The following is a 56,260-nucleotide window of genomic DNA, read 5'->3' on the forward strand; positions in this document are numbered from 1 at the left end:
CCAACAGCTTGCTCAACCAGTTCCGCCGTGAAACGGCCGACATGCTGGATGAAGCGCGTCTGGCGAACTACCCGCGCGGTAGCCGTAAAGCCGAAGCTGTGCCCGCGCCGGTCTATCCGGATACGCACTTGTCCTTCCTGGCAAACGTCTACAACCACAAAGCGCGTGAATTTTATCACCGCCACGGCGTGCAGCTGATCGACGCGGCCTATGAAGCGCATGAAGAGAAGGGCGACGTGCCGGTGATGATCACCAAACATTGCCTGCGCTTTGCGTTTAACCTGTGCCCGAAACAGGCGAAGGGGAATATCAAGAGCTGGAAAGCAACGCCAATGCAGCTGGTGAACGGCGACGAGGTATTGACCCTTAAGTTCGACTGCCGCCCGTGTGAAATGCACGTCATCGGTAAAATGAAAAATCACATCTTTAAGATGCCGCAGCCCGGCAGCGTCGTGGCCTCAGTCAGCCCCGATGAACTGATGAAGACCCTGCCTAAGCGTAAAGGCAGCTAACTAGCGAAAATGGGTGTCCGGTTTGCGCGATTTCTGCCACTGGTGGTGCTCGCGCAAACCTTCCGCTGACTCCTCCGCCGCGGCGCGCAGTTCATCGCTGTCAGCTTCATGCCGAAGCTGATGCTCCACACTCTTCACATAGAGAAATTCATGTCCTTTGTGCCCGGCCATCAGTTGACCGGAGAATAATGCGCACGTCAGTAATATTATCGATAAGCCTTTTCTTAACATTATTTCACCGCAGCAGAGACTGTCGCAGCTATCATGGCGATAATTTCGTGGTGTTATTATTCACAAAGTCAAAGTAGCGAAAAGGGTTTGTCAATAACTGTAATCAGGCGGCGATCTGGTAATATCCCGTAACCAATAACGCTGAATTCCTGCCTTTTTTAGGAATATGCTGAATTACATAACTACTGCCAAATTTGATATGTAATCGGACAACCAAAAAGTAGATTAATCTTATATAATGGTATTCCTCTGGCTAAGGAATGAGTCTGATTAAATGAAAAAAATATTACCTATTGCGCTCGTGGTGGTTTCTGTTGGTGCAGTTGCAGGGATAGGCTATACCCGTACTGGCGCCCCGGAATATATCCAGTCGGCAGAATCCCGTGTGGGCTCCTATTTAACCAGCGATTACGGCCGTGTGGCGTGTATTAGCAGCCAAAAGAGCGAGCAGCGTTGGGAATTAGATTGCACCAATCAGGCAAAAGGGAAGTCATTCCAGTTTGCCGTATATCCTTCCGAAAAGGCGCCCTATGGCGTATCACGCTCTTTTTATCTGGAAGCGATTAATGATGACGCTAAACAGAGCGCGGAACAGGGACTGATGCGTTACCTGCAAATAAATACCCAGGCAGGTTAAGCGGTCTGTTTACCTTTCGTTGAGTCTGATGGTGTTAGGTTGTATGGGATCCGCACCCCGGCATGGAATGTCGGGAACGTAGATACCAAAATACAAATCTATCCATGCAAGCATTTACCGCCAGCTAATGGCGGTTTTTTTTTGCCCGTATTCAGCCCGCGCGGGGGAACTGTTTGCGATACCGTGCAGGGGAAAGGGCGTAATGCTGCCGGAAATGGTGCCTCAGGGTAGCGGCCTGGCCAAATCCGGTCTGTTCAGCGATGCTGTCGATGCTTAATTTACTGTTTTCAAGGTAATCTTTGGCGCGCAGCAGGCGTTCATTCAACAGCCAGCGCGTGGGCGTGGTCCCGGTGGCGTCCTGAAAGCGCCGCAGAAAGGTGCGCTGACTCATGCCAACCCGACGCGCCAGGGAGTCCACGGTGTGCGTCAGAGCCAGATGCTGGTGCAGGAAATCAAACAGCTGGCCCAGACGCTGGCTTTCCCGCAGCTGGGCAACTGGACGGCTCAACTGTTGGGTTTGCGAACCGTCCCGATGCGGCGGAATGACCAGACGCCGCGCCACGCGGTTCGCCGCCTCCATTCCGTAATCCCGACGCACCACGTGCAGGCACAAATCGATTCCCGCAGCGCTGCCCGCAGAGGTCAGAATATCGCCTTCGTCCTGATACAGGACATCTTCAACTACGTCGATGGCCGGATAACGGGTTTTAAGCGCCTCAATGTAGCGCCAGTGCGTGGTGGCTTTGCGCCCATTGAGCAGCCCGGTTGCGGCAAGTACAAAGACCCCTGAACAGATGGACAACAGCTGGCACCCGCGCGCGCTGGCCCGGCGTAAGGCATCACAAAGCGCGTCCGGTACGGCGGCGTCAATACCGCGCCAGCCCGGCACGAGGATTAAATCCGCATGTTCAAGCAGGCTCAGATCGCCATCGGCCAGAATACGGATGCCTCCCGTTGCCCGTAACTCGCCTTCATCCACGCCCGCAACCGCAAACCGATACCAGCTCTCGCCCATTTCCGGGCGCGGCAGACCGAAGATTTCCACGGCCACACCAAACTCAAAGGTACACAAACCGTCATAGGCCAGAACGACCACTCTGGCGGGAGAAACCTGTCTTAAGTTTGTCATCTTTTTGCTGTTTTCTGGCATACGCGGACGCATTCACTGGCTGAATTTATGGATAGAGTAGTGTTAACACAAACACCCAAGATGAGGAAGGATCATGAGCTATGTTACTGAAATCCCGGCAGCAGAACCGCAGGAAGCCGTTGCCCATTTTCTGCGTCGGCTGAGCGTCGAGACCGATTGTGCTGACGTGCATCATGCCATTGCAAACAATGAACAGGACTTTGTTTTGCTGCACGTGGTGGGTAAAGCAGAGCAGTTTGCCCGTCGCCACGTCCCCGGCGCGCTGCATTTGCCCTGGAGTCAGATCTCCGCAGAGCGCATGGCGCAATGGCCTGCAGGCACGCTGTTTGTCGTGTACTGCGCCGGGCCTCACTGTAACGGCGCAGACAGGGCTGCGCTTAAGCTCGCACGCCTTGGGCTGCCGGTAAAAATCATGCTCGGGGGGATTACCGGGTGGCAAGACGAAGGGTTCACGTTTGCTCATGAGGGATCGCCCGTTTCGCTGTGAAGATGAATTTTTTTCAACACAGGTGAAATTTTCTCGTTTGCCGGAATGCGGCAGATATGACATCTTTTTTGGACATTTAGACATCCAGAAGTCTAAAAATTCAAATGATGAATTATCACTGTTGGCAACCATTGCCGACAGACAGAGGAGATTTACATGCAGCGACAACACGCCCCGTACCGCGCCGATGTAGTTGGCAGTTTTTTACGCCCGGATACCATCAAGCAGGCTCGCCAGAAATTTGCCAACGGTGAGATTGATGCCGGGCAGCTTCGTGCGGTAGAAGATGAGGCCATCCGCCATGTTGTCGAGCAGCAGTGCGCCTGCGGGCTACACGTCGTCACAGACGGTGAGTTTCGCCGCGCCTGGTGGCATTTTGATTTCTTCGACGGCCTGCAGGGCGTGGAGCGTTACGATTCGCAGCAGGGCATTCAGTTCAACGGCGTGCAGACGAAAGCCCACGGCGTCCGCGTGACGGGCAAACTGGGCTTTGGCGACCACCCGATGCTGGACGATTTCCGCTACCTGAAAAGCATCAGCGGGAACGCGCAGCCGAAGATGACCATTCCAAGCCCGAGCGTGCTGCATTTCCGCGGGGGACGTAAAGACATCGACGCTACGGTTTACCCCGACCTGGCTGATTATTTTGACGATCTGGCGGCCACCTGGCGCGATGCCATCCGCGCGTTTTACGACGCGGGCTGTCGTTATCTGCAGCTGGACGATACCGTCTGGGCTTATCTCTGCTCGGACGACCAGCGCCGTCAGATCCGCGAGCGCGGCGATGATGCCGATGAACTGGCGCGGATCTATGCCCGCGTGCTGAACAAAGCGCTCGAAGGCAAGCCTGACGATCTGACCATCGGGCTGCATGTCTGTCGCGGTAACTTCCGTTCGACCTGGATTTCCGAAGGCGGCTATGAGCCAGTGGCCGAGGTGCTTTTCGGGACGGTCAACGTTGACGCGTTCTTCCTCGAATATGATAACGACCGTAGCGGCGACTTTGCGCCATTGCGTTTCGTGCGTCCGGGCAAGCAGCAGGTGGTACTGGGCCTTATCACCACCAAGAACGGCGAGCTGGAAAACCCGGAAGGGGTGAAGGCGCGTCTGGAAGAAGCGGCGAAATACGTTGCGAAGGAGCAAATCTGCCTTAGCCCGCAGTGCGGCTTTGCCTCGACAGAAGAGGGCAACAGCCTGAGCGAATCCCAGCAGTGGGACAAAGTGCGTCTGGTGACGCAGATCGCCAGCGAAGTCTGGTAAGCCTCCTCCAGCGCTGCATTATAAAAGTGCAGCGCTGATTCATTCTGAGTCGTTCTCTTTACAACCCGCGCCTCATCTCCCGCCATTCCGCTTTCTCCATTCTGGCATCCTTTTTGCTCTCCTGAAGCTGACACCTTGTTTATCTGCGTCCCTGCGGTATCGGACGCTTTCGCACAGCTTTCTTTTCAGGAGTGAAAATATGCACCGTCGTACCTTGTTAAAAGCTTTTGCACTGTCGGCCTCCGTGGTCGCGATGGGAATGAGTTTTGGCGTGCAGGCTGCCGATACCATCAAAGTTGGGATTATGCACTCGCTGTCCGGCACGATGGCGATCTCCGAGACGCCTCTGAAAGACGTTGCCCTGATGACGATTGATGAGATCAACGCCAAAGGCGGCGTGCTGGGCAAGAAACTGGAGCCGGTGGTGGTTGACCCGGCGTCGAACTGGCCGCTGTTTGCCGAAAAAGCCCGTCAGCTCATCAGCCAGGATAAGGTGGCGGTGGTCTTCGGCTGCTGGACGTCGGTGTCGCGCAAATCCGTGCTGCCGGTGTTTGAGGAGCTGAACGGCCTGCTGTTCTACCCGGTTCAGTACGAAGGTGAAGAGATGTCACCGAACGTCTTCTATACCGGTGCGGCGCCGAACCAGCAGGCGATCCCGGCGGTGGAGTACCTGATGAGCGAAGACGGCGGCGCGGCGAAGCGCTTCTTCCTGCTGGGCACGGACTACGTGTATCCGCGCACCACCAACAAGATCCTGCGCGCCTTCCTGCATTCAAAAGGCGTTGAGGATAAAGACATTGAAGAGGTTTACACCCCGTTCGGTCACAGCGATTACCAGACCATCGTAGCCAACATTAAGAAATTCTCCGCAGGCGGTAAAACGGCGGTGGTGTCGACCATCAACGGCGATTCCAACGTGCCGTTCTACAAAGAGCTGGCTAACCAGGGTCTGAAGGCCACCGATGTTCCGGTGGTGGCGTTCTCTGTCGGTGAAGAGGAGCTGCGTGGGATCGACACCAAACCGCTGGTGGGGAACCTGGCGGCGTGGAACTACTTCGAATCCGTGGATAACCCAACCAACCAGACCTTCGTGGCGGATTACAAAGCCTACGCCAAAGCGCACAAGCTGCCGAATGCCGATACCGTCGTAACCAACGATCCGATGGAAGCCACCTATGTGGGCATTCACATGTGGGCGCAGGCCGTCGAAAAAGCAGGCACCACCGACGTGGATAAAGTGCGTGCCGCGATGGCAGGCCAGTCCTTTAAAGCGCCGTCTGGGTTCACGCTCACCATGGATGCCACCAACCACCACCTGCATAAGCCGGTCATGATTGGGGAAATCGAGGGTAACGGCCAGTTTAACGTGGTCTGGCAAACCGACGCGCCGGTGCGCGCCCAGCCGTGGAGCCCGTTCATCGCCGGAAATGACAAAAAGCCTGACCAGCCGATGAAAACCGCCAGTAACTAAGCCATTACCGCAGGGAGAAACGTCATGAACGCCATGCGCATGTTCATCGCTCTTGTATGGCTTACCGGACTGCTGCCAGGGATGGCGCAGGCATCGGATGCCGATAACTTTGTTGCTGCTAACCGTACGCAGCAAGCAGCAATGCTGACCGCGTGGGCGGCTTCACCGGATGCGGCAAGGATGCCGCTGCTTCAGGCGCTGCAAGCTGAAAGCCTGTTTATCGACGGCCAGAAGCATGCCTTTGCCAGGCATGGCGACGAGATGGTGCCGCTCGGGGCGGCAACGGCGGCAGAAGGTGCTACCAAAGCCGTGCGCCTGACCAACCGACTCCGTGTGCTGGCGGCGACTGCCCTGGCGACACATCAACTCATAAGTGACAGTGTCACCGAAAGGCGAGGCGCAGCCCGGCAGCTCCAGCGGGATATCCAGCCAGATATGCTCGGTTTTCTGCAAAAACGGGTCAGTCTCGAAACGGATGATGTGACGCGGCAGTCCCTGCTGCTGGCGCTGGCGAACCTCCAGCTTGTCAGTCCTCAGGCGGAGACCCGTCTTCAGGCTGTTGAGCTGCTGGGGCAATCCGACGACCCGGACGTGCAGGCAAAAATCACGCCGTTTACCCAACCGCAGACGGAGCCGGATGCGAAGGTGCGTGCGGCTGCCGCCGAGAGCCTGAGCCACATTCAGCACCGTCTGATGTGGGGCGACCTGCTTGGGCAAGCATTTATGGGGCTTTCTCTGGGCTCTGTCCTGCTGCTGGCTGCGCTGGGGCTGGCGATCACCTACGGACTGCTTGGCGTCATCAATATGGCGCACGGCGAAATGTTGATGTTAGGGGCGTATGCCACCTGGATGGTGCAGCAGGTGATGGCGCAATTTCTGCCCCAGTGGCTGGCGCTTTATCCGGTTATTGCGCTGCCCGTGGCCTTTTGCCTGACGGCGGGCATCGGGATGATTCTCGAGCGCACGGTGATCCGCCATCTTTACGGACGTCCACTGGAAACGCTGCTGGCGACATGGGGGATCAGCCTGATGCTTATCCAGCTGGTACGCATGACGTTCGGGGCACAAAACCTGGAGGTGGCAAACCCGTTCTGGCTTTCCGGAGGCGTGCAGGTGTTCGCCAACCTGACGCTGCCGTGGAACCGCATTGTGGTGCTGGGCTTTGTGCTGCTGGTGCTGTTCTTCACCTGGCTGATTCTGAACAAAACCCGTCTTGGCCTGAACGTCCGCGCGGTGACCCAAAACCGCAGCATGGCTGCCTGCTGCGGGGTACCTACCGGGCGCGTCGACATGCTGGCATTTGGGCTGGGGTCCGGCATTGCCGGTCTGGGCGGCGTGGCGCTTTCCCAGTTGGGGAACGTGGGGCCGGAGCTGGGCCAGGGCTACATCATCGACTCGTTCCTGGTGGTGGTGTTGGGCGGCGTGGGCCAGCTGGCCGGTAGCGTGGCGGCGGCGTTTGGCCTGGGGATTTTCAACAAAATTCTCGAACCGCAGATGGGTGCGGTACTCGGCAAGATCCTGATTCTGGTGGTGATCGTTCTGTTTATTCAGAAACGCCCTCAGGGACTCTTTGCCTTAAAAGGGAGGGTTACTGACTGATGAGCCAGCCACTTACCTTAACGATGGCGCGTAAAGCGCCGCGCACGACTCAGATTGCGGGCAGCCTGCTGGTGGCGTGTCTGCTGATCTTACCGTTTTTCGCGCTGCTGCCCGCCACGCATCCCCTGGCGCTTTCGACCTGGATGCTGACGCTGATTGGCAAGATCCTCTGCTATGCCATCGTGGCCGTTGCGCTCGATCTGGTGTGGGGATACGCAGGCATGCTCTCGCTGGGGCACGGCATTTTCTTTGCCCTTGGCGGCTATGCGATGGGGATGTACCTGATGCGCCAGGCGGCGGGTGACGGTCTGCCTGCGTTCATGTCCTTTCTCTCCTGGAGCGAGCTGCCGTGGTTCTGGTGGGGCACCCAGCACTTTGCCTGGGCGCTGGTCCTGATTGTGATGGTTCCGGGATTGCTGGCGCTGGTGTTTGGCTGGTTTGCCTTCCGCTCAAAAATCAAAGGGGTCTATTTTTCCATCATGACCCAGGCGCTGACCTACGCGGGCATGCTGCTGTTCTTTCGTAACGAAACCGGTTTTGGCGGTAATAACGGCTTTACCGGTTTTACGACCCTGCTCGGATTTCCGGTGACGGAGACCGCCACGCGCATCGCGCTGTTTCTGGCGACCGTGTTGCTGCTGATTCTGGCATTAGGCACAGGATTTGCGCTGGCGAAAAGCAAGTTTGGCCGCATCCTGACGGCGGTGCGTGACGCGGAAAACCGCCTGACGTTCTGCGGTTACGATCCGCGCGGGTTCAAGCTGCTGGTATGGACGCTGTCCGCGGTGCTGTGCGGTCTGGCGGGGGCGCTGTACGTCCCGCAGGTGGGCATTATCAACCCTGGCGAAATGTCGCCGACCAACTCGATTGAAGCCGCGATCTGGGTGGCGCTGGGCGGGCGCGGCACGCTGGTCGGTCCGGTAATTGGCGCAGCGCTGGTGAACGGTGCCAAGAGCTTCTTCACCGTCGCGATGCCGGAATACTGGCAGCTGTTTCTGGGGCTGATTTTTATCGCCGTCACGCTGTTCTTGCCGCGCGGCGTCTACGGCCTGTTGCGTAAGGGGGAGAAATAATGCAGCCATCTGACGGATTATTCACCCGACAGCTGCCCGGTGACCGCTACCGGGAACAGACCGATCCCGTGTTGCAGCTTGAGGCCATCAACGTCAATTTTGACGGGTTTCAGGCGTTAACGGATCTCACGCTCAATATTGGCGTGGGCGAACTGCGCTGCGTAATTGGGCCTAACGGCGCGGGAAAAACGACGTTAATGGACGTTATCACGGGCAAAACGCGGCCTCAAAGCGGCAAAGCGCGCTATGACCAGTCTGTCGATCTGACCCTGCTCGATCCCGCCGCAATTGCCCGACAGGGGATCGGGCGTAAATTCCAGAAACCCACGGTCTTTGAGGCGCTGACGGTGTGGGAAAACCTCGAAATCGCGATGAAAACCGACAAATCCGTCTGGGCGAGTCTGCGGGCAAAGCTAAACGGCGAACAGGTCGATCGCATTGATGAAATGCTGGTGCTTCTGCGGCTCAGCAGCGAGCGCGACCGCCGCGCCGGGCTGCTTTCTCACGGGCAAAAACAGTTTCTGGAGATCGGTATGCTGCTGGTGCAGGATCCGCATCTGCTGCTGCTGGACGAGCCCGCCGCCGGAATGACGGACGCGGAAACCGAATACACCGCAGAACTGTTCAGAACGCTGGCGGGCAAACACTCTCTGATGGTGGTGGAACATGACATGGGGTTTGTGGAAACCATCGCCGATCGGGTGACGGTGCTGCATCAGGGGCGCGTGCTGGCGGAAGGCTCGCTTCGTGAGGTACAGGCCAACGAGCAGGTGATTGAGGTCTATCTGGGACGCTAAGGAGCCGTAATGCTACAGGTTAACGAACTGAATCAATACTACGGCGGCAGCCACATTCTGCGCGGCGTGAGCTTTCAGGCTCTTCGCGGCGAGGTCACCTGTCTTTTGGGGCGCAACGGCGTCGGTAAAACCACGCTGCTGAAGTGTCTGATGGGGCTGATCCCGGCGAAAAGCGGTGACATCGTCTGGCAGGGCAAGAAAATCACCCACAGCAAGCCGCACCAGCGGGTGCACGCTGGCGTGGCGTATGTCCCGCAGGGGCGTGAGATTTTCCCGCGCTTAACCGTAGAAGAGAATCTGCTGCTGGGGCTGTCACGCTTTCCCGCCCGCGACGCGAAGCAGGTGCCGGATGAGATCTGGCAGCTGTTTCCGGTGTTAAAAGAGATGAAACACCGCCGCGGGGGCGATCTCTCCGGGGGACAACAGCAACAGCTGGCGATAGGACGCGCGCTGGCAAGCCGTCCGCAGCTTCTGATCCTCGATGAACCGACGGAGGGCATTCAGCCATCGGTTATCAAAGAGATTGGGCAGGTGATCCGCTCGCTGGCGGATCGCGGCGATATGGCGATTCTGCTGGTTGAGCAGTTTTACGACTTTGCCGCCGAGCTGGCCGACAGCTATCTGCTGATGTCGCGCGGCACCATTATTCAGCAGGGACGTGGTGAAAATATGGAGCAGGAGGGCGTCCGCGGTCTGGTTGCGATCTGAGATGTTATAATATAACATCCTCATTCTTATAAAACGGAATGAGGGTTTTGTTTTGGCTGCACATAGTGGAAAAATTGCCATGACTCTGGGGGCGCTGCTGGTCAGCGGCCAGCTGTTTGCCCATTCGCACGGTCACCAGATGACCGAGGCGGAACAGAAGGCGGCGAACGGCGTGTTTGAGGATAAAGACGTGAAGGACAGAAAGCTGTCGGACTGGGACGGCACCTGGCAATCCGTCTATCCGTTCCTGTTGGACGGTTCGCTCGATCCGGTATTCAAGAAGAAAGCGGAGAAGGACAACAAATCCGTTGAGGCGGTGAAAGCCTATTACCGGACGGGCTACGCAACGGACGTGGGATCTATCGGCATCGAAAATAACGTGATGGAATTCCACCAGGGGGAAACGGTAAGCCGTTGTCACTACGACTACAGCGGCTACAAAATCCTGACCTACGCCTCGGGGAAAAAAGGCGTTCGCTATCTGTTTGAGTGTAAGGATGCCAGCAGCAAGGCACCGAAGTTTGTTCAGTTCAGCGACCATATCATTGGACCGAAAGCCTCTTCACACTTCCATCTTTTCATGGGCAACACCTCCCACGAGGCGCTGCTGAAAGAGATGGATAACTGGCCGACGTACTACCCGAACGAGATGTACAAAGAACAGGTGGTTGAAGAGATGTTGCACCACTAGCTTTTGCCTGAGCCGGGTGGCGGCTTCGCCTTACCCGGCCTACGATTAGGGTTTTGTAGGTCGGGTAAGCGTAGCGCCACCCGACACGGTATCTTCATTTTTCACGCTCATCCCACGCAAAATCATCAGCCAGGCAATGACGATGGCGGCCATCATAATCACAAACAATGACCAGTGCGGCAGATGGGTCAGGATGAGCCCGGTGATCATCGGGTTCGCCGCCGCGCCCAGCCAGCCCAGCGCCTGGGCGGAGAAATAGCTCGCCTTCATTCCCGGCGGAGCGATGTTGTCGATCAGCATATATTCCCCCGGTGCATAGATAATCTCCCCGAGGGTAAAGATCGCGGCAGCGATGCCCCAGTAAACCAGGTTTTCACCGGAGAGCATAAACCCGCCCAGACCCACGATGAAAAACAGGGTGGCAACGGTCATCAGCGGGCGAATGTTGCTGGCTGAAATTTTACGCCCGAGGGCGTATTGCAGCGTCACCACCACGGCGGCGTTGACGGGGAGCACCACGGCCACCACCTTTTCGGCGAAATCACCGTCCGCGTGCGCGGCAAGCACATACTGCGAAATGCAGGTCGCAAATGATCCCCCGACGTAAGACGCGAGCAGACCAGACAGCGTGTACCAGAACAGGGCGCGGTCTTTCAGCAATACCGACGGTTGCCATGGCGCCTTTTCTTCAGCGGCATCTAACGCAACGCTTTTCTGTACAAAGAAATGGATAAAGCCGAGCGGCAGTGCGGCGCAAAAGGCCGCCAGCCAGAACGGGAGCTGCAGGCTGTACATCACCAGCAGGGTCCCAAGCGGTGGGCCGATCGTCCAGCCGATGTTCAGGAAGCTGTAGTTCAGCGAGAAGACGCGGGCTTTTTCGCTTGAGGTCAGCACATCGGCAAACCAGGCTTTGAGTACCGTTGAAAAAACCGAGTAGGCGCAGTTGATCAGCGCAAAAAACAGGACCACCAGCGTCACGTTATTAACCAGCGGAATGGCCACAAAGCCCGCAATAAACGCCACAATGGCGATCAGCATATAGCGCTTCTTATCAAACTTATCGGCCAGAATGCCAAACCCTAAGCTGAACACGACGCCAATGGTCAGCGCAATGGTCAGCGCATAACCGATATTCTCGACGCTCATGCTATACGCGCGCGTGAGATAAATGGTCATAAACGGCAACGTTGCCCCTCGACCAATTGTTAATAACAATGACGATGCCAGCAGCGCTGCGGTAGAGCGCCTGAGAGATGGTTTCATATTCCTGCCCGACAAATGCTTATGCTTTTTTTGTTGTGTTATAAAAGGAGTATCACGACATAAGGGGCTTGTATAGCGCCTAATTTATCCCTAAGTGCTTCGCCTGACTGCCAGAATTAATGATCTTCTCGTGGTGCTATTTTTTCTGTTACCTTGAAGTGTTAACAAATTATTAATAATTCAGGGGCAGGGTATGACGCGTAAAGACGGGCTGCTGGCGTTGCTGGTGGTCGTAGTGTGGGGGCTTAATTTTGTGGTCATTAAGCTGGGGTTGCACAATATGCCCCCGCTGATGCTGGCCGGTTTACGTTTTATGCTGGTGGCGTTCCCGGCGCTATTTTTCGTGGCGCGTCCAAAAATCCCCCTGAAACTGCTGCTGGGCTACGGCCTGACCATCAGTTTTGGTCAATTTGCGTTTCTCTTCTGCGCCATTAAGTTCGGCATGCCCGCCGGCCTGGCCTCGCTGGTTCTGCAGGCGCAGGCGTTCTTTACCATTATTCTCGGCGCGTTTGTGTTTGGTGAGCGTTTACAGGGTAAACAGCTGGCGGGGATCACGCTGGCGGTGTTTGGCGTGCTGGTGCTGATTGAGGCCAGTCTGAACGGTCAGCATGTGGCCCTGCTGGGCTTTATGCTCACGCTGGCGGCGGGGCTGAGCTGGGCCTGCGGAAACATCTTCAACAAGCTGATTATGCAGCATGAGGCGCGCCCGGCGGTGATGTCTCTGGTGGTGTGGAGTGCGCTGATCCCTGTAATCCCGTTTCTGGCGGCATCGTTTATTCTGGACGGCCCGGACCTGATGCTGAAAAGCCTGGTCGAGATCGATCTCACAACTATCCTGTCGCTGATTTATCTGGCGTTCGTCGCCACGATTATCGGCTATGGCATTTGGGGTTCGCTGCTGGGTCGCTACGAAACCTGGCGGGTGGCGCCGCTGTCTCTGCTGGTACCCGTGGTGGGGCTGGCCAGCGCGGCGTTGCTGCTGGATGAAAAACTCAGCGCGCTGCAGCTCTTGGGGGCGGTGCTGATCATGGGTGGACTCTACATCAACGTGTTTGGTTTGCGCGTGCGTCGGGCGACGCGAGTACGGAATTAGGGCACAAAAAAGCCCCGCAGAGGCGGGGCAAAACGAATCAGAAGCCGTGCTGATTGTAATACGGCACGCCTAATTCGTCGGATTTGTCGCTACCAGCCCCCATATGGTTGAAATCAAAAGGTGACTGGTCATGTGCTGACGGCAAAATCATCGTGTCACGATTATTTTGCTGCGTTGCACTGGGCGTTTGCTCCGCGAAGGTCTGGCTGGAAAACAGCACCAGCAAGGCGAGGGCGGCGGAGACGGTAACTTTCATGATTTCCTCGGTACGTCTTTACAGGCGTTGTTTAACTACAGTGTTTTAACGGATAGAGATATCGGGATTCACCCGGCATGCTGGTGATACGATACTTATGAGGCGGCACATCAAAGTAGTTCTTAAACGTGCGCGTCAGGGTTTGTTGCGATTCAAATCCGTAACGCTCCGCCAGATAAAGGATCGGCTCATTGCTTTCTTTCAGTTTTTGGGCAATCTCCGTCAGCTTGCGGCTGCGAATATATTGACCTAATGAATGACCGGTCTCTTTTTTGAACATCCGTTGCAGGTGCCATTTTGAGTAACCTGAACGCTCTGACACTTTTTCAAGGGAGAGCGGCGATTCCAGGTTGTCCTCGATCCAGTCCAAAATGCTATGAATGGTGATAGCGTCAGTATTGCGTCTGGACATCGTCATACCTCTTTTTCTGTTTACGGCAGTATTTTCTTAAGCAAAAGCTCAAGCGTTGCCACTTCATCTGCCGTTAAGTTTTTTGTTAGTTCCTGATGCAGTGTTTGTCCTACGAGTTGATGACATTGCTCACACATGGCCGCGCCGTCGCTGGTCAGTTTGATCAGCACGCCGCGTTTGTCATTCGGATTAGGGCTTCGTTCTATCCATCCTTTGCAGACGAGACGATCCAACATGCGGGTTAACGCACCCAGATCGACAGAGAGCACCTTTTTAAGCTCAACCGGCGTGATACACACTTCGCAGCGAATGGAACACAGCACTTTGAACTGTGTTGCGGTGATATCCAGCGGTGACAGATAGTCATTGAGCAGGCGATCTTTTTTCTGGTTAACCATGTGAATAAGACGGCCCAGTGGAATGATGTCGTTAAAGAGATCGCTGGTGCTTTTCACAATGGTTGCCCTGGCAAGTAGTTTAGTCACGGCAGATATTATTGCTCAGGCAAGTATAAGTCAACTGAATGAATCGACGGATGCCACGAATTGCTAAAACGTTTCATGAACTTTTTTTGAGTGCTTTCAAATCATATACATAACGCAGGGTTATCATTGCAGTGAGAAAATAATGGTTACGTTGTGGTCATGGCTGAAGGTCACACTTTCACCCTATAATTGCGGGGATGAATATGGATAAGGATAACGACGCACTATGTTGGATTTGATTAAAGCAATTGGCCTCGGGCTGGTGGTGTTGCTGCCGCTGGCGAACCCGTTAACGACGGTGGCGCTGTTTCTGGGGCTGGCAGGGAACATGAACAGCGCAGAGCGCAATCATCAGTCGATGATGGCCTCTGTGTATGTGTTTGCCATCATGATGGTGGCTTATTACGCCGGACAGCTGGTGATGAACACCTTTGGGATTTCGATTCCCGGCCTGCGTATCGCCGGGGGGCTGATTGTGGCCTTTATCGGGTTCCGTATGCTGTTCCCCGCGCAAAAAGCGCATGAATCACCGGAAGCGACCAGCAAATCCGAAGAGCTGGAAACAGAGCCCAGCGCGAATATTGCTTTTGTCCCGTTAGCGATGCCGAGTACGGCGGGGCCGGGTACGATTGCGATGATCATCAGCTCCGCCTCAACGGTGCGTGATAGCTCCACCTTCCCGGACTGGGTACTGACGGTTGCGCCACCGCTGATTTTCGCGCTTATCGGTATTATCGTGTGGGCGTCGCTGCGCAGTTCCGGTGCGATTATGCGCTGGGTAGGAAAGGGCGGGATTGAAGCGATTTCCCGTCTGATGGGCTTCCTTCTGGTCTGTATGGGCGTGCAGTTTATTATTAACGGCGTGCTGGAAATTATTAAGACCTATCATTGAGGTCATTGCCGGGTGGCGGCTTCGCTTGCACGGGCCTACGGGTTTTGTAGGCCGGGTAAGGCGAAGCCGCCACCCGGCACAAACAAACCTCACCCGTGCTGACCCTGTTCCTCGAGCGCCACCGGCCATTTACGGAAGATCAGCAGCGACCAGATAAGCGCCACCAGCGCAGGGATCGCCCCCAGATAGCCAATCGCCGACATCGACACATGCAGGCTAATCTGATTTCCCAGCAGTGCGCCCGCCCCAATCCCCAGATTGAAAATTCCCGAGAAGAGCGACATCGCGACGTCCGTGGCATCCGGTGCCAGCGCCAGCACTTTCACCTGCATGCCCAGACCGATAATCATGATTGCTACGCCCCAGAACAGGCTGAGGATCGCCAGATGGCTTTCGCTGCCCGCGGCAGGCATCAGCAACAGCAGGCACGCCAGCAGCAGGCCAATGGCGCTGCTCACCAGCGTAGACGCATGCTGGTTGCCGAGCTTACCAAACAGAATACTGCCGATAATGCCCGCGCCGCCCAGAATCAGCAGCAGAACCGTGGCGAAATTGGCGCTAAAGCCCGCCACAACCTGCACAAACGGCTCAATGTAGCTGTAGGCCGTGTAATGGGCGGTTACTACAATCACCGTAAGCAAATAAATGCTCATCAGCGCCGGGCGACGCATCAACAGCGGCAGGCTTTTCAGCGAGCCGGAATGTTCGCTCGGCAATGTTGGCAGCAGCTTGATGAGGCAGACCAGCGTGATCAGCGCCCCCATGCCGATGGCAAAGAAGGTGGTACGCCAGCCGAAGTATTGCCCGACAATGCGGCCAATCGGCAGGCCGAGCACCATCGCCAGCGCGGTACCGGTGGCAATCAGGCTCAGCGCCTGCGCGCGTTTCCCCGCCGGAGCCAGGCGAATAGCGAGCGACGCGGTAATCGACCAGAACACCGCATGGGCAAAGGCAATACCAATGCGGCTAACGACCAGCACCGTAAAATTCCATGCCATAAATGACAGCACATGGCTGGCGATGAAGACCACAAACAGGCCAATCAGCAGCTTTCGCCGCTCCATCTGGCTGGTCAGCAGCATAAACGGCAGCGACATCAGCGCCACCACCCAGGCGTAGATGGTCAACATAATGCCCACCTGCGCCGTCTCCATCTGGAAGCTGTCGGCTATGTCAGACAACAGCCCAACCGGAACAAATTCAGTGGTATTGAAAATAAACGCAGCGATGGCGAGCGTGACCACACGTAGCCACGCGACCCTGCGGGAAACCGTGTTTGTTGTCATAAAGATGTCTGGGATTGGTTAACGATGAGGAGACGATCTTAAAGCTTTAAACGGCGAAAACTCAACCATAATGTGACCTCAATCACAAAATTTACCGTACCACAGCGGTAGCGGCGGGCGAGGTTTTCCGTGAAGATAAAGAACAACACAACGATAACAGGCGGTAAGTCGATGCAGGAGATTGATTTTTATCTGGTAGATGCGTTTAGTGATACCTCATTTGGTGGCAATCCGGCGGCGGTTTGCCCGCTTAAGGCATGGCTACCGGATGAGACGTTACTCAGCATGGCGCAGCAGCATAACCAGTCCGAAACCGCGTTCTTCGTGTGCAGTAAAGGCGGGATTGAGCTGCGCTGGTTTACCACCTTAACCGAGGTCAATCTCTGCGGACATGCGACGCTTGCCGCTGCGTATGTGCTGTTTAACGAGCTGGACTACCCGGACTCGCGCATTCACTTTGAGACCGCCTCGGGCCGTCTGACGGTCAGCCGGGAAGGTGACTGGATGACGCTCGATTTCCCGGCCTGTCCGACGCAGGAATTGGCGCCGCCGCCAGAGATGCTCGCCGCGCTGGGGATCAACCGCTACGTTGAGGCCCGAAAGGGGCGCGCCTGGGTGGTGGTGCTGGAAAATCGTGAGCTGGTGGAAGCCGTGACGCCAAACTATTCCGCGATGACGCCAGGTGAACACAAGGTTGCCGTCACCGCGCGTGGGGAGGGTGAGTACGATTTCGTCAGCCGCTTCTTCTCACCGGGGGTTGCCGTACCTGAAGATCCTGTCACCGGCTCTGCGCATACGATGCTCATTCCTTACTGGAGTGAGACGCTGGGAAAAACGACGCTGTTTGCGCGTCAGGTGTCGGCCCGTGGCGGTGATGTGCGCTGCGAACTGAAAGGCTCGCGCGTGATGATGAGCGGCCAGGCATCACTATATTTGAAAGGCACAGTATTTCTGCGCTAGAAAAAAAGAGGAAGAGACCATGCAGGAAATTGATTTTTATCTGGTAGATGCCTTCAGCGACAGGGCGTTTGGTGGCAATGCGGCGGCGGTTTGCCCGCTGGAAGAGTGGCTTCCGGATGAGACGCTGCTCAACATGGCGAAGCAGCATAACCAGTCGGAAACGGCCTTCTTCGTGCGTACGGATAACGGCTTTGAGCTGCGCTGGTTTACCACGCTTGATGAAATTAACCTCTGCGGACATGCGACGCTGGCGGCGTCCCACGTCATTTTTGAATATCTCGACTACCCGCATACCGAAATCACCTTCTCGACGCGTTTTGTTGGCGACCTGACGGTGAAGCGCAACGGAGACTGGCTGACGCTCAATTTCCCGGCATGGTCGACGGAGGTTGTCGATAATCCGCCCGCGTTACTCTTCAGCGCGCTGGGCATCAGCGGTGCGAAAGAGGTCCGCGCAGGGCGCGATTACATGGTGGTGCTTGAAAGCCAGCAGCAGGTGGAAGCCTTAACGCCGGATATCGCGGCAATGATCCCGCTGGATAAAATGGTCTGCGTCACGGCACCGGGGGACTCGTATGACTTTGTTAGCCGCTTCTTTTGTCCGGGTGAAGGCGTGCCGGAAGATCCGGTGACGGGATCGGCGCACAGCATGTTGATTCCGTACTGGAGCGAAAAACTGGGTAAAACGTCACTGAATGCCCGCCAGGTGTCAGCCCGTGGCGGGGATCTGCGCTGCGAGTTAAGGGGTGACCGCGTGCTGATTGGCGGGCAGGCGACGCTGTATCTGAAAGGACGGATCTTTTTGCGCTAGCTGAGCGATGCGCCGCCGCAGATCGCAATCTCTTGCCCGGTAATGGCGGCGGCGTCTTCGCTCAACAGGAAGTTGACCAAGCCGGCGACCTCTTCTGGCCTGATAAGCCTCCCTAACGGCGGACATTTCGGCGGGGAGGTTTCCCGCCCCGGCGAACTGAGCATTGGCGTTTGGGTTGCACCGGGAGCGACCACGTTCGCGGTAATCCCTCGTGGGGCCAGTTCGGCGGCCCAGCTTCTGATCATCCCAACCATTGCCGCTTTGGTGGCGACATACTGTGAACGTCCGGCTGCGCCGCGTGACGTTCTGCTGCCTATCGCCACCAACCGTCCTCCGGACGCCATGCGGGGTGCGAAGTGGTTAAACAGCACTTCACACGCCTGCACGTGCAGTCGCCAGAGCGCGTCCCCCGTAGCAGACTCCAGCAGCCCCAGAGGCGCGGCAGCCATCATTCCGGCAGCATGGATCACCGCGTGAGGCGGAGGGAGGGGCTGCAGTACGGCCATCAGCGCATCAGGCATGCTGATATCAACGCTCAGACTGGTGAAGTTGGGCGTTTCCAGCGTGACGGGGCGTCGGCTTAGTCCGGTCACCTGCCAGCCTTCAGCCAGCAGACGTTTAACGATCGCCTCACCAATGCCCGAGCTGGCTCCGGTAACGACAGCATGGCGCATCTCAAACCTCCAGCATCGTGCGGGGAATTTTGAAGACCGCTTTACGCACGGTCATGGGCGACCCGGCAGCACAGAGCGCCTGATGGGGCTCACCAGGGTAAAAGACGGCAAAATCACCCGCACCGAGACGGATAGCGACGCTGTGTTCAGCGGCGGAGGCAATAAACAGATCCGGCTTGCACTCTTCATCACCCGGCTGCCCAACGGGAAGTGCGCCGGCGTGAATATATTCTTCACCTGCTAACACAACCTGAATATCTGCCCACTGGTGATGGTACTCGGTGTGCCGCTCGTTACGCGGCTGCGTCCGGGCAGGCCCGATATGGCAAAACCAGTCGCTATTCTCCGGTTGCCAGCGACCATCCGCGCGCGCCATAAGCGCCGGGAGCGTGCACTCCGGGCGGGAAAGCAGGGCGTATAACGCCGACGGTAGCCCTGCCAGTGGCAGGGCGTTGAGATGCCCGATAATCATATTAGCCCCTTGACCCATTCTGGCGTCACCCGCACGTATTTGATGGCCTGACGGAAGTAGGTGTAAGCGATATGAAGATTGCCTTCAGATCCCTGTTTGATGCTGGGATAGGAAAATTCGCGATTGAGTTTTTCCATGGAGTTGTTGGTCATACAGTAACCATCCCCCTCGTCCAGGTTACGCTGCCACGGCCAGCTTTTCCCGCCGTCCGGCGAGATGGCGACGGTCATCGGCGCACGCGGCGCTCCCCAGAAGGCTGCCCGACCGTGGGTGACGACCGGCTCTTTACGGCCATCGCCATCATCAATTTCATCGTAGAGTGACGCCCGGCGCTCGAGCGCACCGGCGGCGCTCATGTGATTGAACACCAGCGCCAGTTCACCGCTCGAAAGCGTCGTTACCTGAATGGAGGAGTTGTTATTGGGGAGCGTCGTCGGCTCCGGTACGGACCAGCTTTCGCCGCCGTCCGTTGACTGGCTGTAATAAATATTGTCCGCCCAGCGGCTGCGGAACAGCGCCACCAGGGTGCCGTTGTGAAGCGGGGTAATATTCATATGCACGGAGCCCAGGCTTTCGGGCACCACAACATCACGCCAGGTTTTTCCGCGATCCTCCGAGATTTTCACCGCGCTGATATCGTCGTTACCTACCCATTTCTCCCCCGGCAGGGTACGGCAGTAAAACACCGGTAGCAGCCAGTTGCCGTTTTCCAGCACCACTATCGGCTGGCGGATAAAGGTGCCCGGTTTATCGAGAAGAGTATCAATCTCGCCCCAGGTTTGACCCAAATCCAGTGACTGGCGATAGCGCACAATCGCCGTGTCCTGATTACCGGAAATCTGGGCGGTCCACAGCAGCCACAGCACGTTGTCCGGGGCAAGGAAGAGGACCGGGTTTTGCTCAGAGCGCGTCGCGTCGTCCGAGAGTTTGACCGCGTCGCTCCACTGCTGGCTGCCCTGTGTCAGGCGTGAACCCCATACGGAGATATCCGCAATGCCTTCCTGCGTCCCCCCGAACCAGACGCACATTAGCGCGCCATCCGGCAGCGGCAGCAGGTTTGCCGCATGGTTTTGTGGGCAAGAGGAAGGCAGCATGGCTGTCTCCATGTAAATGTCCTGCGGGTGCGGACGAACAATCCCGTCGCGGGTTACGGTTACAGACATATCAAACTCCATTATTTTCTGCAGGGGTGGGCGCTTTTGCGTTCGCTTTTCCCGGAATAAGCCGCTCTATCACCATGATGACGGCTGGGGTCAGCAGAGCGATATACATATTGTTGATACCAAACGGATCGCCAAGCAGATACCAGACCGACGTGACGACGCAGGCACCGATCAGGCCAGCGTTAGCCCCACGGGTGCTGCGGAAGAACGGGGCGTAGAAGGCGATAACGGCCACCACGGAAATCGACAGGCGAATGGCGCGGGTAAAGAACGAGAGCTTCAGGACTTCAGGCACCAGCAGAACAAAAATCAGCGGCAGGAAACCAATCAGCAGAGAGATCCAGCGGGTGGCCTTAAATTCCTGCTCAGGCGTCGGGTTGCGCATCGGCACGTAAAAGTCTTTGACCACCAGGGAGGCGATAGCCAGCGCAACGGTACTGACGCTGACGAAAATAGACGCCACCAGAGAGGTGGTGACCAGACCGGCCAGCCACGGGTTCATATCCTGCAGGAAAATCGGCATCGCATACAGGCTGTTAATCTCCGGGTGCAGGTATTTAGCCGCCACGCCGATTACCGCGATGGCCAGCGCAATCGGCAGACAGAAGAAGAACGCGACCCAGGTTGAACGTTTGGCCGATTTCACATCTTTGGTGGAGGAGATGGCCTGAATCACAAACTGGGTACAGAATATGGAACCAATGGTGCCGATGAGCCATGCGAAAATGGTCGACGCGCCGATATTGCCATCCCAGGTCCAGTAGAAGTCCGGCATGTTTTCAACCATTGGCGCGAAGCCGCCCGTCTTAGACAGCGCAAAGCCCATGATGACCAGAATGCCGAAGTATTTCAGCGCGCTGTGCAGCACCGTCACCCACGCCACACCCTTCATGCCGCCAAAGGCGAAATAGAAGGTGCTGACGATAGCGGTAATAAACGCCGCAACGGGCAAATTGACCTTCAATACGGTGGAGATGGCCGCCGCACCGCTGACGTAGTTCCCTACGTTCACCAGCAGAAGGGCGTAGATCATGATGATGGAGATAATATTTTTGGTGCTGTTACCGTACTTTTCGGCAATGGCCCCGGAGATGGTGATTTTCCCGGTGTTATAGATGCGCTTGACGAGCAACAGACCAAACAGCGGAAAGCCAATCGCCGCACCGATGACGGACCAGGAGGCCGCAAACCCGTCTTCAAACGCGGCCTGCGCGGTGCCGATAGTGGATTTTGCGCCGATATATTCAGACATGAGCAGGATCCCGACAATAAATGCCGGCATTGCGCGGGAGCCTTCCATGAAATCACCGGAGTTTTTACTGCGGATCCGGAAGGTTAGCCATGTGGTGAACAGAATGTAGACAATCACTATGCCGACAATGATTAGGGTATCTTCAGCGGTAAAATTATTCATCTTTGCCTCTCTTCAGGGCGAGTGAATCCTGGGCACCTCAGGCACCCGGTATTCTTATTGACGAAACTGACGCCGGTTAATTCAGTGACGCTGTCACTATCTGGCGTATCTGTTGCAGCTGTTGCGCGTTAAACGCCACGGCGTATCGGCTTTCTCCAACGTCTTCTCCCATGATCTGCAGCGCTTTTTTGACTGCGGCGGGGGAAAACGCGACGCTGTATAACTCCGTGCGAAGCTGGGTGACGCTCTCCTGAGCCCGGCGGGAACCGTCGATATCACCAGCATTAAAGCGTGACCAGATGGCGTTTATGGCCGCAGGTGCCACGTTCGCCAGTCCGGAAATACAGGCGGAGCAGCCATCGACAAAGCCCTGATGGATCAGCGAATCGGGGCCGTTCAGCACGTCGAACCCGTCAATGTCTTTCACCGCATCGAGGAATGCGCTCAGGCTCTCGTAACTACCGGCACTGTCTTTAATACCGATAATATTGGGATGCTCCGCCAGCGCGCGAGCGGTGTCGGGCTCAATGGTGTTACCGGTTCTCGCTGGAATGTTGTAGAGATAAATCGGCACGCTCAGCGCGTCGGCAATAGACGTATAGTGCGTGATTAGCTCGTCTTGCTTTAGGGGAACAAAGTAAGGGGTTATGACCGATACGGCATCCACACCCAGTGAGGCGATCTGTTTGCCAAGACGGATGGTCTGGCGGGTAGATATTTCTCCTGCGTGGGCCACAACGGGCGCGCGTCCCGCCACGGTTTCAACGCAGTGCCGGGTGACGGCGAGTTTTTCTTCTTCGCTCAACACGAAAAACTCGCCGTTGGTCCCTCCGCAAAAGATGCCATTACCGGCATCCAGCTGACGCGCGATCTGCCGTGTGAGTCCCGATAAGCTCAGGTCGCCGTCCGCGTCAAAGGGGGTGACGATAGCCGTCAGTACGCCCTTTATGGTGTTACGCATTGCTCACTCCTTCGATATTAATGTTGGGGAAACAGTGTCCGATAGATTGCCTGCACCTCGTCACGGTCTGGCTGACAGGGGGCATTATTCATTAAGCGTTTAACGTTGAGCGCGGCCTCACTGAGGGAAGCAATGTCTTCTCGCGGTACGCCCAGCGCCTCAAGGTTATCCGGCAGGTTGAGGCGGCGAACCAACGCCGCAAAGTACGTCACCAGCGCGTGGGATTTGTCCTCGTCCGACAGGGTGGTATCCGCGCCGGGCACGAGATCCCAGACCTGAGCAAACTTTGTCACCGCATGGGGGCGCACTACGCGCATGCACGGTGCCAGCAGAATGGCGTTAGCCACGCCGTGCGGCAGGTGATATTTCCCGCCAAGAGGATAGGAAAGGGCGTGAACCAGGTGCGTGCCTGCATGCGCAATGGCAACCCCGCCGTAGTAAGACGCCCACAGCATCTCCAGCTTCGCCACCAGATTGCCCGGTTCGGCGCAGGCTGTTTCAATGTTGTTCAGCAGCTTAAACAGTCCCGTCAGCGCGGCGTTATCGCTGACCGGGTTGGCAACCGTTGACGTGAAACACTCAATCAGGTGGCACAACGCATCAATACCCGTCGACGAGGCGATGTGCGCGGGCATGCTGGTAGTGAGTTCAGGCAGGAGCGCAACGTAATCCGGCAGCAGCACGGGGGAGATGATCCCCACTTTCGTATTCTGTTCCGGTATCGCCAGAATTGCGTTTGGCGTGGCTTCGGAGCCAGTACCGGCCGTAGCGGGGATCAGCAAAGAGGAAATCCGCGCTGCGGGTTTTGTCCCGGCCAGCAGGGTATCCAGCCCCGGGGACTGCGGATGACACAGTACGGAGAGTAACTTTGCGACGTCCAGCACGCTGCCGCCCCCGATCCCCACGATCAAATCGAACTTGCAAGACGATAACCCGCCGAGCACCTGGCTGACATCGTGGTGCGAAGGTTCCGGCGGCACGTTATCAATCATCGTGATGCTGCGATTGTCCTCTTCAAGAAGGGTCCGGATCTGCTGTGCTGCCTCCAGACGTGAAATATTGCCGTCTGTGACCAATAAAATGTGCGCTTTACCGTGAAGCAGCGGTCTGATGGCGGGAATAGCGCCAGCGCCGCTGATAATTGTGCTGTTGATGGTTACCACATTCTTCTCCTGTCCTGGTGGTCATGATTGATTTCGCTCAAATCAGATCAGTCATGGTCATCGTGTGGCTAAATTTATAATTTATTCGCAAACTGATTAACTTGATCTTGCTCACATATAATCAATCATGATTGAATATAATCATTAACAGGATGAACGGACCCGGAGTGGGGATGAAAAAAAACAATCTATACAGAGAGGTGGTGGTCGTCGCAGATGACTTTACCGGCGCAAACGATGCGGGCGTGAGCCTGGCGCTTCGCGGGAAAAAGGTCTGCGTGGCGTTCCAGACAGTTTCTACTGAACCCACTGATGCGCTGGTTATCAATACCGAATCACGGGCGCTTGGGGCATCAGAGGCGGCTGAAAAAATTGCGCGGCTCGGGGCGGATGTCGTGAACGCGCGGTGGCTGATTAAGAAGGTTGATTCCACGCTGCGCGGGAACGTGGGCGCTGAAACCGCAGCCCTTCAGGCCCTGAGCGGTAAACGGCAGATCGTCATTGCGCCAGCCTATCCCGCAGCCGGGCGCATTACGCGGCACGGTCAGTGTCTGGTTAACGGTATCCCGGTAAATGAAACCGAATTTGCCAGCGACCCGAAAACGCCGGTGCCTTCTGCTGACATTGTTGATCTCTTCTTCGGACTGGCGGGCAAATCCGTGACCGTACACGACCTGGACACTGCGCTGGCGCAAGGGGATGGCGTGCTGATTGTGGATGCAGAGACGGAGGGTGAGCTGGATGCCGTTATTGCCGCCGCGCTGACCTGCGAGCAGACGCCGCTGCTGGTGGGATCGGCCGGGTTGTGCGATGCGCTGGCGCGCCATCTTGCGCCGGTCCGGCGCAAACAGCTGCTGGCCGTCGTTGGCTCGATGAGTGAAATCGCGCAGCGTCAGATTGCGTTTGCGCTAAACGCACCTGGCGTGTCGCGGGTGTTCATTGATGTTAACGACATGCTTAACGGCACAACGGCAGACGCATTCATCCGAATAATTCAGGCGCTTCAGGCGGGTCATCACTGCATTGTGCATACCTGTTCGGATCGGGAGTCCCGACATCGCGTTGAGGATATTTGCAGCCAACATCGAATGACCCGCGCGGCGCTGGGTGAAAAGATTTGTACTTGTCTGGGAACGCTGACCCGCGAAGTGCTGGAAAAGCAGGCACCGGATGCGCTGTACGTTTCAGGTGGCGATGTGGCGATGGCCGTTGCCAGCGCGCTTGAGGCACAAGGTTTTGAGATTACGGGACGCATTGCACAGTGCGTACCTTACGGCAGATTTTTGGGGGGTGCCTGGCATCGGCCGGTGATGACCAAAGCAGGGGGCTTCGGAAAGGAAGAGACGCTGCGTGAGGTTTTGCATTTTATCGAGGAGAGAATGAGTGACTAATATTATTGCTGTAACCATGGGTGACCCGGCGGGTATTGGCCCGGAAATTATTATCAAATCCCTTACTGACGGCGAGTTATCGGGTTCACCTGTTGTCGTGGTGGGCTGCGCCCGTACGCTACAGCGGGTGCTTAAGCAAGGGATCACCGCGCAAGCCGATATGCGTGTGATTGAGAACGTCAGCGATGCGCAGTTCGCGCCCGGGGTGATTAACGTGCTGGACGAACCGCTGGCGGATCCTGATGGGTTAAAGCCGGGGGTTGTTCAGGCTCAGGCCGGGGATCTGGCTTATCGCTGCGTGAAGCGAGCCACCGAACTGGCGATGGCGGGTGAGGTAAAGGCAATTGCAACGGCGCCACTCAATAAAGAGGCTCTGCATCTGGCCGGACATCATTATCCGGGCCACACGGAACTGCTGGCACATCTGACCGACAGCAAAGATTACGCCATGGTGTTGTATACCGATCAACTCAAGGTGATTCACATCACCACCCACATCGCGCTGCGCAAATTCCTTGATACGCTCAGTCAGGATCGGGTAAAAACCGTGATCGGTATTGCCGATACCTTCCTGAAGCGTGTGGGAATCGATCATCCGCGCATTGCAGTTGCAGGTGTGAACCCGCATGCGGGTGAGAACGGCCTGTTTGGTGATGAAGAGATCAAGATTGTCGGCCCCGCCGTCGAGGCGATGAAAGCGCAGGGGCTAAACGTCACCGGACCCTGTCCGCCGGATACGGTATTTATGCAATGCCACGAAGGAATGTATGACATGGTCGTTGCGATGTATCACGATCAGGGGCATATTCCGTTAAAATTACTCGGCTTCTATGACGGGGTGAATATCACCGCCGGGTTGCCGTTTATCCGTACCTCTGCAGACCACGGCACCGCGTTTGATATTGCGTGGACCGGCAAAGCGAAGTCTGAGAGCATGACGGTGTCTATCCAGTTGGCTATGCAAATTACACGGGAATGATATGAAGGGATATAACCGGTTAGAGCAGATAATGGATTACCTGAAAGGGCATAATCTGGTGACGGTGGATCAGCTGGTGGCAATCACCGATGCCTCACCGGCGACCATCCGCCGCGACCTGATTAAGCTCGACCAGGAGGGCGTCATTAGCCGTACCCACGGCGGAGTTACCCTTAACCGGTTTATTCCTTCCCAGCCCACGACGCACGAAAAAATGCAGCGGAGTCTTGCGGAGAAACATGCAATTGCCAGTGTGGCGGCCAGCTTTGTTAAGGCGGGAGATGCCGTCGTGCTGGATGCGGGCACCACGATGATTGAACTCGCGCGTCAACTGACGCACCTGCCGCTGCGCGTCATTACCAGCGACCTGCATATTGCGCTGTTTCTCTCGGAATTCAGGCAAATCGAAGTGACGATTATTGGTGGCCGTATCGACGATTCGAGCCAGTCGTGCATCGGTGAACACGGGCGTCGCTTGCTGCAAAACGTATGGCCGGACGTGGCTTTCGTCAGCTGTAACGGCTGGGATATAACCCGAGGGATCACCTCGCCAACGGAAGAGAAGGCGGCATTAAAACGCGATTTGATCGCCAACGCTAAGCGCCGCGTACTGCTGGCAGACAGTTCAAAGTACGGCGCCTGGTCGCTGTTTAACGTGGCACATCTGCATACTATGACGGATATCGTCACGGATAGCAGGCTGGATGAGCCGACACAGGCCGAGCTGAGGGCGCTTGATGTCCAACTGACGCTGGCGTCATGACATAAGTTAATACTATGTAGCCCCCTGGCAGGTCTGCGCTATGTTAAAAGAAAAATAGCAAGGAGCCTGCCATGTATTCCATCACCTCTGAGTCTGCCCGTCATCCCGACATCCTTAATCTGATCGCGGCCCTTGACCGCTATCAGAGCGAACTTTACCCCGCTGAAAGCAACCACCTGCTCGATTTGGCTAATCTGCCGGACGCGTCGCTGATTTTAATGATTATTCGCGACCAGCAGCTCAATGCCGTAGGGTGTGGCGCCGTGGTACTGAACGGTGACGGCACGGGAGAGATGAAGCGGGTGTATATCGACCCGACGCACCGTGGACAACATCTTGGGGAAAAGCTGCTGGCTGCCCTTGAGGATGAAGCCCTGAGCCGGGAATGCCATACCGTACGGCTCGAGACGGGGATCAAACAGCATGCCGCTATCCGTCTGTATCAGCAGTGCGGATACGAACTGCGTCCGGCGTTTGCCCCGTACGTCGAGGATCCGCTGAGCCTGTTTATGGAGAAGGCGCTGGTGGTTGACGTTCGTTTAGCAGTGCTATAAAGGCTTCAAGCTGACGGGTCATCGCCCCGCGTCGCCACACCAGCCAGGTGGTGAGCCAGCGCCAGTTTTCCGCCAGCGGCCACGCTGCAACCTGATGGTGCCCCGGCATGCTTTCCAGCATGGATCGGGGCATTAATGCAATGCCAGCCCCGGCAATCACGCAGGCGAGCATGCCGTGATACGACTCCATCTCATGAATACGCCCCGGCGTAGCTCTGTCGGCGTGAAACCAGCTTTCCAGATGTCGGCGATAGGAGCAGTTCGCGCGAAAAGCGTATACATCGCTGCCGCTGACCTGGGTGGCTTTTGAGACTTCAGCATGCCCCGCGGGCGTCACCAGCATCATCTCTTCCCGATAAACCGGCATCCCTTCCAGCTCCGGATGGGATAGCGGCCCGTCGACAAATGCGGCGCTCAGGGTACCTTCCAGTACACCATCAATCATCGTCCCGGATGGCCCGGTGGACAGTGCAAACTGAATGCGCGGATACCGCTGGTTAAACTGCGCCAGACTCTCCGGGATGCGCACGGCGGCGGTGCTTTCCAGCGCGCCGAGGGCAAACAGCCCCTGCGGTTCGTCTCCGGCGACCACCATCCGCGCCTCGTCAACCAGCGCCAGGATCTGCCTGCTGTAGCGCAGAAAATTATGCCCGGCTGGCGATAAGCGCAAACGCTGGTTCTCGCGGATAAACAGCTCCACGCCGAGATCCGCTTCAAGCTGGCGGATGCGGGTGGTCAGGTTCGACGGCACGCGATGCACCTTCTGCGCCGCCTGGGTGATGCTGCCGGTTAGCGCGACGGCGTTAAACATTTCAAGCTGAGTTAAGTCCATAGCGTTCTCGATTCGTGAATAAGGTGGTCAATATTATTCATTTTTAAGAAATAGCAGAGTGGGCCACAATGAATCAACTGTTATTGCGAGGAGAACATCATGACCCTTTCATCTGCTACTCATGCACGCTCTGTTAACCCGGCGACGGGCGAAACCCTGGCCACGTATCCCTGGGCGACAGCCGACGATGTAGAACGCGCCATTTCCCAGGCCGATACGGGCTTTCGCCAGTGGCGTCGCGAAAGCGTTTCCCATCGCGCGCAAAAGCTGCGCGAACTGGGCGAGGCTTTGCGTAACCGGGGTGAAGAGATGGCGAGGATGATGTCCCGCGAAATGGGCAAACCCATTCTGCAGGCGCGCGGCGAGGTGGCTAAATCTGCCAGCCTGTGCGACTGGTATGCCGAACATGGCCCGGCAATGCTGAATGCTGAACCCACGCTGGTCGAGGATCACAACGCGGTCATCGAGTACCGTCCGCTGGGACCGATTCTGGCGGTAATGCCGTGGAACTTCCCGCTCTGGCAGGTGCTGCGCGGCGCGGTTCCCATTCTGCTGGCGGGGAACAGCTATCTGCTCAAGCACGCCCCGAACGTGCTCGGCTCCGCGGATCTGATTGCGCAGATTTTTGCCGCTGCCGGTTTTCCTCAGGGCGTGTTTGGCTGGGTAAACGCCACCAACGACGGCGTCAGCCAGGCCATTAACGACCGCCGTATCGCTGCGATTACCGTCACCGGCAGCGTGCGTGCCGGGGCGGCAATTGGCGCTCAGGCGGGCGCGGCGCTCAAAAAATGCGTGCTGGAGCTGGGCGGTTCCGATCCCTTTATCGTCCTGAACGATGCCGATCTGGATCTGGCGGTGAAAGCCGCAGTGGCGGGGCGTTATCAAAATACCGGACAGGTTTGCGCGGCGGCGAAGCGTTTTATCGTAGAACAGGGGGTGGCTGATGCCTTTACCCAACGCTTTGTCGACGCAGTTGCGGCGCTGAAGATGGGCTCGCCGGAGACAGAAGAGAACTATCTTGGCCCGATGGCGCGCTTCGATCTGCGTGATGAACTGGATCAGCAGGTGCAGGCCACCCTGGCAGAAGGGGCGACCCTGCTGTTGGGCGGAGAGAAACTGGCTGGTGAGGGTAACTACTACGCGCCAACCGTGCTCGGCAACGTCAACCCGAATATGACCGCGTTCCGCCAGGAGTTGTTTGGCCCGGTGGCGGCGATTACGATCGCCAGGGATGCGGAGCATGCTTTAGCGCTGGCTAACGACAGTGATTTCGGTCTGTCTGCCACGGTCTTTACCGCAAACGACGCGCTGGCGGAGACATTCTCTCGCGAGCTGGAGTGCGGCGGGGTGTTTATCAATGGCTACAGCGCAAGCGATGCCCGCGTGGCTTTTGGCGGCGTGAAGAAGAGCGGCTTCGGTCGTGAGCTTTCACATTTCGGCTTGCACGAGTTCTGTAACGTGCAGACGGTCTGGAAGGATCGCGTGTAATTTATCGCCCGTCTGTGATTTCGGCCCTCATTACGAGGGCCGTTGTCATTTATCTGCAATGGTTCTGTCATTTTCGTTTCGTAGACTCGCTCGCGTCTAACGTATTGTTACAGAAGAAAATTATGAACCTAACGCAAATTTTTCGCCGTATTGCGCAGCGCGTCATCCCCCGTCAATTTGGTCTGCTGGCCGGCATTTTTTGTATTATTGGGCTTTTCTCCGCACTGCAACTCTCCTCCACGCTTCTGCTCACTGCCTCTCTGAAAGAAGCCCAGCGCAACGAACAGCATAACCAGCTGGCGTATCAGCAGCAGGGCAAGCTGGATCAGGCGCGCGTTTCTCTGCTGGCCGCAAGCGATTTGCTTAACCGCTCCGGCGTCTGGTTTATGCAGGATAAAGAGACCGGCTCGGAAGGGAGCTGGCACAGTCTGATGGACGAGGCGCAAAAGGCGCTGGACGACTCTCATCAGGCATGGGCGGCGTGGCTGGCACTCCATCCGGTGAAAGACGAGGCGCTGGTGAGCAGCTATCAGCTTTTCTACGGTGCCATTAAGGAGCAGGCGGAAGGGCTGATTAAAACGAACGCCATTGATGCCTTTTTTGCTGTTCCCGCTCAGGCGTTTCAAACCGACTTTAACGATAACTATGCGCGCTACCAGCAGATGAGCGAGAAACAGGCCCTGCAAGGGCGGCAGACGCTGGTGGCGCAGCTTTCAAGCCTGCAAACGCTATTCCTGTTTGCGCCCGTCGTTCTGCTGGTGATTGCCATTCTGGTCTGGTTCGGGATGGCGAAGTGGGTTATTACGCCGTTGCGTCGGTTGATTGCACATATCAACCAACTTTCTGCGGGGGATCTGTCCGGTACACCGCCAGGTGTAGCCTGCTTCAACCGGGAGATGGGTCAACTCAGCGGCAGTGTTAATACCCTGCAGCATGGGCTACAGCAGCTGGTATCGCAGGTCAGCCACGCCACGACCTCGATGGTCGAGAACATTGGCTCCCTGGCGCAGGGGAATCAGAAGCTGTATCAGCAGTCTGTACGTCAGGCGAAAGAGCTTGAGGATGTCACGGCGAATATCGCCGCGCTGGAAACGCATGTTGAAGGCAACACCGGCTATGCGAAACTAGCCAGCGCCCGCGCAGATGAGGCGCGTCAGGCTGCGGCAGGCGGAGACCAGATGATGTCTACGGTGAATGCCTCCATGCAGGCGATCGTTGACCGATCCTCTGAGATGCGCGGGATCGTAGCAATGATCGACAGCGTGGCGTTCCAGACCAATATTCTTGCCCTTAACGCGGCCATTGAAGCGGCACATGCGGGCAATCAGGGGCGCGGCTTTGCCGTGGTCGCCCGCGAGGTGGGGCTGCTGGCCCGCAAAAGCAGTCATTCTACGCAGACCATTCAGGCGCTGATCAATCACTCTTTGCAGGGTATTCATGATGGCTCAAAAGCGGTTAACCGGCTGGAAGATAACCTGCAGCAGGTTACCGGGCTGGTGGCGAATTTAAGCAGCCTGCTGAATGACATCTCAGACGCCACGCTGAGCCAGGGGGAGAGTATTCATCGGATGACTCGCCAGCTTCACGCCCTGAATCAGGTATCGCGGCAGACGGATGCGCTGGTGTCTGAAGCGTCGGATGCCTCTGCGCGTTTGCATCAGGAGTCCGATAATTTGCTGGAAGCCGTCTCGCGTTTTCGTCTTCCTGCCTGACGCAATATATAAGCCTCTGTTATACTCGCAGCCCGTTTTAGCCTGAGGGCAAGGAGCAAAGTGTGGCTGCGGTTATCCATAATGAGATGCTGGACGAAATTCTGGCGCAGGTCCGACCGTTAATCGGAAAGGGGAAGGTTGCCGACTATATTCCGGCGCTGGCCTCGGTAAGCGGTAATAAGCTGGGGATCGCCATATGTACGGTAGACGGACAGCGTTTCCAGGCCGGTGATGCGACCGAGCGATTCTCGATTCAATCCATCTCAAAGGTGCTGAGCCTGGTGGCGGCAATGCGTCAGTATGAAGAAGACGAGCTCTGGCAACGTGTGGGTAAAGATCCCTCCGGTCAGCCGTTTAACTCGCTGCTGCAGCTTGAAATGGAACAGGGTAAACCGCGTAATCCTTTTATCAATGCCGGGGCGCTGGTGGTGTGCGATATGCTGCAAAGTCGCCTCAGCGCGCCTCGCCAGCGAATGCTCGAAATCGTGCGTCAGCTTTCTGGCGTGCAGAGCATTGCCTACGATCCGGTGGTCGCGCGCTCGGAGTTTGAACACTCGGCGCGCAATGCGGCGATAGCCTGGCTGATGAAATCCTTTGGCAATTTCCACAACGATGTGGCGACGGTTCTGCAAAACTACTTCCATTACTGTGCGCTTGAAATGAACTGTGTTGAACTCGCGCAAACGTTCCTGTTCCTCGCGCACCAGGGGCATGCACCGCATCTCGATCAGGAGGTGGTGTCGCCGATGCAGGCCCGTCAGGTGAACGCCCTGATGGCAACCAGCGGGATGTACCAGAATGCCGGTGAGTTCGCCTGGCGTGTCGGCTTACCGGCAAAATCCGGCGTGGGCGGCGGGGTCGTGGCCATCGTTCCCCACGAGATGGCGATTGCCGTCTGGAGTCCGGAACTCGATGAAACGGGAAATTCACTGGCAGGTGTGGCGGTACTGGAACGACTGACCCAACGTTTGGGGCGCTCGGTTTACTGATGTCGAACCTGGATCCGTTATTTGCGCGCCTGTCGCGTTCGACGTTTCGGTCGCGCTTTCGACTGGGGCCGAAAGAGCGGCAATATTGTTGGGAAAAAGGGGCTGAGACCATCGATCGCCATGCGGCGGATTTTGTTGCTCAGCGCCTTGCTCCGGCCGGTCCCGCGAATGACGGTAAGCAAACGCCGATGCGTGGACATCCGGTGTTTATTGCTCAGCACGCCACTGCCACGTGCTGTCGTGGCTGCCTGGCAAAATGGCACAGCATTCCGCCGGATGTCGAGCTTACGGCGCAGCAGCAGCACTATATCGTCACCGTGATCCATCACTGGCTGGTCATACAAATGAATGCATGACGTAGACGTAGGATTATCCAGTTGTTCATCCCATACAGGGAGAAAGCGGCCTTGATATATATGATTAAAAGATAAATTGCTTGCTAGGTATTTTTAAGCTCAATAAGATACCGCAAGAAACATATCGGAAAAATCTTAGTATGAATGCCACTGACAAACTTAGTCCCAAGCCTCGCTTACCCGGTCGTCGGTTTGTCAAACGTATGTATCTCATGCGTTTACTCGGCACATTTCTCTGTTTTATTCCTGTCCTGTCCGTTTTGATCGAACACCATCGCTCGGTCTGGCTGATGATCCTGCTAGGGGCGAATGCCTTTATTTGGCCAACGGTGGCCTGGCTGCGGGCGCGTCGTTCACCGACGCCCCTGGCGACCGAGCATCAGCACCTGGTGCTGGATGCAGGCGCAGGGGGCTTTTGGATCGCGATGATGGCGGTTAATCCGCTTACGTCGGTCGTCATTGCGACCATTTTGCTTTCAGACAGGCTTTCTGCAGGCGGTATTACGCTGCTGAAAAAGGCCGCCGCTCTGATGCTGGGCGTATTCCTGGTGACCTGGCTGACGCAGGGGATGGAGGTAGACGGGTTTGTTTCCCAGCGGACTATGTTTGCCACCTTACCGCTGATCGCCATCTACCTGCTGGCCATGAGCATGCTGACTGACAGTATTGCGCAGCGCTTACGGATAAAAAGCCGCGAGCTGGAACGGATCGCCATGATGGATCCGCTGCTGGATATCGCCAACCGTCGTCTGCTGGAAAAACGTATCGATCATGAACTGAATAAACTTCGTCAGACGTGCCGCGAATCTGCTTTGATGTTTATTGATATCGACAACTTTAAAGATGTAAATGACCGCTTTGGCCACAAGGTGGGCGACGCGATGCTGGCGACAGTATCGAAGATCCTGCATCTGGCCACGCGCCCTACAGATACCCCAGCGCGTCTGGGGGGCGACGAATTTGTCATTTTGCTCCCGGATACCAGCGTGGATGAGGCCCAGATTGTGGCTACCCGCATTATGGACGCGGCGGCAGTAATGAAGGATGTGGCGCAAGAGGCCGTGCATTGCACCCTCAGTATCGGTATCGCCTGCGCAACGCGAGACACAAGCAGCGTGGCCGACTGGCTGCAGGCCGCCGATAGTGCCCTTTACCATGCCAAGCGTGAAGGCAAGAACAGAATATTCGCACACTGACAATGTCTCTGTTTAAGCCTACGCTTTTAATAACGCAAAGCGTCAGGAGACGTTATGAAAGCACCTGTAACCCCCGCTAATGAAACAGAACGCCTGAACTCGCTGCGCGAGTCTGGCCTTCTTGAGATCGAAAATTCCGTGGCATTTGACCGGCTGACGCGTCTGGCTAAACGTTTTTTCCAGGTGCCGCTGGCGATGGTCAATCTCATTGATGAACATTCACTTATTGTGAAATCTGCCGACGGTCAGGCACCTGACACCGTTCCGCGCAATATCTCTTTTTGTGGTCACACGATCCTCAGCGAAGCGCCGCTGGTGGTGAGTGATATGCTTCAGGACGACCGTTTTGCCGATAATCCGCTGGTGGCAGGGGACCCAAGGGTTCGCTTCTACGCGGGTTTTCCGCTGCGCTTGCGTGGCGGGGCGAGCGTTGGGTCTCTGTGTCTTATCGATTTCGCGCCACGTGAATTTTCCGCGGCGGATCTCGCCGTATTAGGGGACCTGGGCGCGCTGGCGGAAGATGAATTTGCCGCAGTCAGCGCGGCAACCACCGACGAACTCACCGGTTTATACAATCGGCGCGGCTTTAACCAGTTTGTTCGTTTCACCCTCTCTGTCGCCAGACGTCGGGCGGAGCCGCTAACCCTGGGGTGGCTGGATCTCGATCGTTTTAAAGAGATCAACGATCGTTATGGCCACGAGGAGGGCGACAAGGCATTGAAAGCGATGGCTTCCCTCATGAAGGCCTCTTTCCGCGAGGCCGATCTGCTGGTTCGCTTTGGTGGTGACGAATTCGCGGTGCTGTTTGCCGATACGGATGAGCAGGGCGCCTGGATCGCCATGCAGTATTTGATCGAACAGGTAGAGAGCTATAACGCGCGTCAACTGCACCCCTGGTCGCTGCATTTCTCCTGGGGCTTGAGTGAGTTCGACCATAACAGCAATGATATTCAGCAGTGGCTTAAAAATGCCGATCGGAAAATGTATTCCATGAAACAGCAGAGACATACTGAGAGATAACAAAATCCTATGTATTAGGTTATTGCGTTACGGAAATGTTAATAGCAATCTGGAGAGATTCATTAAAAGGACAAAACATGAACTCTCCACTGCATATTAAAACCCTCTCCCGGGACGACATTCTTTCCCACATCGATGCGCTGGCCGATATCCTCGAAAACTGTGTTAACGGCGGCGCATCCGTCAGCTTTATGCTGCCTTTTAGTCACGACAAAGCGCGCACGTTCTGGCGCGGGATTGCTGAAAGCGTTGGCCGCCATGAGCGTACCGTACTGGCGTGCGTTGATGAGCAGGACGGCATTATTGGAACGGTACAGCTCATTACCGATCAGCCGGAAAATCAGCCGCACCGTGCGGATGTCGCAAAACTGCTGGTTCACGAAAAGGCCCGCCGTAAAGGGGCGGCAATGGCGCTGATGGAGACCCTTGAGGTGATTGCGCGCGAAAAAGGGCTGTCGGTTCTGGTACTGGATACCTCCACCGGTAGCGGCGCGGAGAGCTTTTACCAGCGGGCGGGCTGGCAAAAAGTGGGGGAGATCCCGCGCTATGCCTTGATGCCCGATGGTGCGATGACCGCGACATCCGTTTTCTATAAATTCTTATGATTATTTTTCACAATTGCCTGATGAGTTGATCCAAACAGGGGTTCTGGTCTGAAAGGTTTGATAAGTTATTACACCAATCTTATCGGGCTGTATGACTAATCGAAAAGGACCCCAATGTGAACACACTCAACCGACGTGATTTCCCCGGTGCTCTCTACCCTGAACGTATCATTCAGTTTGGCGAAGGTAACTTCCTGCGTGCGTTCGTTGACTGGCAATTCGACCTGTTAAACGAGCATACCGATCTTAATGCCGGTGTGGTGATTGTTCGCCCGATCCAGAGCGATTTCCCGCCATCGCTCAGCACCCAGGATGGTTTGTACACCACCATCATTCGGGGTCTGAATGAGAAGGGCGAGGCGGTAAGCGATGCGCGTCTTATCCGCTCCGTGAACCGTGAAATCAGCGTCTACGGTCAATATGATGAGTTTCTGAAGCTGGCCCACAACCCCGATATGCGTTTTGTCTTTTCGAACACCACGGAAGCCGGTATCAGCTATCACGCCGCTGACAAGTTCGACGATGCCCCGGCGGTCAGCTATCCGGCGAAACTGACGCGACTGCTGTTTGAGCGCTTTAGCCACTTTAACGGCGCAGTGGACAAAGGCTGGATTATCATTCCGTGCGAGCTTATCGACTACAACGGTGAAGCACTTCGCGAACTGGTGCTGCGCTATGCGCAGGAGTGGGCGTTGCCGCAGGCGTTTATCCAGTGGCTGAATGACGCCAATAGCTTCTGCTCTACGCTGGTTGACCGTATCGTTACCGGTTATCCGCGTGACGAAGCGGCATCGCTGGAAGCTCAGCTTGGCTATCACGATGGATTTATCGATACCGCTGAACATTTCTATCTGTTCGTGATTCAGGGGCCAAAATCACTTGCCGCCGAGCTGCGTCTGGATAAATTCCCGCTGAACGTGCTCATCGTTGATGACATTAAGCCGTACAAAGAGCGCAAAGTGGCTATCCTGAACGGGGCGCACACCGCGCTGGTACCGGTGGCCTTCCAGGCCGGTCTGGATACGGTTGGTGAAGCGATGAACGATGCTGAGATTTGTGCGTTCGTCGAAAAAGCGATTTACGAGGAAATTATTCCTGTGTTGGATTTGCCGCGCGAAGAGCTGGAGTCGTTCGCCAGTGCGGTGACGGGCCGTTTCCGTAACCCTTACATCAAGCATCAGCTGCTGTCGATTGCCCTGAACGGGATGACCAAATACCGCACGCGTATCCTGCCGCAACTGCTGGCGGGGCAGCAGGCGACGGGTCAATTACCCGCGCGTCTGACGTTTGCGCTGGCCGCGTTGATTGCGTTTTACCGGGGTGAACGTCATGGCGAACGCTATCCGGTACAGGATGATGCGCACTGGTTGACCCGCTATCAGCAACTCTGGGCACAGCACCACGATAAGCAGATCGATACCCGTTCACTGGTGGAAGCGGTGCTGAGTGAAAGCAATCACTGGGAGCAGGATTTGACGCAGGTGAAGGGATTGGTAGAACAGGTTACGTTAGACCTTGAAACCATTTTGCATCAGGGGATGCGTGAAGCGGTAAAACAACTTTGCTAACACGGTTACCCGGCTTCGGTCGGGTATTTTTACGATCTAATTTAGTTACAACATACTATTTACTCCGTTTTTAAAAAAAGACGTCAACTCCGTGCGGTTTAGGCTTGCCAGTGGAGAAAATGCAATGTTCCATTAACATGCTTGCAACTGTGAGGGGGATCACGTTTAATAGCCTCGCTCTTTTCCTTTCTGACACTGACTATGATTGTTCGTCCTAAACAGCACTGGCTACAACTGATATTTGTCTGGCACGGTTCGGTTCTGCCGAAAATCTACACCCGCTTGTTGCTCAACTTCCTGCTTTCCATCGCCGTCATCCTGATGCTGCCGTGGTATACCTCGCTTGGCATCAAATTTACCGTCGCACCGTTTAGCATTCTTGGCGTGGCGATCGCAATCTTTCTCGGTTTCAGAAACAACGCCTGTTATTCGCGCTACGTTGAGGCTCGCCAGCTCTGGGGGCAACTGATGATAGCGGCACGCTCGCTGTTTCGCGAGGTAAAAAACACCTTACCCGACGATAAACATCTGGGTGAGTTTGTGCGCCTGCAAATTGCCTTTGCCAACTGTTTACGCATGACGCTGCGCCGGGAAACAAACGCAGAACAGCTTTCACCTTATCTGGCGGCAGAGGATTTACGTAAAGTGATGGACGCCAACTCTCCGGCGAACCGTATTTTACTGATCATGGGGGAGTGGCTTGCCGTACGGCGTCGTAACGGGCAGCTGTCAGATATCCTGTTCCACAGTCTGAATAACCGTCTGAACGATATGTCGATTGTCCTGTCCGGCTGCGAGCGCATTGCGACAACACCGGTGCCGTTTGCGTACACCCTGATTTTGCATCGCACGGTGTATCTGTTCTGTATCATGCTGCCGTTTGCACTGGTTGTGGATCTGCACTACATGACGCCGTTCGTCTCCGCGTTGATTTCCTATACCTTTATCTCGCTGGATACGCTGGCGGAAGAGCTCGAAGATCCGTTTGGCACCGAAGATAACGATCTGCCGCTGGACGCCATCTGCAACATGATGGAACGCGATCTGCTGCAGATGAACGATGAAGAGAACATTCCGGAAAGGTTGTTCCCGGATAAACACTATCAGCTGACCTGACGGGCATTCCACTCGTCACGGGTAATCTCCCATAACTCGGAATCCAGCATTCCGCTGACGTAGGCTTTCTTTTCCGTTCTGATTAACCGCATGCCGCTGCTGTCTGAAATACGTCGGGAGCGGCTATTGGCGGCAGCCTTCGGGGCGCGTAAAACGGGTTTATTTAGCGCGTTAAACCAATAATCCGTCGCGGCAATGCTGGCCTCGCGCATAAACCCTTTCCCCTGAAACTCCGGCGACAGCCAGAACCCACGGTTGTTATCCTCGACATCGTAGAGGCAGATAATACCCATGAGTCGATCCGGCGCTTCACGACGCCGGATACTCCAGAACCAGGCAATCCCTTTTTCCATATCCGGCAGCGCCACGTTGTTGACATAGCTTTCCGCACCGTTTTCCGGGTAGGGCCAGGGCACCGAAGAAACCATATAGCGTACGATTTCCCAGCGCGGATACAGCTCTTGAATCTGGACGGCATCTTCAGCAACCAGCGGTCTCAGCAGCAGGCGTTCTGTCGTAAGCGTCGGTATCGTCATCTGCGGATCTCCATATTTAAGCGTTATGCTTTTGTTTGCGTTCTGGTATTTTCAACTTTACTGCGCTCTATCCCAGCAAATTCTCTTTCCCATACTACTCACATTTGCAGAGGTCGCGATGAAATTAAGACAGGCTAAACCGCAGGAAGCCGAAATACTCTGGGATATTCGCAATCAGGCGATTCGTCACGGCTGTAAAACCAGTTACGACGCGGATGTGATTGCGCGCTGGACGCCCGACCTTATGCCCGAACACTATCGAAAAATGATCATAGATTACCCCTTTTATGTGGTGGAAGATGAAAAGGGTGACATCGCGGCGACGGGTTATCTCGATCTTGATACGCATAGCCTGGAGGCGATATTCACCTTACCTTCAGCATCCGGTAAAGGAATGGCGACACGGATCGTCGAGGCACTGATCAACGAAGCCCGCAGCCGTGGAATTACGCGCTTGCTGCTCGATTCGACGCCAAACGCCCGGTCGTTTTATCATAAGCTCGGTTTTGTCACGCTGGGCGAAAAGCATCATCACTCGCGTATGGCGGGTGCTGATTTACGCTGTTTTGAAATGGCAATCACGTTGTAATGTGAGGAACACATGGCTGTCACGGTAAGATCGTTGCGCGCAGATGACTATTCCCAGTGGCGACCGCTGTGGGATGGCTATACCCATTTTTATGATTGCTACCTCGATGAATCTGTTACCGCATCGACGTGGGAAAGGGCGCTCTCAGATAACTCACCCCTATTTTGCCGGGTTGTAGAGAAGGATGAACAGGTTATCGGTTTCGCGATGTGTATTCTGCATGAAGGCACCTGGTCGACAGCCCCCATCTGCTACCTGGAAGATCTCTATGTGAATGCTGCAGAGCGCGGGGCGGGAGCAGGAAAGGCGCTGATAGATGCTTTGATTGCGGAAGGCCAGCGCGAAGGGTGGTCAAAACTGTATTGGGTCACCCGGGAGAGCAACCCGGCGCGTAAACTCTATGATAAATATGGTGAGGCTGACGATTACGTCCGATACCGCATAACCCTTTAACGTCAAATCGCCTGTGTTTGTATCACACTGTATCAGCGTCCCGGATACATACACAGGCTTGCAATAAACCCGCTTTCGCACATATCCGCTATACAGTGACATGTTGTTATATCCCCGTGAAATGTACACAACCGGAGATATCAACATGTTTAGCAAACTCGCTTACTCGACTCTTGCATTGACCGTTTCTCTTGGCACCGTCATGTCCTGCCAGGCAGAAGCCACGGGCAACGATTTCGTCTCGGCATTTGATCACCCTCAGCAGATTAACGCTGGCGATCTCAACGTCGGCTATGTCGACATCGGACCGAAAACCGGTCAGCCGGTGATTTTGTTACACGGCTGGCCCTACGATATTCATAGCTATGCGGAAGTGGCGCCCGCACTCGCGGTAAAAGGCTATCGCGTTATCGTGCCTTCACTGCGCGGATACGGCACCACGCGGTTTATCTCGGATAAAACACCGCGTAACGGTCAGCCTTCCGCCATGGCGAAAGACGTAGTTAACCTGATGGACGCGCTGAACATTAAGCAGGCCGTTTTCGCGGGTTACGACTGGGGGGCCCGCACGGCGGATATCGTCGCCGCGTTATGGCCAGAGCGCGTTAAATCGCTGGTCTCGGTGAGCGGTTATCTTATCGGTAGCCAGGCCTTAGGCAAACAGCCCTTGCCGCCGAAAGCCGAGGTTCAGTGGTGGTATCAGTTCTACTTCGCAACCGAACGCGGCGCGGAAGGCTATGCTAAAAATACCCATGATTTCGCGCGTCTGATCTGGACCCAGGCTTCGCCGGACTGGAAATTCAGCGAAGCCACATTTAACGCCAGCGCCAAATCGCTTGATAACCCAGACCACGTTGCCGTAACGCTCAGCAATTACCGCTGGCGTTTAGGCCTGGAGAAAGGGGAGCATAAATACGACCGCTACGAGCAGAAGCTGGCAACGCTGCCGAACATCACCGTGCCTACGATCACCATTGAGGGCGGTAATAATGGCGCGCCGCATCCTGCACCCGCGGCCTATGCCAGTAAATTTACCGGAAAATATGAGCACCGAGCCTTTGGTGCCACCGTCGGGCACAATCCTCCCCAGGAAGATCCGCAGGATTTCGTTAAAGCGGTCGTCGACGCTGACGCGCTTTAAAATGTGCTATTTTCAATCCGTTACCCTTCATTCTGGAGCTTGCGGTGGAGCATATTGATCATATCCTTGTCGTCGATGACGACAGGGATATTCGTGAACTGATTGTCGCTTATCTCATTAAATCCGGCTATCACGCCTCCGGCGCGGCGAACGGGAAAGAGATGCATGCGGCGCTTAATAAACAGTACGTCGACCTGGTTGTGCTGGATGTGATGATGCCGGGCGAAGACGGTCTGACGCTGTGTCGACAGCTGCGCAGCAGCAAGCATAAAGATTTGCCGATACTGATGCTGACGGCCCGCAACGAGGAGACGGACCGGATCCTGGGGCTGGAAATGGGCGCCGACGATTACGTGGTTAAACCCTTTGTTGCCCGCGAGCTTCTGGCACGCATCAAAGCCATTATGCGGCGTTTTCGCACGATGCCGCCCAATCTGCAGGTTACCGAAGCAGGGCGGTTGGTTGAGTTTGGCGACTGGCAGCTCGACACCGTTGCTCGTCATCTTATCGACCCGGAAGGCACGATCGTGGCGCTTAGCGGTGCGGAATATCGCCTGCTGCGCGTTTTCCTTGACCATCCCCAACGCGTTTTGACGCGCGACCAGCTGCTGAACCTGACTCAGGGGCGAGATGCCGAACTGTTTGAACGTTCGATCGATCTGTTGGTGAGCCGCGTCCGCCAGCGTCTGAATGAAGATGCGCGAACGCCGGCCTACATTAAAACCGTTCGTAGTGAAGGCTACGTTTTCACCATGCCGGTGACCATTAAAGAGGTTAACGAATGACTCTCTGGCCGCGCTCGCTGCTGACCCGGCTGCTGATTATTGTGCTGGTTGGGCTGCTACTGGCTAATGCGCTCAGCCTGACGCTGGTTATGGTGGAGCGCATGCGCAGCGCCCGCACGGTGATGTTGGGTAACCTGGAATATGATGTTGCTACCAGCGTCGCCATTCTTGACCGCCTTCCGGCGAATGAACGTCCGGCCTGGCTGGCGCGGCTTGACCGGGGAAATTACCGCTATATTCTTGGGCCGGGCGAACCGGGTGCGGCCCCGCAGGACAAGCGGTCGCAAGATGCTGTACGCACCCTCAAAGAGACGCTTTCTGCAGACTACCCCCTTTATTTTACGGCCGTTGCCGGGCCGGTGTCGCACATTCAGGCGCATATCACCTTAAGCGATGGTGCGCCGCTTACGATTGATCTCATCCCCCGCATGCCGCCGGTCGCCAGCTGGCTACCCGTGGTGCTGATCTTACAACTGCTGCTTTTGGCCGCCTGTTCGTGGGTTGCCGTGCGTCAGGTGGTGCGGCCATTCTCGCAGTTTACTCGCGCTGTCGACTCCCTGGACCCGTCGTCACATGCCGCCATGTCCGAGCAGGGGCCGATCGAAGTGCAGCGCGCCGCGCATGCCTTTAACGCCATGCAGTCCCGCATTCAGGCTTACCTCCGCGAGCGCGGGCAGATCCTGGCGTCCATTTCACACGATTTGCAGACCCCGATAACCCGTATGAAGCTGCGCGTTGAAATGGCCGAACAACCTGTACTGCGTGACAAGCTGCTTAACGACCTCGACAACATGTCGCGTTTGGTTCGGGAGGGTATTGCTTATGCCCGGTCATCAGAAATTCTGGAAGAAGCCACGGTGAAGATGGAGTTAAACGCCTGGATAAATACCCTTGCCAGTGATTATCAGGATGTCGGTAAGAACGTGCAGTTTCAGGCAAGCGACGAAAGGCTGCCCATCGTCACTCGCCCCCAGGCGCTGCGGCGGGTAATGACCAATTTGTTGGACAATGCGCTTAAATTCGGTGATTACGCCGAGATTGAAATTGAGCCTCAGGCAGAACAGGTTGTTATCCATATAAAAGACGGCGGGCCTGGAATTCCTGACGCCGAACTTGATGCGGTATTACAACCTTTTTATCGTATTGAAACGTCCCGTAACCGCGATACGGGAGGAACCGGGCTTGGCCTTGCCATCGCGGCGCAGCTCACCGCGCAGCTGGATGGGAAACTTCGCCTGGCGAATCGCGCCGAAGGGGGACTGGAGGTTTCCGTCACGCTGCCGCGCCGTTGATTGTACGGCTTTGTATCTGCATGCCGTACCGATACGGTGGCAGACAAATCGCACAAATTTGCACATCATCTGAACACATCAGCACGTTGAAATAACCTCACTGCAGCTACGCAGCCAATCTGTTATGTGAGGTCGTTATGTTTCTGATTATTGCTTTTTTAGGCGGGATGATTAGCCTGCTGAGCCCCTGTACGCTCCCCGTTATTCCGCTGCTGTTTGCTGGCTTTCAGGGGCAGCGGCGACACGTCGCAGCGCTTCTCGCGGGCATGGTTGTGATGTTCACCCTGGTGGCCCTGGCCGTCACGGCTGCCAGCGAGTGGATCGTGCAAGCCACCCTGGTAGGGCGCTGGATCGCACTTATTATTTTGGCCACCGCAGCCCTTGCGCTGATTTTTCCGCAAATTGCTCTGCGTATTGCCACACCCGCGGTCCATGTCGGAAATGCGCTGAATACCCGAAGCGGACAAACGCGTGGGATGTCTGCCGCATTTCTGGCCGGGCTCGCGGTCGGCCTGCTCTGGTCTCCCTGCGCGGGCCCCATTCTTGGCGCGATCTTCAGCCTCAATATCGCGGGTCACTCGCCCCTTACCACCGGCACGCTGCTCATCGCCTACGGAAGCGGATGCGCGCTGATGCTGGGATTGCTTGTTGCCGGAGGCCGTAAGTTGATTCAGCCGTTAAGGGCGAAATCGGCGCTAATGGCGCGACTGCGTCAGGCGGCAGGCGCAGTGATGTTGGCCGCGGTGGCATTCAACGTTACAGGGATGACGTCGGCCTTAAAACGGGCAAATGGCATCGCCGATCGGCTAGAAAACTCACTGTTAAACCTGGCAAAACCGTCGACCTCAACCGTGAAATTGCAGCCGGTGGTGGACAGCGCGCCGAGCAGTGAATTACCGTCATTAAGCGGCGGCACCGGATGGCTAAATGGTGACCCTGTCACGTCTGAGTCACTGCGAGGGAAGGTGGTTCTGATCGATTTCTGGACCTGGGACTGCATTAACTGCCAGCATACGCTTCCCCACGTCCGGGACTGGGCCAACAGGTACCAGTCTCAGGGACTGGTGGTGATTGGCGTGCACACGCCAGAATATCCATGGGAAAAACCGCTTTCGTCCGTAAAAAATGCGATCAATAAATGGCAGCTCCCGTACCGGGTGGTGGCGGATAATCAGTATCAAATCTGGAACAGATTTGGAAACCAGTACTGGCCCGCGCATTACTTCTTTGATGCCAAAGGACAGCTACGCTATACCTCATTCGGTGAGGGTAACTACGACAAACAGGAGCAGGTCATTCAACAGCTTCTGAAAGAAGCCCGCTCCTGAACGTCACCTCAGGGTTGACGCTGAGCGACGATGAAAAGCCGTGGAAACGCCAGCAGTATCTGCCCATTCTCCTGGAGCGGATACTGCTCTTCCAGCAACGCCTGATAGCGCTTCAGGTAGGCTTTTCGCTCGCTTTCGTTGAGATCTTGCAGCCACGGACGCAATCCCGTGGCGCTGACCCAGTCAATAATGGCCTGGTGCGAGTTCATCTTGTGGAAATAGGTTGTCCGCCAGATATCCACCTCGCATCCAGCCTCCGTCAAAATATCATAGTAGGCATGCACGCCGGGCAGCGGCTCACGGCCACGGTCGGGATAGCCTTGTTCGTAAGCCACTTCGCGCATTGAGATATGCGTAGGTTCAAGCCAGTTGTCGGGCATTTGAATCGCCAGCACGCCATTCAGACGAAGCAGCGAAACCAGGTGCGGCAGCAGATCGTAATGGTCCGGGATCCACTGCAAAGAGGCGTTGGCGTAAATCACATCAAGCGGCTGGTGTGGTGTGTACTGGCGAATATCTGCCTCTACAAAGTCGCATTCAGGCAGCGCGCTGCGCGCTTCCTCCAGCATGGCGGGAGAGTTATCCACCCCTGTTATGTGTGCCGACGGCCAGCGCTGCTTCAGCAATGCGGTACTGTTGCCCGGACCACACCCCAAATCAACGACGGTGGACACCGTATCCAAAGGAACACGCGCCAGAAGCTCGGCGGCAGGGCGTGTGCGTTCCGCGCTGTATTGCAGGTAGAGAGAAGGATTCCAGTCGGCCATGTTCGCAGCTCCATTTCACGGGATTAAGGAAGAATAGCACAGGCAAATACCCGCCAGCGGCAGGTATCTGACAATGCGATGTTTATAAGATCCCATTCAGGGCGACGTGATAAATCAGCATGATGGTTTTGCCGTCAACAATTTGGCCGGTCTCAATGCCGCGAAGCGCCTCGTCCAGCGTCACTTCAAGCACGTCGATATCTTCACCCTCTGATTTGATTCCGCCACCTTTACCGATTTGATCCAGAGGGTGATATTCCGCCAGGTAGAAATAGAGTTTTTCCGTTACCGAGCCAGGGCTCATATAGGCTTCGAAAATTTTCTCTACGCGCGACACCGTAAACCCGGTCTCTTCCTCGACTTCCGCTTTGATACGGCTTTCAGGATCCATATTGTCGAGCAGCCCGGCAGCGGCCTCTATCAGATCGCCTTCATGACCGTTGATAAAGACCGGAAAGCGGAACTGTCGGGTGAGAATGATCGTTTTTTTGTCGCGATTGTAGAGCAGTATGGTGGCTCCGTTGCCCCGGTCGTACACTTCTCGGCTTTGGCGCTGCCACTCGCCGTCGCGGCGTCGTTTATCAAAGGTAAATTTTTTCAGGATATACCAGTTATCGGATAGGGTTTCGCTCTCGATAATGCGGATATCTGCGCGTTTTGATTGCACGTTCGTCTCTCCTTACGTAGAGTTAAGATCATAAACAGCACTATCGTGCACCCTCAAGATAAAACATGCAATATCAGGAAAGTCCGATGCTCACCAGTCAGCGAAAACAATTGATTCTGGAAAAACTCGAAGCGGAAGGTCAGGTACAGTCGACGGCACTTAGTGTTCATTTTTCAGTATCTGAAGACACCATCCGGCGCGATCTCCGCGAGCTGGCGGCAGAAGGGCGTCTGCAGCGCGTGCACGGCGGTGCGCTGCCGGCATCGTCGGCGGTAGTACCCTTTGCCGAGCGTAAAACCGTGAAAATGGATGCGAAGAAAAACGTTGCCCGAAAGGGCGCTCAGCTTATTTCGGCAGGACAAGTGGTGATTATCGACGGTGGCACGACCACCGCTGAGTTAATCACGTTTTTGCCCCCAGACCTGCAGATTACCGTCGTCACGCATAGCCCGAGTATTGCGCTGGGTCTGGTCGAACACCCGTTGATTGACGTTATCCTGATCGGCGGACGTCTGTACAAGCACTCGATTGTCACCGTGGGTGCGGCAGCTATCGAAGGCATTGGGAACATACATGCGGATCTGTTCTTTATGGGTGTAACGGGCATTCACCCGGATGCAGGGCTGACGACCGGCGATTTCGAGGAAGCGTGCATCAAACGTGCATTTTCCGGCAGAGCCGCGGAGACCATTGTGCTGGCTTCTCCTGAAAAGATTAATACCGCCTCGTCATTTGCGATCGGCGATGTGTCGCTGGCGAATACGATGGTTGTGGAAGATGGCACGGATCAGGCCTGGATAAATGCGATAACCGAGAAGGGCGTGACGATCGTTAAAACCTCTGATCGGACACATGAATAACCGTTTTTCTGCCAGCTTTTTGGTCAGGCTGTCCTTGCGGTAAAGGTTATTGATTAAGCGAGTTCTTATACTGCTGATTTTCAACAGTATAAGGGCTTCCATGGCAGACATCTCAATTTTAACGTTCGGTGCAGATCCGAGTGCTGAACGTATTTCAACGACGGCTATCCAGCAGGCTATTGCGAAAGCGCAGCCTGGCGACAGCGTGGTGATCCCTGCAGGCCGTTATCTTACCGGTGCCATTTTTCTTAAAAGTGATATCACGCTGCATCTGGCGCAAGGTGCGGTGCTTTTAGGCAGCCAGCACCTGGAAGATTACCCCATAATCGACACTCGGGTTGCCGGCATTGATATGCGGTGGCCAGCAGGAATAATCAACGTGATTAACGCGCAGAACGTAAGCCTCACCGGAACGGGTACCCTCGACGGGCAAGGGCGGATCTGGTGGCAGCGATTCTGGGGAGATGATGAACACGGCGGCATGGTCGGAGACTACAGCGCCAACGGTTTACGCTGGGTGGTGGACTATGATTGCCAGCGGCCACGCAATGTTCTGGTGTATGAAAGTAAGAATATCCTGCTCAAGGATTTCACCAGCGGCGAGTCCGGTTTCTGGAACGTTCACCTTTGTTATTCCCGCGATGTGGCAGTCGAGAACCTGAGTATCATTAATTCAGCGGGGCCAAGCACCGATGGAATCGACATTGATTCTTGCGAACAGGTTCGAATTGAGCGCTGTACGGTTTCCTGCAATGACGACAATATCTGCATTAAGGCGGGCCGCGGGCGCGAGGCCGTGCAAAAAGCCCGTACGGCCAGGGACATTGTTATTCGGGAATGCGTGTTGAACAAGGGATCTGGCATCACCCTGGGCAGTGAAACCTCCGGTGGGATCGAGCACGTATTGATCGAAAACAACCGTTTTAACGGCACGGGTGTTGGGTTTCGCATTAAGTCAGCCCGCAATCGCGGCGGGTTTATCCGCCATATCACGGTGCGGAATTTGCGGCTCCAGAATGTGCGTTTCCCCGTTCTTATCCAACTGAACTGGTTCCCGCAGTACAGCTACGGTGATAGCGGCAACCTGAAGGATAAGCCGGAGCACTGGCGCAAACTGGCTGACGGGGTAGAAGGAGAGGCGGGTCTGACTGAAGTGAGCCACCTGACGCTTAGCAATATCACCGCGCGCCGTTCAGACAGCAACTTATTCTCTCGTGCATTTTTTATCGAAGGCTATCCGGACCGTCCTGTCTGCGGGTTAACGCTGGACGATATTTCCGTCGATGCCACCGAGTTTGGGAAAATATCGGGTGTTGAGGGATTGCGCTTCAATAATGTCCTGGTCACCGCGAACGAACTCACGCAGGACATAAATGATAGCTACGAGCGTTGATGGGTATTCCGTCAGGCCAGAGGAATGCTCTCTAAGCTGGTATAGACCTGAAGACCACGCTTGCGGGCGACCTCAATATCCATATCTGCGCCTTTTGATGCACCTTCGATGCGATAAATCGCGTCGCATTTACCAATGAGGCGATGGGCAACGGGATACAGCATCGCTTCACTGATTTCATCATGCAACGAGGTTGACCCTGCGGCCTTCGCCAGCGGCAGGGCGAGCCATTCACCAATGACCGGGATGTGCCCACGTTCGTACACCGCAAGCGCTGCATTTTCTAATCTTGCCAGATTGGCATCGATACGTTCCTGAATACCATCCGTGCCGCTACGATAGGGTCCGGCGATTAAAATCAGCTGTTGAGTCATATCTACCTCTGTGAGTGATAATGCATGTTATTGCACGATAATTGCTGTTTTGCAGTGAGATTAAACATAGCAGGCATTATCATGCAAGATCAAATGGAATCATGCATGCAAATCACCGAAGCAGCGGTAGTGTCAGTCCAATAAGCCGCTTTCAGGGGCATGACAAACCGCCTCGATATTATGACCATCGGGCGCAATGACAAAAGCGGCATAGTAATTTTTGCCGTAGGATCGTAATCCCGGCGCGCCGTTATCCTGCGCGCCAGTGCGTAATGCGGCATTGTAAAAGTCATCAACTTGCTGACGCGTTGTGGCTACAAAGGCGATATGCAATGGTGCTGGCTTATCATGTGTCTGAAACAGGCAAAGTGAAACATCGCCGGAACTCATTTCGACGCCGTAGTCCGGTGTGCCTTCATCGATAATGTTTACGCCAAGCGGCCGCAGAGCTTCGAGGAAGAAGGTTTTACTTTTTTCGTAATCACTTACGCCGAATTTAACATGGTCAAACATTTGAGCCCCCAGTAAGTAGCGGTGAAATATGGAGTATAGAAGCGGAGCGTGATTATGGTGGATTAGATGCCTGGTAATGTGGGGTTGAGCACGTTCGTTGACGAGGACAAGGATGACCATGAAATGCTGGATTTTACCTTAATCTATATTGGTGCGCATAATGTATATTATGTTAAATATGGTGGGTTTGTTCTTAACTTCATGAATAGCCCGCTCAGTCTGTGCCGCGCGGACTATTTTCCTCTTCTAATAAAAATCATGCCGTTAAACATGAACGGGTCAGCACCGAACCAGGCAGCACTGTCCGCCTTGTGTCAAAAAATAATGTTGCCCTTTCTAAACGCCCCGGGCGTAAATCCGTTAGAGACAGCAAGTTGAGCGAACCAAATAGCGTTGCGCTTTATCTGTCGCTCTCCGGTTTCCAGATCCAGTCGCCAGAAACCGTAACGGCGTTTAAAGCTATTTATCCACGACCAGTTATCAATAAATGTCCACTGGTGTACGCCAAAGCAGTTCGCCCCCTCGCTGATGGCGCGATGGAGCTGTTCGAGGTGTTCTTCCATTAATTCGATACGGAAAGTGTCATCAATAACCCCATCAGCCTGAACAGGACCTTCTGACTGGATATCCATGGCGATACCGATTTCAGCCAGATACCACTTCATATTGCCGTAATTATCGCGGATGTTGCAGGCAATATCGTAAATCGCTTCGGGGTAAATCTCGTTATTATCGCGATACGGATTGAAGCGCCCTTCGGGATCGCTGTAGTTCTCGAAGTAATACTCTGGCGTGAAGTAATCAAGCTCATAGGGGCATTCGCGCGCTTTAACCCGACGCGGAACATAGTAGTTAACCCCCAGGAAATCTACCCTCGAACGCGTTATCAGATCGACATCCGCTTTCTGTATTTCTGGCAAGCAATCATGGGCTGCGAGGACTTCACATAATTCCTTCGGGAATTCATGCTTCACCAGCGGATCAAGGAAACTGCGATTAAAGAACAGGTCGGCATACCATGCTGCTTTTTTATCCTCGTCGCTGTTGTTTCGGGTGTACGACGGGGTCAGATTAAGCACCACGCCAATTTCGCCAGGCAGATCAAGTTCTCGGTATACGTGCACCGCTTTTGCATGCGCCAGCATAATGTTAAATGCAACCTGCGCCGCCAGCTTGCCGTCTTTTTTACAAGGATAATGGAAATCATAAAGATAGCCGCCTTCGACGGGTACTATCGGCTCATTAAAGGTGATCCAGTATTTTACCTTATGACCAAATAGCTCAAATGCCGTGCGGGCAAACCGTGCGAAAAGATCCGTCACATGGGGTGATTCAAAACCGCCATACTGCTTTTGCAAAATCTCCGGCATATCGAAATGATAAAGATTAATCATTGGCTCAATGCCGCTGGCGATCATCTCATCTAAGTAGTTGTTGTAAAACCGGACGGCTTCTGCGTTTGGGGCGCCAGTTTCAAAATCATCAATCAGCCGTGACCACTGAATGGAAGTACGAAACGAGTTAAATCCCGTTTGCTTCATCAGCGCAACGTCCTCTTTATATTTGCTGTAGGTTTCACATACTTTCTGCGGACCAATCTGCTGGAAAAAGCGGTTGGGTTGTTCTGCATACCAGCTATCCCAGATAGAACGGTGCGGCTTATGCGCTATGCCTTCCGTCTGAGGACCCGACGCCGCTGCGCCCCAAAAAAAATCTTCCGGAAATTGATACCGATTCATAATGCCTCCTGAATGATAAAAAGCTGCCCCAGAAGGGCAGCCAAATAACTACTCTGCAGTAACTTCAATTGATTTGATGAACATATATCCCCAGTCGCTGGCGAACTTGCCAAAACTGATGGTATTTGCCCCCTCTCTGAGCGAAACAGGAACGACTATGGTCTGGCCCTTCTCATCCGTTTGCGGAAACTCAATGCTGACTGGCGTCCCACCGTTCACGATGACCGAGTTTTTCTTGCTTCCCCATTTGCCGTTAAATTTCACATGCAGGGCGAACTTACCGTCCCAGGGAGCGCTAACCTGCCAGCGCACGCTGTCTCCGTCATGAGCGAAAGGACCGAGAAAACCGTCTTCTCCGATGGCTAAGGTCTCTTTTTCACTTTTAGTTGAGGTAAGTGTTCCCTTGCTAACATCCAAAGTCCCGCTGCCAAAGCGGCAATAATCTGCCGGTACAGGCCTCACAGCGGGCTTCACGCTGACATTTATCGTTTTGCTGTTTTCCAGCAACCCATCATCAGCAGTAAAGGTCAACGCATAGTCACCCGGCGCGGAGAACCAGACTCGGGTTTCCTCTTTGTTGCTGTCACAGAAGTGAGCGCTATTCTTACCGTCATGGCTCCACGCTACGCTGACTTTCTGGTCAGGCAGATTGTCATCCTGCCAGACCGCATTGAGTTGAACGCCTTTATCGACAGTGGTAGAAAGCATGTCTTGCAGAGTGATAACCGGTGGAAGGTTTTTCTGCGTATGCTTCAGGCGAATCACGTTTGAAGGTGCTGACTGACCACTTTCATTCTTAGCGATTACCCGATAGTAGTAAGTCTGACCGAGCGTCAGGCTGCGATAGTCATCGCGGAAAAGACTCATTTTCGACGGATCCCATTCATTTTTGCCGTCGGAGATGTCCTTTCCGACGCGTGTCCATGGGCCCTTTGGCGCCGCCGCTCTTTCTACGTCGTAATAACGCCCAACGGGTGACCCCATCCAGTTAATGGCAAAGGGGGAATCGCTCTCGCGCAACCTCGGTGCTTCCGGTACCGGCAGAGCTGGCGCCTTGCTCAGACCAGCCATTTGCGCCGCGGCGGTTCGTACCAGATTGACAACCTCCATCTCCTGGTTCGCTTTCCCCTCACCCGGGAAGCCAGGCAGATGGTAGCTATAGTGCCCGGTATACTCTTTGTGCCAGTAAAAACCGCCATCATGCCGATGACCGCGAAAACCCCAGATAAAGCCACCCGCGGCCTGCACGCCATTGACCTCGGTATGCACAATGGACTGCATGATAGCGTCAAGGTCTTTTTGGTCGAGGAGACCAAATTCGCCAACCAGATAGACTTTTTTGCCACCAATCGCCTCCAGATCTTTGCGAACCTGCCCGGGGTGGTTGTTGTTGGCATTGGTGTAATAGTGATTGCTGATGATGTCGACGTTCGGATCGCTGAGCGCGAAATCATTCACCTTTTTATAGGTCCCATCGACGACAAGCTGATGGGGTGCCCATTTACGGATCCAGGCCGATGTCTGATGAAGAAAATCGGCGTTAGTGTCCTCCAGCTCATTACCCGTTTCCCACGCCATAATCGCCTTTTCATCGTAGTAGTGGCGTCCCGTAATGGTGTTAGTCCGGGTTATTACCTGACGAATCACGTCAAGATAAGCCTGGAAGGTTTTACTGTCCGTCCGATAAAAATCTTCAGGTTTTTCATGATAAAACGCGGCAAGCTGTTCTCTCCCACCCCACCACCACCAGTGATCGATAAACGGTAGAATCAGGCGAAGCCCCTGCTTATCCGCTTCAGCAATCATGTTGTCATAGACTTTCATTGCCGCTTCATTCAGCCGCGGCATGCTGTCAGGCGTTTCCGGTGACAGGATATGCGTTTCACGTCCGCAGGCCGCGTCGTTTTCCTGCTGAACGGATAGCACATACACGCGCTGTGCTTTAGCCCCCGTTTGCACAAGGGCTTTAATCCAGTTTTCTTGCTCTTCAGCAGTAGGCCATTTGAAATATTGCCCCCACCCGCGCGGATCCGCTTTGCAGGTTCCTCTCGCGTCATCCTCTATACGATGCAGCTCCGGGGCGTGGATCCCGGCGAAGCGAAAGAGCCGATCGCCGTCTTTTAACGCAGCACCATCACGAGTAATAAAATGTTCAAAATGGGATTGTTCCGCCGCCAGTGCCCCCGCGCTTCCCAGCGCGGAGAGTAAGGAGACGAGAAGCAGTTTTCGAATTGGGAAAGCCATCTCTTATCTCCTCAGAACCAGACTTCAGCCTGTACACCAAAATTCAGCGTATCGGTATCCCCGCTGCGGGAGTATCCCCCAGGACTAAGCGTACCGGTGCTCCAGTCGTAATTTCTGTCCATCGCATCCGAGACGCCTTTATCCCATTTGGCATACGTGGCAAAGAAGCGCAGCTGTGGACGGCTCCAGAATCCAGAATCGAAGGTGAGCGTTGGCGCAATGGTCACCTTGGTCAGGCCCCCCTTCCCTTTGCCGTTTACCCCCATGTAGTTTTTATCATCCAGATATTCGTAACCCACTTCATATTGCATGGCGAAATTCTTCGTTATCTGATGATACGGCCGGATACCCGCCACCCACATGGAGCGTCCCCAGCCGTCATCATCGCTGGTCCACCAGCGGTAGTTTTTGTCTTTCTGATAAAATGCAAAGGTCGATACGTCGACTTCGCCCAGACTGGCCATGCCATCCAGAATCACGCGCCAGGACTGGGTGTCTTCTAAGTTTGCCCAACCCCAGCCGTTTTTACCCAGCGAGTCAGCGGCAGCGAGCCCTTTGCCGTACTGGAAAACAATGCGGGAATAGCCGCCTGTTAGCCCATAAAAACTGTCGACGTTATACAGCGCCGTCACGCCATAACCTTTTTCAGCAGAAGTGGGATGGTTTTCGTTGCGGTTCATATGGTGGCCAATAAGCTCAACGTCCAGCCCGGTGCCGCCGATTTTTTTAAACCAGAGGTTAAGCGAGTAATCGTCAGGGTATCCCTGATCCCCCAGAGCCACGGGATAGGCTTTGGCTTCATCCGTTGTTGAAAACGCATAAACGCCGGCGTCAAAGCGCGCAAAGCCTAAATCCAGGTTATCAAACCCGCCCCCGGTTCCGTTGTACTGAATATACTCCCAGTCGAACTGGTGGCTGGAAAGATTGGAGCTGCTGTAACGTTTACCCGCCCAGAAAGTCATATCCGGCGCAAAATCGAGATTTGATAACTCAGCAAAACCTTCACGGAACTGGGTTTCTTTACCGTCATCGTCGGTACAGTTCCAGTCTGCGGTACATTTTGTTTGATGCGTCAGGTTGGCCTGAACACGGGCGACTGCGCCTGTGTCTGATTTCAGCGTGACCGTCGGGATCAGCTCAATCTTGGTATCTTCTTCGTTCCCCAGACGCCATTTCCCGTCGGGCATCAGTCCCACGGAATCCACCCGGTTTCCGTCACTGTTGGCGAGGATCCCTGAGCGCAAATAGCCGTGGAGGGCAAAATCATATTTCTCATCGGCGCTGGCATAGCCGCTGATGACAGTGAGGGTAATCAAGGACAGAGGTATTGATTTAATTAACGTTTGCATAGGTTCCCTTTGAATTTTTATTTTCACGGTTAAACGTGCAGGGGAAATGTAAGGATCAAAAATGGAAATGTACATCCATAAACGGAAAGCGCTCTCCGTCTTTGCCGGATTGAATCACAAATTTGAGATCTTTGAGAATATTTTTGTGATGAATATCACGAATTAAGCTTCTGCCCACGAGAAATGGGCAGAAACAGAAAGAGAAGCGTTATTTTTCCAGCTGCATCAGCTGGCGTTCGTGAACCTTAAAGAATGGACGATAAAGCATCCATGCGTTGAAAAAGGCAAACAGGCACATGCACATATTCTTCCAGCTGCCGTTGGCCGACCATGCAGCACCCAGCGGTGAGGGCATTGACCATGGCAGCATTGCAACGGCCCTGTCGAGGATACCCATTTGCGTCAAATACCAGGCTATACAGGCATTTATCAACGGAACAAAAACAAAGGGCAGTAAAAAAACCGGGTTCATGATGACGGGGAAGCCAAACAATATTGGCTCATTAATGTTGAACAGAGAAGGCAAAAGACCAATCTTTCCCACACTCTTCAACTGCCTTGAGCGGCTTCGCATTGCCATAAACACCAGTGGCAGCGTTGAGCCGATACCGCCAATCAACAGATAAAAATCCCAGAAACCCTGCAAATAAATATGGGGCAGCACAGCCTCTCCAGCGGCCAGGGCTCGCTGATTTTCAAACAGATAGGTGAGCCAGAACGGGTTCATGATACCCGTTATGATCAGGGCACCGTGAATGCCAACAAACCATAAAAGATTACACAGAAACAAGGAGATAAGCACCGCCGTAAGGGTATCCGACGCCACGATAAGTGGACGTAATGCTTCCCCAATCAGTTGCGGCAAAATTTGTCCAGTCGCGTGCAGCATCACGGCATTCATCACGCTGATGGAGAGCATAATCACCAGCAGCGGCATCAGCAGCTGGAAGCCATTTCGTGTCATCACCGGCACCTCCTCCGGCAAACGAATACACCACCCTTTCTTATAAAAAAGCCTTATTATTTCAATCGAATATGCGCTTGAAATGAGGGCAGTAAAGAGCCCCATCCCTCCCAGAAACACATTCGTCGCACCATTATCCCGAAAGCCGATAAACAGCAAAAAGGCGAGACATCCGGTGAGCCCGCACAGCCGTTCCGGTAATTGATACTGCTTGGCAAGGCTGGCACTTGCACCGAATGCAACAATCAGCGCCACCAGGCCTAGCGTCAGTTCAAAGGTTGGTAACAGCATCGGACGCAGCAGCAGATAAAAAGATCCCAATCTCGAGGCGCTTGAAATGGCGAACGGTGGAAACAGCATTGGCACCATCAGACTTCCCACGATGACAAAAGGCATCGCAAGAGTAAAACCATCTCGCATCGCTGTAATGTGTTGATTCTTAGTGATTATATTCGCTACTGGTGTGAGGCGTTGCTCTATCAAATCCACAGCAACATTCATCAAATGAATGTTCATAACTCGACCTTAATAGTTCGTGAATAGCAGGGATGATCGCGCACATTCATACAAAGTGAAAGGTGCTCTCAAGTGATCGTGGTCACAATTACCTTATCCATAAACGGAAAGCGCTTTCCGTTTTGTTCCGTGGTGACTATATTCCAGCCATAAATTCAAAGGAGACGTTATGAAAAAAATTATGTTGTGTTGTTCTGCCGGAATGTCTACCAGCCTGCTGGTAAAAAAAATGGTCGATGAAGCGCACAAGCGTGGCCTGG

The 56,260-nt window shown here is 55.0% G+C and carries 59 protein-coding genes (2 of these 59 cut by a window edge); 36 read left to right on the forward strand and 23 right to left on the reverse strand.

Annotation, left to right across the window (positions count from 1 at the left end):
- Window positions 1-512, forward strand: the 3' end of a protein-coding gene (locus ACTJJA_RS06395) for a peptidase U32 family protein (protein ID WP_421512263.1). Its footprint begins 1,453 nt before the window's first position; 512 of the gene's 1,965 nt are visible here — the last part of the coding sequence; its start codon lies beyond the left edge, outside the window; its stop codon occupies window positions 510-512.
- Here ACTJJA_RS06395 and ACTJJA_RS06400 read toward each other — a convergent pair whose 3' ends face one another.
- Window positions 513-743 (reverse strand): DUF2554 family protein, encoded by a 231-nt coding sequence (locus ACTJJA_RS06400; protein ID WP_421512264.1) that lies wholly within the window; start codon window positions 741-743, stop codon window positions 513-515.
- Window positions 744-1,017: 274 nt separating this feature from the next.
- On the opposite strand from ACTJJA_RS06400, the gene ACTJJA_RS06405 reads away from it, so the two are divergent.
- Window positions 1,018-1,380, forward strand: a complete 363-nt coding sequence (locus tag ACTJJA_RS06405; protein ID WP_010431056.1) for a hypothetical protein — start codon at window positions 1,018-1,020, stop codon at window positions 1,378-1,380.
- Window positions 1,381-1,531: 151 nt separating this feature from the next.
- On the opposite strand, the gene ftrA is transcribed toward ACTJJA_RS06405, so the two are convergent.
- A complete protein-coding gene (gene ftrA / locus ACTJJA_RS06410; protein ID WP_440666884.1) occupies window positions 1,532-2,530 on the reverse strand; it encodes a transcriptional regulator FtrA in 999 nt (332 codons plus the stop codon).
- A gap of 73 nt (window positions 2,531-2,603) precedes the next feature.
- Here ftrA and ACTJJA_RS06415 point away from each other — a divergent pair, with 73 nt between their 5' ends.
- The 8 genes from ACTJJA_RS06415 to zinT all read left to right on the forward strand — a co-directional run bounded on the left by ACTJJA_RS06415 (window position 2,604) and on the right by zinT (window position 10,616).
- Window positions 2,604-3,017 carry a rhodanese-like domain-containing protein gene (locus ACTJJA_RS06415; RefSeq protein WP_421512266.1) on the forward strand — a complete coding sequence of 138 codons (414 nt, stop codon included), beginning with the start codon at window positions 2,604-2,606 and terminating at the stop codon, window positions 3,015-3,017.
- Between the two features lie 156 nt (window positions 3,018-3,173).
- Complete coding sequence (locus tag ACTJJA_RS06420; RefSeq protein ID WP_440666886.1) at window positions 3,174-4,277, forward strand: cobalamin-independent methionine synthase II family protein; 1,104 nt, start codon at window positions 3,174-3,176, stop codon at window positions 4,275-4,277.
- A gap of 199 nt (window positions 4,278-4,476) precedes the next feature.
- Window positions 4,477-5,748, forward strand: coding sequence for an urea ABC transporter substrate-binding protein (urtA, locus tag ACTJJA_RS06425; protein WP_089598465.1), 1,272 nt, complete (start codon window positions 4,477-4,479; stop codon window positions 5,746-5,748).
- A 24-nt stretch (window positions 5,749-5,772) separates the two neighbouring features.
- Window positions 5,773-7,347 carry an urea ABC transporter permease subunit UrtB gene (gene urtB, locus ACTJJA_RS06430; RefSeq protein ID WP_440666888.1) on the forward strand — a complete coding sequence of 525 codons (1,575 nt, stop codon included), beginning with the start codon at window positions 5,773-5,775 and terminating at the stop codon, window positions 7,345-7,347.
- Entirely contained in the window at window positions 7,347-8,420 is a 1,074-nt protein-coding gene (gene urtC / locus ACTJJA_RS06435) for an urea ABC transporter permease subunit UrtC (protein WP_010431075.1), read from the forward strand. Before urtB ends, urtC begins: the two co-directional genes overlap by 1 nt.
- Window positions 8,420-9,217 carry an urea ABC transporter ATP-binding protein UrtD gene (gene urtD, locus ACTJJA_RS06440; RefSeq protein ID WP_010431077.1) on the forward strand — a complete coding sequence of 266 codons (798 nt, stop codon included), beginning with the start codon at window positions 8,420-8,422 and terminating at the stop codon, window positions 9,215-9,217. The genes urtC and urtD overlap by 1 nt, the downstream gene beginning before the upstream one ends.
- A gap of 9 nt (window positions 9,218-9,226) precedes the next feature.
- Window positions 9,227-9,925 (forward strand): urea ABC transporter ATP-binding subunit UrtE, encoded by a 699-nt coding sequence (gene urtE, locus ACTJJA_RS06445; RefSeq protein ID WP_440666890.1) that lies wholly within the window; start codon window positions 9,227-9,229, stop codon window positions 9,923-9,925.
- Between the two features lie 52 nt (window positions 9,926-9,977).
- On the forward strand, window positions 9,978-10,616 hold the full coding sequence (zinT, locus tag ACTJJA_RS06450; protein ID WP_440666891.1) for a metal-binding protein ZinT: 639 nt from the start codon (window positions 9,978-9,980) through the stop codon (window positions 10,614-10,616).
- Between the two features lie 45 nt (window positions 10,617-10,661).
- Here zinT and ydeE read toward each other — a convergent pair whose 3' ends face one another.
- Window positions 10,662-11,921 carry an efflux MFS transporter YdeE gene (gene ydeE, locus ACTJJA_RS06455; RefSeq protein WP_440667703.1) on the reverse strand — a complete coding sequence of 420 codons (1,260 nt, stop codon included), beginning with the start codon at window positions 11,919-11,921 and terminating at the stop codon, window positions 10,662-10,664.
- Window positions 11,922-12,072: 151 nt separating this feature from the next.
- Between ydeE and eamA the strand changes: the two genes are divergently transcribed.
- Window positions 12,073-12,972 carry an O-acetylserine/cysteine exporter gene (gene eamA, locus ACTJJA_RS06460; protein WP_440666893.1) on the forward strand — a complete coding sequence of 300 codons (900 nt, stop codon included), beginning with the start codon at window positions 12,073-12,075 and terminating at the stop codon, window positions 12,970-12,972.
- A gap of 37 nt (window positions 12,973-13,009) precedes the next feature.
- On the opposite strand, the gene marB is transcribed toward eamA, so the two are convergent.
- From marB to marR, 3 genes are read right to left on the reverse strand one after another with little or no spacing between them, the layout of a single operon-like run.
- The gene (gene marB, locus ACTJJA_RS06465) at window positions 13,010-13,228 is read right to left on the reverse strand and encodes a multiple antibiotic resistance protein MarB (RefSeq protein WP_010431092.1); all 219 of its coding nucleotides are present in this window, start codon (window positions 13,226-13,228) and stop codon (window positions 13,010-13,012) included.
- A gap of 31 nt (window positions 13,229-13,259) precedes the next feature.
- Entirely contained in the window at window positions 13,260-13,640 is a 381-nt protein-coding gene (gene marA, locus ACTJJA_RS06470) for an MDR efflux pump AcrAB transcriptional activator MarA (protein WP_001303241.1), read from the reverse strand.
- Window positions 13,641-13,660: 20 nt separating this feature from the next.
- On the reverse strand, window positions 13,661-14,095 hold the full coding sequence (gene marR, locus ACTJJA_RS06475) for a multiple antibiotic resistance transcriptional regulator MarR (protein WP_010431103.1): 435 nt from the start codon (window positions 14,093-14,095) through the stop codon (window positions 13,661-13,663).
- A gap of 256 nt (window positions 14,096-14,351) precedes the next feature.
- On the opposite strand from marR, the gene ACTJJA_RS06480 reads away from it, so the two are divergent.
- On the forward strand, window positions 14,352-15,017 hold the full coding sequence (locus ACTJJA_RS06480) for a MarC family NAAT transporter (protein WP_100166675.1): 666 nt from the start codon (window positions 14,352-14,354) through the stop codon (window positions 15,015-15,017).
- 89 nt (window positions 15,018-15,106) lie between these two features.
- Here the strand turns inward: ACTJJA_RS06480 and ACTJJA_RS06485 are convergent, their stop codons facing one another.
- The gene (locus tag ACTJJA_RS06485; protein ID WP_126816494.1) at window positions 15,107-16,303 is read right to left on the reverse strand and encodes a sugar transporter; all 1,197 of its coding nucleotides are present in this window, start codon (window positions 16,301-16,303) and stop codon (window positions 15,107-15,109) included.
- Window positions 16,304-16,474: 171 nt separating this feature from the next.
- On the opposite strand from ACTJJA_RS06485, the gene ACTJJA_RS06490 reads away from it, so the two are divergent.
- On the forward strand, window positions 16,475-17,263 hold the full coding sequence (locus ACTJJA_RS06490) for a PhzF family phenazine biosynthesis protein (protein WP_440666895.1): 789 nt from the start codon (window positions 16,475-16,477) through the stop codon (window positions 17,261-17,263).
- A gap of 19 nt (window positions 17,264-17,282) precedes the next feature.
- Window positions 17,283-18,074: a PhzF family phenazine biosynthesis protein gene (locus ACTJJA_RS06495; RefSeq protein ID WP_440666897.1), complete on the forward strand. Its 792-nt coding sequence runs from the start codon at window positions 17,283-17,285 to the stop codon at window positions 18,072-18,074.
- Here ACTJJA_RS06495 and ACTJJA_RS06500 read toward each other — a convergent pair.
- The 6 genes from ACTJJA_RS06500 to ACTJJA_RS06525 all read right to left on the reverse strand — a co-directional run bounded on the left by ACTJJA_RS06500 (window position 18,071) and on the right by ACTJJA_RS06525 (window position 23,921).
- A complete protein-coding gene (locus tag ACTJJA_RS06500; RefSeq protein ID WP_440666899.1) occupies window positions 18,071-18,748 on the reverse strand; it encodes an SDR family NAD(P)-dependent oxidoreductase in 678 nt (225 codons plus the stop codon). The two genes, ACTJJA_RS06495 and ACTJJA_RS06500, sit on opposite strands and share 4 nt — an antisense overlap.
- 1 nt (window position 18,749) lies before the next feature.
- Window positions 18,750-19,220: a YhcH/YjgK/YiaL family protein gene (locus ACTJJA_RS06505; protein ID WP_440666900.1), complete on the reverse strand. Its 471-nt coding sequence runs from the start codon at window positions 19,218-19,220 to the stop codon at window positions 18,750-18,752.
- On the reverse strand, window positions 19,217-20,383 hold the full coding sequence (locus tag ACTJJA_RS06510) for a sialidase family protein (RefSeq protein ID WP_440666902.1): 1,167 nt from the start codon (window positions 20,381-20,383) through the stop codon (window positions 19,217-19,219). The genes ACTJJA_RS06505 and ACTJJA_RS06510 overlap by 4 nt, the downstream gene beginning before the upstream one ends.
- Window position 20,384: 1 nt before the next feature.
- Entirely contained in the window at window positions 20,385-21,797 is a 1,413-nt protein-coding gene (locus ACTJJA_RS06515) for a sodium:solute symporter family protein (RefSeq protein ID WP_010431119.1), read from the reverse strand.
- A gap of 76 nt (window positions 21,798-21,873) precedes the next feature.
- Window positions 21,874-22,758 (reverse strand): dihydrodipicolinate synthase family protein, encoded by an 885-nt coding sequence (locus ACTJJA_RS06520; RefSeq protein WP_440666904.1) that lies wholly within the window; start codon window positions 22,756-22,758, stop codon window positions 21,874-21,876.
- A gap of 17 nt (window positions 22,759-22,775) precedes the next feature.
- Window positions 22,776-23,921: an iron-containing alcohol dehydrogenase gene (locus tag ACTJJA_RS06525; RefSeq protein ID WP_440666906.1), complete on the reverse strand. Its 1,146-nt coding sequence runs from the start codon at window positions 23,919-23,921 to the stop codon at window positions 22,776-22,778.
- A gap of 173 nt (window positions 23,922-24,094) precedes the next feature.
- On the opposite strand from ACTJJA_RS06525, the gene dtnK reads away from it, so the two are divergent.
- The 4 genes from dtnK to ACTJJA_RS06545 all read left to right on the forward strand — a co-directional run bounded on the left by dtnK (window position 24,095) and on the right by ACTJJA_RS06545 (window position 27,608).
- Window positions 24,095-25,312 carry a D-threonate kinase gene (gene dtnK, locus ACTJJA_RS06530; protein WP_440666909.1) on the forward strand — a complete coding sequence of 406 codons (1,218 nt, stop codon included), beginning with the start codon at window positions 24,095-24,097 and terminating at the stop codon, window positions 25,310-25,312.
- On the forward strand, window positions 25,305-26,291 hold the full coding sequence (locus ACTJJA_RS06535) for a D-threonate 4-phosphate dehydrogenase (RefSeq protein WP_100166664.1): 987 nt from the start codon (window positions 25,305-25,307) through the stop codon (window positions 26,289-26,291). Before dtnK ends, ACTJJA_RS06535 begins: the two co-directional genes overlap by 8 nt.
- 1 nt (window position 26,292) lies before the next feature.
- Window positions 26,293-27,054 carry a DeoR/GlpR family DNA-binding transcription regulator gene (locus tag ACTJJA_RS06540; protein WP_440666911.1) on the forward strand — a complete coding sequence of 254 codons (762 nt, stop codon included), beginning with the start codon at window positions 26,293-26,295 and terminating at the stop codon, window positions 27,052-27,054.
- 71 nt (window positions 27,055-27,125) lie between these two features.
- Window positions 27,126-27,608 carry a GNAT family N-acetyltransferase gene (locus tag ACTJJA_RS06545; protein ID WP_440666913.1) on the forward strand — a complete coding sequence of 161 codons (483 nt, stop codon included), beginning with the start codon at window positions 27,126-27,128 and terminating at the stop codon, window positions 27,606-27,608.
- Here the strand turns inward: ACTJJA_RS06545 and ptrR are convergent.
- Entirely contained in the window at window positions 27,562-28,440 is an 879-nt protein-coding gene (gene ptrR, locus ACTJJA_RS06550; protein ID WP_042718116.1) for a putrescine utilization regulator PtrR, read from the reverse strand. The genes ACTJJA_RS06545 and ptrR overlap by 47 nt on opposite strands.
- A 99-nt stretch (window positions 28,441-28,539) precedes the next feature.
- Here ptrR and sad point away from each other — a divergent pair, with 99 nt between their 5' ends.
- From sad to ACTJJA_RS06595, 9 genes are all read left to right on the forward strand, one after another.
- Complete coding sequence (gene sad / locus ACTJJA_RS06555; protein ID WP_440666916.1) at window positions 28,540-29,928, forward strand: succinate-semialdehyde dehydrogenase; 1,389 nt, start codon at window positions 28,540-28,542, stop codon at window positions 29,926-29,928.
- Between the two features lie 122 nt (window positions 29,929-30,050).
- On the forward strand, window positions 30,051-31,640 hold the full coding sequence (locus ACTJJA_RS06560; protein ID WP_440666918.1) for a methyl-accepting chemotaxis protein: 1,590 nt from the start codon (window positions 30,051-30,053) through the stop codon (window positions 31,638-31,640).
- Between the two features lie 62 nt (window positions 31,641-31,702).
- The gene (gene glsB, locus ACTJJA_RS06565; protein ID WP_010431130.1) at window positions 31,703-32,629 is read left to right on the forward strand and encodes a glutaminase B; all 927 of its coding nucleotides are present in this window, start codon (window positions 31,703-31,705) and stop codon (window positions 32,627-32,629) included.
- A complete protein-coding gene (locus tag ACTJJA_RS06570; protein ID WP_440666921.1) occupies window positions 32,629-32,985 on the forward strand; it encodes a DUF4186 domain-containing protein in 357 nt (118 codons plus the stop codon). Before glsB ends, ACTJJA_RS06570 begins: the two co-directional genes overlap by 1 nt.
- Before the next feature lie 203 nt (window positions 32,986-33,188).
- Window positions 33,189-34,181, forward strand: coding sequence for a sensor domain-containing diguanylate cyclase (locus ACTJJA_RS06575; RefSeq protein ID WP_214593999.1), 993 nt, complete (start codon window positions 33,189-33,191; stop codon window positions 34,179-34,181).
- 54 nt (window positions 34,182-34,235) lie between these two features.
- Complete coding sequence (locus ACTJJA_RS06580; RefSeq protein WP_440666923.1) at window positions 34,236-35,201, forward strand: sensor domain-containing diguanylate cyclase; 966 nt, start codon at window positions 34,236-34,238, stop codon at window positions 35,199-35,201.
- A gap of 77 nt (window positions 35,202-35,278) precedes the next feature.
- Window positions 35,279-35,806 (forward strand): N-acetyltransferase family protein, encoded by a 528-nt coding sequence (locus ACTJJA_RS06585; protein ID WP_440666925.1) that lies wholly within the window; start codon window positions 35,279-35,281, stop codon window positions 35,804-35,806.
- 116 nt (window positions 35,807-35,922) lie between these two features.
- On the forward strand, window positions 35,923-37,374 hold the full coding sequence (locus ACTJJA_RS06590) for a tagaturonate reductase (protein ID WP_440666927.1): 1,452 nt from the start codon (window positions 35,923-35,925) through the stop codon (window positions 37,372-37,374).
- Window positions 37,375-37,575: 201 nt separating this feature from the next.
- Complete coding sequence (locus ACTJJA_RS06595) at window positions 37,576-38,490, forward strand: bestrophin family protein (protein WP_010431145.1); 915 nt, start codon at window positions 37,576-37,578, stop codon at window positions 38,488-38,490.
- On the opposite strand, the gene ACTJJA_RS06600 is transcribed toward ACTJJA_RS06595, so the two are convergent.
- A complete protein-coding gene (locus ACTJJA_RS06600; RefSeq protein ID WP_440666929.1) occupies window positions 38,478-39,026 on the reverse strand; it encodes a GNAT family N-acetyltransferase in 549 nt (182 codons plus the stop codon). The two genes, ACTJJA_RS06595 and ACTJJA_RS06600, sit on opposite strands and share 13 nt — an antisense overlap.
- 118 nt (window positions 39,027-39,144) lie before the next feature.
- On the opposite strand from ACTJJA_RS06600, the gene ACTJJA_RS06605 reads away from it, so the two are divergent.
- From ACTJJA_RS06605 to ACTJJA_RS06630, 6 genes are all read left to right on the forward strand, one after another.
- Window positions 39,145-39,615, forward strand: coding sequence for an N-acetyltransferase family protein (locus ACTJJA_RS06605; protein ID WP_440666931.1), 471 nt, complete (start codon window positions 39,145-39,147; stop codon window positions 39,613-39,615).
- Between the two features lie 12 nt (window positions 39,616-39,627).
- Window positions 39,628-40,068, forward strand: coding sequence for an N-acetyltransferase family protein (locus ACTJJA_RS06610; RefSeq protein WP_440666933.1), 441 nt, complete (start codon window positions 39,628-39,630; stop codon window positions 40,066-40,068).
- A 145-nt stretch (window positions 40,069-40,213) separates the two neighbouring features.
- Window positions 40,214-41,209, forward strand: coding sequence for an alpha/beta fold hydrolase (locus tag ACTJJA_RS06615; RefSeq protein WP_440666935.1), 996 nt, complete (start codon window positions 40,214-40,216; stop codon window positions 41,207-41,209).
- A 44-nt stretch (window positions 41,210-41,253) separates the two neighbouring features.
- Window positions 41,254-41,994, forward strand: a complete 741-nt coding sequence (locus ACTJJA_RS06620; protein WP_440666937.1) for a response regulator — start codon at window positions 41,254-41,256, stop codon at window positions 41,992-41,994.
- On the forward strand, window positions 41,991-43,286 hold the full coding sequence (locus tag ACTJJA_RS06625; protein WP_440666940.1) for a sensor histidine kinase: 1,296 nt from the start codon (window positions 41,991-41,993) through the stop codon (window positions 43,284-43,286). Before ACTJJA_RS06620 ends, ACTJJA_RS06625 begins: the two co-directional genes overlap by 4 nt.
- A gap of 137 nt (window positions 43,287-43,423) precedes the next feature.
- The gene (locus ACTJJA_RS06630; RefSeq protein WP_440666942.1) at window positions 43,424-44,614 is read left to right on the forward strand and encodes a cytochrome c biogenesis protein/redoxin; all 1,191 of its coding nucleotides are present in this window, start codon (window positions 43,424-43,426) and stop codon (window positions 44,612-44,614) included.
- An 8-nt stretch (window positions 44,615-44,622) separates the two neighbouring features.
- On the opposite strand, the gene tam is transcribed toward ACTJJA_RS06630, so the two are convergent.
- Both tam and ACTJJA_RS06640 read right to left on the reverse strand, forming a co-directional pair.
- The gene (gene tam, locus ACTJJA_RS06635) at window positions 44,623-45,381 is read right to left on the reverse strand and encodes a trans-aconitate 2-methyltransferase (RefSeq protein WP_440666943.1); all 759 of its coding nucleotides are present in this window, start codon (window positions 45,379-45,381) and stop codon (window positions 44,623-44,625) included.
- An 82-nt stretch (window positions 45,382-45,463) separates the two neighbouring features.
- A complete protein-coding gene (locus ACTJJA_RS06640) occupies window positions 45,464-46,048 on the reverse strand; it encodes an NUDIX domain-containing protein (protein ID WP_440666945.1) in 585 nt (194 codons plus the stop codon).
- 86 nt (window positions 46,049-46,134) lie between these two features.
- On the opposite strand from ACTJJA_RS06640, the gene ACTJJA_RS06645 reads away from it, so the two are divergent.
- Both ACTJJA_RS06645 and ACTJJA_RS06650 read left to right on the forward strand, forming a co-directional pair.
- Window positions 46,135-46,908 carry a DeoR/GlpR family DNA-binding transcription regulator gene (locus ACTJJA_RS06645; protein WP_440666947.1) on the forward strand — a complete coding sequence of 258 codons (774 nt, stop codon included), beginning with the start codon at window positions 46,135-46,137 and terminating at the stop codon, window positions 46,906-46,908.
- A gap of 100 nt (window positions 46,909-47,008) precedes the next feature.
- Window positions 47,009-48,301: a glycoside hydrolase family 28 protein gene (locus ACTJJA_RS06650; protein WP_440666949.1), complete on the forward strand. Its 1,293-nt coding sequence runs from the start codon at window positions 47,009-47,011 to the stop codon at window positions 48,299-48,301.
- Window positions 48,302-48,312: 11 nt separating this feature from the next.
- Here ACTJJA_RS06650 and ACTJJA_RS06655 read toward each other — a convergent pair whose 3' ends face one another.
- From ACTJJA_RS06655 to ACTJJA_RS06680, 6 genes are all read right to left on the reverse strand, one after another.
- Window positions 48,313-48,675 (reverse strand): NUDIX hydrolase, encoded by a 363-nt coding sequence (locus tag ACTJJA_RS06655; protein ID WP_440666951.1) that lies wholly within the window; start codon window positions 48,673-48,675, stop codon window positions 48,313-48,315.
- A 132-nt stretch (window positions 48,676-48,807) separates the two neighbouring features.
- Window positions 48,808-49,188: a VOC family protein gene (locus tag ACTJJA_RS06660; protein ID WP_440666953.1), complete on the reverse strand. Its 381-nt coding sequence runs from the start codon at window positions 49,186-49,188 to the stop codon at window positions 48,808-48,810.
- A gap of 314 nt (window positions 49,189-49,502) precedes the next feature.
- Window positions 49,503-50,927: a glycoside hydrolase family 1 protein gene (locus ACTJJA_RS06665; protein WP_440666955.1), complete on the reverse strand. Its 1,425-nt coding sequence runs from the start codon at window positions 50,925-50,927 to the stop codon at window positions 49,503-49,505.
- 48 nt (window positions 50,928-50,975) lie between these two features.
- Complete coding sequence (locus ACTJJA_RS06670; RefSeq protein WP_440666957.1) at window positions 50,976-53,171, reverse strand: CBM35 domain-containing protein; 2,196 nt, start codon at window positions 53,169-53,171, stop codon at window positions 50,976-50,978.
- A gap of 11 nt (window positions 53,172-53,182) precedes the next feature.
- On the reverse strand, window positions 53,183-54,520 hold the full coding sequence (locus tag ACTJJA_RS06675) for a maltoporin (protein ID WP_165469247.1): 1,338 nt from the start codon (window positions 54,518-54,520) through the stop codon (window positions 53,183-53,185).
- A 208-nt stretch (window positions 54,521-54,728) separates the two neighbouring features.
- Window positions 54,729-56,000, reverse strand: coding sequence for a PTS sugar transporter subunit IIC (locus ACTJJA_RS06680; protein ID WP_215231298.1), 1,272 nt, complete (start codon window positions 55,998-56,000; stop codon window positions 54,729-54,731).
- Window positions 56,001-56,169: 169 nt separating this feature from the next.
- Between ACTJJA_RS06680 and ACTJJA_RS06685 the strand changes: the two genes are divergently transcribed.
- A protein-coding gene (locus tag ACTJJA_RS06685) for a PTS sugar transporter subunit IIB (protein ID WP_440666960.1) crosses the window boundary here: on the forward strand, window positions 56,170-56,260 show its beginning. Its footprint extends 221 nt past the window's final position; the window shows 91 of its 312 coding nt (coding positions 1-91); its start codon is at window positions 56,170-56,172; its stop codon lies off the right edge, out of view.

It is taken from the genome of Enterobacter sp. 22452 (assembly GCF_052045065.1).
GTDB classification, from domain to species: domain Bacteria; phylum Pseudomonadota; class Gammaproteobacteria; order Enterobacterales; family Enterobacteriaceae; genus Enterobacter; species Enterobacter mori.

Coding starts and splice junctions, on each gene's coding strand:
- ACTJJA_RS06520 (WP_440666904.1), bottom strand. CDS start 22,758: ATGCGTAACACCATAAAGGGCGTACTGACGGCTATCGTCACCCCCTTT.
- tam (WP_440666943.1), bottom strand. CDS start 45,381: ATGGCCGACTGGAATCCTTCTCTCTACCTGCAATACAGCGCGGAACGC.
- ACTJJA_RS06560 (WP_440666918.1), top strand. CDS start 30,051: ATGAACCTAACGCAAATTTTTCGCCGTATTGCGCAGCGCGTCATCCCC.
- ACTJJA_RS06670 (WP_440666957.1), bottom strand. CDS start 53,171: ATGGCTTTCCCAATTCGAAAACTGCTTCTCGTCTCCTTACTCTCCGCG.
- ACTJJA_RS06665 (WP_440666955.1), bottom strand. CDS start 50,927: ATGAATCGGTATCAATTTCCGGAAGATTTTTTTTGGGGCGCAGCGGCG.
- ACTJJA_RS06595 (WP_010431145.1), top strand. CDS start 37,576: ATGATTGTTCGTCCTAAACAGCACTGGCTACAACTGATATTTGTCTGG.
- ACTJJA_RS06660 (WP_440666953.1), bottom strand. CDS start 49,188: ATGTTTGACCATGTTAAATTCGGCGTAAGTGATTACGAAAAAAGTAAA.
- marA (WP_001303241.1), bottom strand. CDS start 13,640: ATGTCCAGACGCAATACTGACGCTATCACCATTCATAGCATTTTGGAC.
- ACTJJA_RS06585 (WP_440666925.1), top strand. CDS start 35,279: ATGAACTCTCCACTGCATATTAAAACCCTCTCCCGGGACGACATTCTT.
- ACTJJA_RS06600 (WP_440666929.1), bottom strand. CDS start 39,026: ATGACGATACCGACGCTTACGACAGAACGCCTGCTGCTGAGACCGCTG.
- ACTJJA_RS06415 (WP_421512266.1), top strand. CDS start 2,604: ATGAGCTATGTTACTGAAATCCCGGCAGCAGAACCGCAGGAAGCCGTT.
- ACTJJA_RS06645 (WP_440666947.1), top strand. CDS start 46,135: ATGCTCACCAGTCAGCGAAAACAATTGATTCTGGAAAAACTCGAAGCG.
- ACTJJA_RS06605 (WP_440666931.1), top strand. CDS start 39,145: ATGAAATTAAGACAGGCTAAACCGCAGGAAGCCGAAATACTCTGGGAT.
- ACTJJA_RS06405 (WP_010431056.1), top strand. CDS start 1,018: ATGAAAAAAATATTACCTATTGCGCTCGTGGTGGTTTCTGTTGGTGCA.
- ACTJJA_RS06540 (WP_440666911.1), top strand. CDS start 26,293: ATGAAGGGATATAACCGGTTAGAGCAGATAATGGATTACCTGAAAGGG.
- ACTJJA_RS06630 (WP_440666942.1), top strand. CDS start 43,424: ATGTTTCTGATTATTGCTTTTTTAGGCGGGATGATTAGCCTGCTGAGC.
- ACTJJA_RS06575 (WP_214593999.1), top strand. CDS start 33,189: ATGTATCTCATGCGTTTACTCGGCACATTTCTCTGTTTTATTCCTGTC.
- ACTJJA_RS06495 (WP_440666897.1), top strand. CDS start 17,283: ATGCAGGAAATTGATTTTTATCTGGTAGATGCCTTCAGCGACAGGGCG.
- ACTJJA_RS06490 (WP_440666895.1), top strand. CDS start 16,475: ATGCAGGAGATTGATTTTTATCTGGTAGATGCGTTTAGTGATACCTCA.
- ACTJJA_RS06510 (WP_440666902.1), bottom strand. CDS start 20,383: ATGTCTGTAACCGTAACCCGCGACGGGATTGTTCGTCCGCACCCGCAG.
- ACTJJA_RS06650 (WP_440666949.1), top strand. CDS start 47,009: ATGGCAGACATCTCAATTTTAACGTTCGGTGCAGATCCGAGTGCTGAA.
- urtC (WP_010431075.1), top strand. CDS start 7,347: ATGAGCCAGCCACTTACCTTAACGATGGCGCGTAAAGCGCCGCGCACG.
- urtA (WP_089598465.1), top strand. CDS start 4,477: ATGCACCGTCGTACCTTGTTAAAAGCTTTTGCACTGTCGGCCTCCGTG.
- ACTJJA_RS06400 (WP_421512264.1), bottom strand. CDS start 743: ATGTTAAGAAAAGGCTTATCGATAATATTACTGACGTGCGCATTATTC.
- ptrR (WP_042718116.1), bottom strand. CDS start 28,440: ATGGACTTAACTCAGCTTGAAATGTTTAACGCCGTCGCGCTAACCGGC.
- urtD (WP_010431077.1), top strand. CDS start 8,420: ATGCAGCCATCTGACGGATTATTCACCCGACAGCTGCCCGGTGACCGC.
- ACTJJA_RS06615 (WP_440666935.1), top strand. CDS start 40,214: ATGTTTAGCAAACTCGCTTACTCGACTCTTGCATTGACCGTTTCTCTT.
- urtE (WP_440666890.1), top strand. CDS start 9,227: ATGCTACAGGTTAACGAACTGAATCAATACTACGGCGGCAGCCACATT.
- ftrA (WP_440666884.1), bottom strand. CDS start 2,530: ATGCCAGAAAACAGCAAAAAGATGACAAACTTAAGACAGGTTTCTCCC.
- ACTJJA_RS06420 (WP_440666886.1), top strand. CDS start 3,174: ATGCAGCGACAACACGCCCCGTACCGCGCCGATGTAGTTGGCAGTTTT.
- urtB (WP_440666888.1), top strand. CDS start 5,773: ATGAACGCCATGCGCATGTTCATCGCTCTTGTATGGCTTACCGGACTG.
- ACTJJA_RS06480 (WP_100166675.1), top strand. CDS start 14,352: ATGTTGGATTTGATTAAAGCAATTGGCCTCGGGCTGGTGGTGTTGCTG.
- ACTJJA_RS06500 (WP_440666899.1), bottom strand. CDS start 18,748: ATGCGCCATGCTGTCGTTACCGGAGCCAGCTCGGGCATTGGTGAGGCG.
- sad (WP_440666916.1), top strand. CDS start 28,540: ATGACCCTTTCATCTGCTACTCATGCACGCTCTGTTAACCCGGCGACG.
- ACTJJA_RS06545 (WP_440666913.1), top strand. CDS start 27,126: ATGTATTCCATCACCTCTGAGTCTGCCCGTCATCCCGACATCCTTAAT.
- ACTJJA_RS06625 (WP_440666940.1), top strand. CDS start 41,991: ATGACTCTCTGGCCGCGCTCGCTGCTGACCCGGCTGCTGATTATTGTG.
- marB (WP_010431092.1), bottom strand. CDS start 13,228: ATGAAAGTTACCGTCTCCGCCGCCCTCGCCTTGCTGGTGCTGTTTTCC.
- dtnK (WP_440666909.1), top strand. CDS start 24,095: ATGAAAAAAAACAATCTATACAGAGAGGTGGTGGTCGTCGCAGATGAC.
- eamA (WP_440666893.1), top strand. CDS start 12,073: ATGACGCGTAAAGACGGGCTGCTGGCGTTGCTGGTGGTCGTAGTGTGG.
- ACTJJA_RS06680 (WP_215231298.1), bottom strand. CDS start 56,000: ATGAACATTCATTTGATGAATGTTGCTGTGGATTTGATAGAGCAACGC.
- ACTJJA_RS06505 (WP_440666900.1), bottom strand. CDS start 19,220: ATGATTATCGGGCATCTCAACGCCCTGCCACTGGCAGGGCTACCGTCG.
- ACTJJA_RS06655 (WP_440666951.1), bottom strand. CDS start 48,675: ATGACTCAACAGCTGATTTTAATCGCCGGACCCTATCGTAGCGGCACG.
- ACTJJA_RS06580 (WP_440666923.1), top strand. CDS start 34,236: ATGAAAGCACCTGTAACCCCCGCTAATGAAACAGAACGCCTGAACTCG.
- ACTJJA_RS06610 (WP_440666933.1), top strand. CDS start 39,628: ATGGCTGTCACGGTAAGATCGTTGCGCGCAGATGACTATTCCCAGTGG.
- ACTJJA_RS06570 (WP_440666921.1), top strand. CDS start 32,629: ATGTCGAACCTGGATCCGTTATTTGCGCGCCTGTCGCGTTCGACGTTT.
- ACTJJA_RS06485 (WP_126816494.1), bottom strand. CDS start 16,303: ATGACAACAAACACGGTTTCCCGCAGGGTCGCGTGGCTACGTGTGGTC.
- ACTJJA_RS06515 (WP_010431119.1), bottom strand. CDS start 21,797: ATGAATAATTTTACCGCTGAAGATACCCTAATCATTGTCGGCATAGTG.
- ACTJJA_RS06675 (WP_165469247.1), bottom strand. CDS start 54,520: ATGCAAACGTTAATTAAATCAATACCTCTGTCCTTGATTACCCTCACT.